Origin of the sequence: Phyllobacterium sp. 21LDTY02-6 (assembly GCF_023554255.2) — a bacterium.
Lineage (GTDB): Bacteria > Pseudomonadota > Alphaproteobacteria > Rhizobiales > Rhizobiaceae > Phyllobacterium.
In genome coordinates, this window is the sequence record NZ_JAMJWD020000007.1 from 277,809 (window position 1) to 334,112 (window position 56,304).

The following is a 56,304-nucleotide window of genomic DNA, read 5'->3' on the forward strand; positions in this document are numbered from 1 at the left end:
CTGCCTGGCCAGTTCCAGGAGCTTGGGCGCTTCGATCCGATCCACCTTGTTGAGGACGAGGATGACCTTGCGCTGCCTCTCCCTGATACCGGAGAGCAGCCGTTCCACCTCTTCGGTGATGCCCTGCTCGACATCGATGAGGACGAGGATGATATCCGCATCCTTGGCCCCGCCCCAGGCGGTGGTGACCATGGCCTTGTCGAGGCGCCGCTTCGGCTTGAAGATGCCGGGCGTATCCACCAGCACCATCTGCGCATTGTCATGGATGACGATGCCGCGAACCAGCGCGCGCGTGGTCTGCACCTTGTGCGTGACGATCGAGACCTTGCTGCCCACCAGCTGGTTGACCAGGGTGGACTTGCCCGCATTCGGCGCGCCGATAAGCGCGATGAAACCGGAGCGGGTCGGCCCTTCCCCCGGGGTCTGCGGCGTTTGTTCCTGTTCAGCCATTTGCTGTATCTTCCTGCGTTCTCTGCCGAACGCCTTCCCTGAAAAGCAGGGCCATTGCGGCTTCCTGCTCGGCAATTCTCTTCGACCGGCCCATACCTATCGCCGGTTCAAATCCCTTGACGCTCGCCCTCACCGTGAACTGCGGATCATGGTCGGGTCCGGTACGCTCGATCACTTCATAGAGCGGCTGGGCGCCGTCCTGCTGATGGGCCCATTCCTGCAATTCCGTCTTCGGGTCGCGCTGGGCCGAGTTTACCTGACGCGAGCGTTCGCTCCAATGGCGTTCTATGAAGGGCTGCGCCGCCTCCAGTCCGCCATCGAGATAGATCGTCGCGATCAGCGATTCGACCACGTCGGCGCGAAGGCTGCGGAGCCGCTTGTCCGCCAGCCCCTTCACATCGGCGCCGGTGCGTATGAATTCGTGCAGGCCGATATCGTCGGCCACCGAGGCGCAGGTATCGGCGTTCACCAGCGAGTTCAGCCGCAGGGACAATTCGCCCTCGGTCGCCGTCGGATAGGCGCGGAACAGAAGGTCGGCGATCACGAGCCCGAGCACGCGGTCGCCGAGGAATTCCAGCCGTTCATAATCGGAGCCTGCCGAGGAACGGGCGCTTGCATGGGTAAGCGCACGCTCCAGCCGGCCAAGATCGAGGAACTTGTGCTGTGTCTTCTCTTCCAGTCTCCGGACCGAGTCGGCGGAAAGGCTCATAGGCGTGTCAATTGTTCTCGACCGAATTCGGAGCCGCATTCACACTGTGCAGCAAGCGGTCGAACCTGATCTCGGAAGGCCAGCGCCAGATGGCCAGCGGGCTCGCCCTGCCGGCGATCGAGAAGAAGATGACATTGGCGCGACCGATGAAATTTTCCAGCGGCACATAGCCGACGCCGCCCTCGGACGCATCCACGCGGCTGTCGCTGGAATTGTCGCGATTGTCGCCCATCATGAAATAATGTCCGGCGGGGACGACGAATTCGCGCGTATCGTCGCTGTAGCCATTGGGCGACAGGTCGAGCGTGTCATAGGTGATGCCGTTCGGCAGCGTCTCGCGATAGACATCGACCGGCTGGTTGGATGCGGTGACATCGGGATTGCTGATCTGCCCGACCTTCTCGCGCGGCACTGCGACATCATTGATGTAGAGCACGCCGGCGCGCATCTGGATACGGTCGCCGGGCAGGCCGATCACGCGCTTGATGAAATCGAGCGATGTATCGCTGGGCTTGCGGAACACGGCAATATCGCCGCGCTGCGGCTCGCCGGACCAGATACGGCCGGAGAACAGGTTGGGCGACCACGGGATCGAATATTTCGAATATCCATAGGAGAATTTCGAGACGAAGAGATAATCACCCTCCAGCAGCGTCGGGCGCATCGATCCCGATGGAATGTTGAACGGCTGGAACAGGAGCGTGCGGATAACCAGTGCGAGCAGGAGCGCCTGCACGATAACGCTGATCGTCTCGCCGAGACCACCGGAATTCTTTACAACAGCTTTATCGCTCACGCTTCACATATCTCCATAACTGAATTTGCCTCTCTTAGCCGCTGGGGGCCTGCGGGGCAATGCGCTTCAATCGCGCTCTTTGGCGTTTGATTACGGCTATTCTTCGATTTTCGAAGTTTCAACCGCTTCGATGATCACGAATGCTTGTGCAAGCGGGAAATCATCGGTGATGGTCAGATGGATGCGCGGCGTATGGCCCGGCGGCACGATCTTCTCCAGACGCCGGGCCGCGCCGTTTTCGAGCCGCATCGTCGGCGCCCCGCTCGGCAGGTTCACGACACCCATGTCGCGCCAGAACACGCCCTGCGACAGCCCTGTCCCCAGGGCCTTGGCGCAGGCCTCCTTGGCGGCGAAGCGCTTGGCATAGGAAGCGGCGCGCTGTTTGCGGCGCTCGGACTTGGCCTGTTCGACCGGCGTATAGACCCGGTCGATGAACCGCTGGCCGTGACGTTCCAGCGTCTTTTCGATCCTGCGTATGTCGATGAGATCGCTGCCAATTCCGATGATCATGAAGTCTCAGCCATTTTTTGCAGCCGGCAGGCGGGCGTCCGCTTGTTCTGGAAACCGGCAACGGCCCAACGGACGGGGAAATAGGCCAGGAGGCCTGCGGCGAGGCCGAGCGGCACCGCGCCGATGAGCATGGGTTCGAAGAGCGGATGCCAGAGCGTTCCGAAATCGAGATGATGCAGCATGGCGCCGAGATGCTCCGGCATCGGATCGCCGCTGAAGCTGCCGGTCATGACGAAGCGCCCGGTTTCGAGCGTTGCCGCCCAGATGAACGGCAGAAACAGCGGATTGCCCAGCGTCGTGCCCAATATGGCAGCGGCCATGTTGCCGCCGATCAGCCATGCGACGGCGAGCGCCACCGCGATATGGATGCCGAGGAGCGGAATGAAGGCCGCGAAAATGCCGCAGGCAAAGCCCGCCGCAATGGCGTGCGGCGTAGCCCGCAGGCGCAGGACGCGCTTGCCGAAATAGCGCAGCGACCGGCTGACAGACCGGCGCGGCCACAATGCGAGGCGCAGGCGCTCGCCTATTCCAGGCCTATGTCGCTGCTTGAACAGCATGTTGAACGCATCCCTTTCAGCCCCGGGCTCTTGCCGGCCCGGCAGGTCCGTATAGTCCTGCTATATATTCCTGCTACCGGGCTTGACCGGCGGAATTGCGGCAAGCTCCGGTGGAAGCTGGTCGGCAGGATAAGCCGGAACTTCATATTCCGCCAGCGCAATCAAAGGAACGCCGATCTCGCTCTTGCCGGCGGAACGGTCGATGATGCAGGCGGCGGCCAGGACTTCGGCGCCGAGTTCCCTGAGGCAGGTCACCGTCTCGCGGATGGAAAGCCCGGTGGTCACGATATCCTCGACGATGACGACGCGCGCGCCCTTGGCGATGTCGAACCGGCGCAGCTTGAACGTGCCGCCTTCCCGCTCCACCCAGATCGCCGGCACGCCGAGATGGCGCGAGGTCTCATAGGCCGGGATGATGCCGCCGATGGCCGGGCCGACCACATAGTCGATCGGGCCGAGTTCCGCCTGCCTGATCCTTTGCGCAAGGCCCCTGCACACGCGCTCCGTCTTGTCGGCATGCATGAAAACGCGGGCCTTCTGCAGGAAAACGGGGCTGCGCAGCCCCGAAGTCAGGATGAAATGGCCGTGCAGGATGGCCCCTGCCTCGCGAAAGACGTCCAGTACTTCTTCGGTGTTCATGTTGCCCCCTTGCTTAGCCATTCACGCGCTGCGCATCGCTCACGCATTTGCTCTCTTTGAGTTTCGACAGGATGCGGTTGAGATGTTTCAGGTTCCACACCTCGATATCGACGATCATCTGGGTGAAGTCGGGCGCCGAGCGCACCATCGAGAGATTGTGGATGTTCGTCTCGCTATCGGCGATGATCTGGGCGATCTCGGCCAGCGAACCCGGCGCATTGATCGCGGAAATGCTGATGCGCGCCGGAAACCGGTCGCGGCGGCTCTCGTCCACATCCCAGCGCACGTCGATCCAGCGCTCCGGCTGGTCGTCATAGGCCATCAGCGCGGAAGACTGGATCGGATAGATGGTCATGCCGGAGCCGGGCTGCAGGATGCCGACGATGCGATCGCCCGGCACCGCGCCCTCGGGCGAGAAATGCACCGCCATGTCGGCGCTGGCGCCGCGGATCGGCAGCGCCTGCGGGCCGCCCGGCTCGACGCCGGCCGCTTCCGCGCCCTCGGGCATCTTGAAGATCATGCCGGCGGCGTTGCGGAAATTCACCCAGCCCTCCTCGCGCTCCGTCGCCGACGGCTTGGGTTTCGCGTCCTGATACTCCGGATAGACCGCCTTCATGACATCGGAGGACGGCAATTCGCCCCGGCCGACCGCCGCGAGCACGTCGTCGATCTCCTTGCGGGCCAGTCGCGGCAGGCCCTTCTTCAGTTCGTCGCGCGAGTAGACCTTGCCGGCGCGCTCGAAGGCCCGTTCGAGAATCTGCATGCCGAGGCCGGAATATTGCTTGCGCACCGCAAGCCGCGTCGCCCGGCGGATGGCGGCGCGCGCCTTACCGGTGACCACGAGCGCTTCCCATGCGGCTGGCGGCGTCTGCGCCTTGGAGCGGATGATCTCCACCTCGTCGCCATTATGCAGCACGGTCATGAGCGGCATGATGCGGCCATTGACCTTGGCGCCGACACAGCTGTCGCCGATGCTGGTGTGGACGGCATAGGCGAAATCGATGGGCGTCGCGCCGCGCGGCAAGGCGATCAGCCGCCCCTTCGGCGTAAAGCAGAACACCTGGTCCTGGAAAAGCTCGAGCTTGGTATGTTCGAGGAATTCTTCCGGATTGTCGCCCTCGGCCAGCGCCTCGATGGTCTGCCGCAGCCAGGCATAGGCATTGGTCTCGGTGGAAATGACATGCGGGTTCTGCGCGCTGCCGCGATCCTTGTAGATGGAATGCGCCGCCACGCCATATTCGGCGATGTCGTCCATCTCGCGCGTGCGGATCTGCAGTTCGACGCGTTGCCGCGACGGACCGACGATCGTCGTGTGGATGGAACGATAATCGTTCTGCTTGGGCGTCGAAATGTAATCCTTGAAGCGCCCCGGCACCATCGACCACGTGGTATGGATGATGCCGAGCGCATTGTAGCAATCGCCGACCGTATCGACGATGACGCGGAAGCCGAAAATATCCGACAGCTGCTCGAAGGAGAGGCCCTTGCTCTCCATCTTGCGGAATACCGACCAGGCCTTCTTCTGGCGGCTCTTGACGCTGGCCTTGATGCCGTGCTGGGCGAACAGGGTGGAAAGGTCGGTCTCGATCTGCTGCAGCGTCGGCCGGTTCTTCTCCATCAGCTCGGCAAGGCGGTTGGTCACCGCATTGAAGGCTTCCGGATTGATATGGCGGAAGGCGAGCTGCTCCAGTTCCTCGCGCATGTCCTGCATGCCCATGCGCCCGGCCAGCGGCGCATAGATGTCCATCGTTTCCTCGGAAATGCGCAGGCGCTTGTCCTCGGGAACATGGTTCAGCGTGCGCATATTGTGCAGCCGGTCGGCAAGCTTCACCAGAAGCACGCGCACATCGTCGGAAATCGCCAGCAGCAGCTTGCGCAGGTTCTCCGCCTGTACCGCCTTCTTGGAAACGAGATCGAGCTTCTTCAGCTTGGTCAGGCCCTCGACGAGCTTGCCGATGTCGGGCCCGAACAGCGTATCGATCTCCTGGCGCGTCGCCGAAGTATCCTCGATCGTATCATGCAGCAGCGCGATGGCGATGGTCGCCTCGTCCAGATGCATGTCCGTCAGGATCGCCGCGACTTCGAGAGGATGGGAGAAATAGGGATCGCCGGAAGCCCGCTTCTGCGTACCATGCTTCTGCATGGCATAGACATATGCCTTGTTGAGCAGCGCCTCATTCACGTCAGGCTTGTAACGCTGGACACGCTCGACAAGCTCATACTGACGCATCATGGGCGCACACCTCCGGGATTACACTAATACTGGCACAGATTGGCATCTGCGCCGTCTATATGGGCATTTGCGCGGCAATGCGCAAAAATAATGCGCCGCAGTTTCGTGCGACGCATCAAGGCCTTGCGGCCGCTATCGCGTTGACCGCGACTTGATCAGTAATCGTCGCTCTTTTCCGGTGCCACCAGGCCTTCGATGCCTGCAAGCAGTTCCTCTTCCGACATGGAGTCGAAGGAAACATTGTCGTCGGCATCGCTCGCCGTCTCGACGGTCTCGCCTTCGGCAGTGATCAGCTGGGGCGCTGCGGCGGCTGCTTCGGGCTCGTCGACTTCGACATGCTTCTGCAGCGAATGGATCAGGTCTTCCTTCAGGTCGCCGGGAGACAGGGTCTCGTCTGCGATCTCACGCAGGGCGACAACCGGGTTCTTATCATTGTCGCGGTCGACGGTGATCGCGGCGCCTTGCGAAATCAGGCGGGCGCGATGACTTGCCAGCAGCACCAGCTCGAAGCGGTTCTCTACCTTGTCAACGCAATCTTCAACAGTGACGCGGGCCATGAACTGCCCCTTTCATTTTTCAAGAATTGGCGGATTAATGCGCACATAACGCGGTTGCCGGCAAAAAACAAGTAAAAGCGCTCAAATCGACATGGATTCGTGCCGCCGCCACCGGTCAATTCGCCGTGCAATCCCATCGGGCGGCGTGATCGACCGATGGCCCACAGGACCCGGTCACGGCTAATTCACTTCCTCACGGAACATTTAACAGCTATGTCCAGTTATCTGTACAAATTTAGCGCAATGGGTATTGGCATTTGCGACAAGTCGCCCTACTGATATATTAAGACTTTCGTATAAGATCAGATCGGGCTACTTGAGAGATCAAGCTCATTTGAATTGACGCTCGAATTTTCGAAATGGAACCATATTATGTTTGATCCCCGTGAAAAGATTGTCTTGTTCATCGACGGTGCAAATCTCTACGCAGCTTCAAAGGTACTCGGTTTCGATATTGATTATCGCAAGCTTCTGGCAGCTTTTCAAAAGCGCGGTTACCTGCTTCGCGCCTATTATTACACGGCGCTCGTCGAGGACCAGGAATATTCATCCATTCGGCCGCTGATCGATTGGCTCGACTATAATGGCTACAAGGTCGTCACCAAGCCCGCCAAGGAATTCACCGATTCCGCCGGCCGCCGCAAGATCAAGGGCAATATGGACATCGAGCTTGCCGTCGATGCCATGCAGTTGACCGATACGGTCGACCACTTCGTCATCTTCTCCGGCGATGGCGACTTCCGCTCGCTGGTCGAGGCGCTCCAGCGCAAGGGCCGCAAGGTCAGCGTCGTGTCGACGCTTTCCACCCAGCCGCCGATGATCTCGGACGAACTGCGGCGCCAGGCCGACCACTTCATCGACCTCACCTCGCTGCGCACCGAAATCGGCCGCGAAACGAGCGAACGCGTGCAGCGCCAGAGGGTCGAGGAAGAACAGGCCGACTACTGATCGGCGCATCCAGAAAATGCCGCCGGAAAATGCCGCATGGAAAACCGTGCGGCATTGTGCTTTTAACGGCACATGAGTGTCGAACCCTCCCCCGATTGCCCGATCTGCGTGCGGCTCCATGATTTCATCGCCGGCTGGCGCTTGAAAGAACCGGGCTGGCACAATGCCCCTGTCCCGACCTTCCTGCCGGTCGAAGGACCGGATTCGGTCAGGCTTCTCATCGTCGGCCTCGCGCCGGGCCTGCGCGGCGCCAACCGCACCGGACGCCCGTTCACCGGCGACTATGCCGGCGACCTGCTCTATGGGACATTGGATGAATTCGGCTTCTCGCGCGGCAAGTTCGCTGCCCGCCCCGATGACGGGCTGGAACTGATCGGGGCGGCGATCACCAATGCGGTGCGCTGCGTGCCGCCCGAAAACAAGCCGGTCGGCGGCGAGATCAGCAATTGCCGGCGCTTTCTCACGCCGACGATCGGGCGGTTCGGTCGCTTGCGCGCCATCGTCACGCTCGGCACGATCGCGCATCAATCGACCGTGCGGGCCATGGCGCGGCCGGTGGCAAGGCATCCTTTCAGCCATGGCGGCCAGAGCGACATCGGCAGCGTCCGGCTATTCTCCAGCTATCATTGCTCGCGCTACAACACCAATACGGGACGGCTGACGGAACAGATGTTCCGCAGCGTCTTCGCCAATGTGCGGGATTATCTCGACGGGATCGAGAACGACGCGTGATCAGCCGCGGTCGCGCAGCAGACGCGATTTCTCGCGGTTCCAGTCGCGCTGCTTTTCAGTCTCGCGCTTGTCGTGCAATTTCTTGCCTCGCGCAACCGCAAGTTCCAGCTTGGCCCTGCCGCGATCGTTGAAGTAAAGCTTCAGCGGCACGATGGTCATGCCTTCGCGATCGACCGATTGCGCCATGCGCGCCATTTCGCGGCGGCTGACCAGCAGCTTGCGATGGCGGCGCGGCTCGTGATTGAAGCGATTGGCCTGCAGATATTCCGGAATGTAGGAATTGATCAGCCAGAACTCGCCATTCTCGAAGCTCGCATAGCTTTCCGCAATGTTCGACTGGTTGTTGCGCAGCGACTTCACTTCCGTGCCCTGCAAGACGATGCCAGCCTCTATCGTGTCGAGAATCTCGAAATTGAAGCGCGCTTTGCGGTTTTCAGCAATGATCTTGCGAACCGTCGGTGTCTTTGAGGCAGTTTTTGGCTTGTTCATGCGATCTATATAGGCACTGCGTGGCCTTTTGTCAGTTGACCAGCCCCGCATGACGCATGGCATCGTCGATCCGGGCCGCGGTCGCCGCCTCGATCTGCACCATCGGCGAGCGTAGCGCATTCTGCATCTTGCCAAGCTTGGACAGGGCATATTTCGGCCCGCCCGGATTGGGCTCGAGGAACAGCGCCTTGTGCAGCGGCATCAGCTTGTCCTGGATCTCCAGCGCGGCCGGGTAGTCGCCGCTCAGGGTCGCGGCCTGGAACTCGGCGCAGAGCCGCGGCGCGACATTCGACGTCACCGAAATGCAGCCGACGCCGCCATGGGCGTTGAAGCCGAGCGCCGTCGCATCCTCGCCCGAAAGCTGGATGAAGTCCTTGCCGCAGGTGATCCGCTGTTCCGAAACGCGCTCGATCTTGCCGGTTGCATCCTTCACGCCTGCTATGTGCTTGAATTCGTTCGAAAGCTTGCCCATCGTCTCCGGCGTCATGTCGATGATGGAGCGGCCGGGGATATTATAGATGATGATCGGCAGCGATACCGCCTGGGCAATCGCCTTGTAATGCTCGTAGAGCCCGCGCTGGCTCGGCTTGTTGTAATAGGGCGTCACGACGAGGATGGCGTCCGCGCCGGCCTTCTCGGAGAATTCGGCGAGTTCGATCGCCTCGCGGGTATTGTTGGAGCCGGCGCCGGCGATGACCGGCACTTTCCCGGCGGCTTCCTCGATGCAGACTTCGACCACGCGCTTGTGTTCCGCATGGGAAAGCGTCGGCGATTCACCCGTGGTTCCGACGGGAACGAGGCCGTTGGTACCCTCGCTGATCTGCCAGGATACGAAGGCGCGAAAGGCTTTTTCGTCGAAGGCACCATTGTCGAGGAATGGCGTGACGAGTGCGGTGATTGAGCCTTTCAGCATGGGTAACTCCGAGTATTGATGATGCGAACCGCCAGTTTCAAACCGGAACGGTCGTAAGGTGGCGCACCATAATCGCGCAGGCCCGCTGGCACAAGTTGATTTCCTTGATGAAAACTATCAACTTGCCAGAAGTGAAAGATTGCAATCTACTTGTCGCGGTAAGGTTCCGTTAAGAAGGCTTTCATAGGTCCGCCATTATTGTCTGTCTACGTCTCGCCGAGCGGGACGTTCAAGACCCGCCTTCGTGAATTTGGTAGCCCGTATGCTGAGAAAACTTGTTCTGCGTTCCGTCATTCTTGGCTTTGGCCTTCCGGCTGCGGCATTGACCGCGCATGCCCAGGCTCCAACACCGCCGGCAGCAGTGCCGGTGCCGACCCTGAAGCCCTTCGCGCCGACGCAAACCCGCGTCAGTCCGGCCATCCAGGCCGTGACGCCGCCGGACCCGGTGACGACTTCGGCCATCAAGCCGCCTTCGAGCCCGACCGCTGTGGCCGGGAGCCTGAAAAGCGGTCTCGATGCGCTCTCTTCCAGAGATGTGCGCCGCGCGCTCGCCATCCGCAACGGCCTGCCGCAGAACGCCCTCGACCGCCATATCCTCACCTGGGCGATCGGCCTGTCGAACGCGCCGGGCCTGCCGAGTTCCGAGATCGCGAGAGCGGCGGCGGAACTGCCGGGCTGGCCGGGCATGGCAACATTCCGCAGCAATTCCGAGCGGGCGCTTTTCAAGGAGAACCCGCCGGCCGCGACCGTCATCAACGCCTTCGGCAATACCAGGCCGCAGACGCCCGAGGGCATGATCATCCTTGCCCGCGCCCATGTCGCAAATGGCGATACAGCGAGGGCCCGGCAGGTTCTCGGGCCTTTCTGGCGCACCAAAAAGCTGGATGACGGCCAGGAAGCGGCGATCCTCAAGGAGTTTTCGCAGGTCATCGCACGCGAAGACCATCTGATGCGGATGCTGACCATGCTCTACGAGGGCAAGGTGAAATCCGCCGGGCGGGTCGCCGGGCTTTCCAACGCGGAATCGCTGTACCAGGCTTTTGCGGCAGTGCTGAAGAAATCGCCCGATGCCGGCAAGAAACTCGCTGCCGTGCACGAGAGCTGGAAGGGCAACCCGGCCTATATATTCGCCAAGGCGCAATATCTGCGCCGCCAGGAGAAGTTCAAGGAAGCCGCCGATGTGATCAATACCGCGCCGCGCAATGCCGCCGCGCTGGTCGATCCTGATGCGTGGTGGACCGAGCGGCGCGTGCTTTCGCGCGAGCTTCTCGATATCGGCGATGCCAAGCGCGCCTACCGCGTTGCCGCAATGCACGTCGCGGAGACGCCGGTGGTGGCGGCCGATGCCGAATTCCATGCGGGCTGGTATGCGCTGCGGGCACTGCGCGATGCGCGTACGGCCCATCGCCATTTCGCCCGCATCGCCGAACTCTCGTCGCGGCCGATGTCCGCCTCGCGCGCCTATTACTGGCTCGGCCGCGCCGCCGAGGCAGGCGCCGGCGGCAATTCACGCGATTATTATGCGCGCGCCGCCCATTACGGCACGACCTTCTACGGCCAGCTCGCAGCCGCCAAGCTTGGCCAGACCGGGCTGCAACTGCCCTATCCGCGCCCGACGGATGCGGAACGGAACCGGTTTGCCCAGCGCGAAGCCGTGCGCGCCATCCAGCGGCTGGAGCAGGCAGGCTATGATTCCCGCGCCGCCCTGCTCTATTCGAGCCTGGCACAGGAACTCGACAGTCCGGGCGAACTCGCCCTCCTCGCGGTCATGGCGGAGCGCAAGAACAATCATTTCGTCGCCTTGCGCGTCGGCAAGGCGGCGGCCCAGCGGGGCATCGACGTCGGCGCCCTGTCGCATCCGATCGGCGCCATTCCCGAGAATGCCAATATTTCCGGCTCCGGCGCCGCCCTCGCCTATGCCATCGCCCGGCAGGAAAGCGAGTTCAACCCCGGCGCGGTGTCGAGTGCGGGTGCCCGCGGCCTCTTGCAACTGCTGCCTGGTACGGCCAAGGGCGTTGCAACCCGTGCGGGCATGTCCTATTCGCAGTCGCGCCTCACCACGGATGCGGCCTACAATGCGACGCTCGGTGCGAAATTCCTCGGCGAGCAGATCGCCAAGTTCGACGGTTCCTATGTGCTGACCTTTGCCGGGTACAATGCCGGCCCGACGCGCGCCAATGAGTGGAAGGCACGCTATGGCGATCCGCGCGGCAAGAGCGTCGAGGAAGTCGTCGACTGGATCGAGCGCATTCCCTATACCGAGACCCGCAATTACGTTCAGCGCGTCATGGAGAATTACCAGGTCTACAAGGCGCGGCTGACCGGCAAGGCCCGGATCGAGAGCGACCTGACGGCCGGTCGGAGCTAGGAGCTTTGGCGCAGCCCTGTCGCGACCATTTCTACAAGGCCGCCGACGGGCTGGACCTCTATGCCCGCATCTACCCGGCAAGCGGCGGCGATGCGGGCCTGCCGCTCGTCTGCCTGCCGGGCCTTACCCGCAACAGCCGCGATTTTCACGAACTGGCGTTTCATCTCGCCAATCAGGCCGAGAGGCCGCGCATGGTCGTGGCCTTCGACTATCGCGGCCGGGGCCGTTCCGGTTACGATCCGGTCTGGACGAACTACAATGTCGGCGTCGAGGCCGGGGACATACTGGCCGGCCTTGCCGGCCTGCGCCTGGAGCGCGCCATCTTCCTCGGCACGTCGCGCGGCGGCCTGATCACCCACATCCTGGCGGCAATGGCGCCCGCCATTGTCGCCGGCGTCATATTGAACGACATCGGACCGGAGATCAGCCCGGCCGGCCTGATGCAGATTGCGCACTACCTCTCCGTCCCGTCCGAGCCGATCCGCAGCTGGGCCGAGGCGGCCGAGCAGCAGCGCAAGGTCCACGGCGCGGCATTTCCGGCCCTGGACGCCGCCGACTGGAACCGCTTCGCCATGGCGATCTACCGCGAGGACGATGGTTTCATCGTCCCGGATTACGATCCGCAATTGCGCAATACGCTGCAGGGCATCGACTTCGGCGCGAAGCTTCCGGATCTGTGGCCGCAATTCTCGCTGATGGCGCAGCTGCCGCTTTTGCTGGTGCGCGGCGAGAATACGAGCCTCGTCACGCGTGAGACCGTGGACGAGATGCGGCGGCTGCATCGCTCCATGCAATATCTGGAAGTGCCGGGCCAGGGCCATGCGCCGCTGCTCGAAACGGGAGAGATTCCCGCCCGGATTTCGCAATTCTGCGCGGATATCGATCTATTTCGTTGATTTCCGCCGAGGTTTTGCGGCTTTCGGCGCGGCGTTCCTTGCCGTTGCCTTCGGTGCAACGGTTGCCTTCGGCGCTATGGTCTTGACGAAGCCCGCCGCCTGTTGCGGCCATTTCTCCCTTGTCGCCCGGCCGGAAAAGCCGATCTCGTCGCTGATCCATGCCGCCTGTTCGGCATTCCAGCTGGCGATCTGGTCAAAGTGGAATACGCCGATACCATGCAGCCGGGTCTGGATCGCCGGGCCTATGCCGTCGATGAGGGTGAGGTCGTCGGCCTTGCCGCGCCGCGCCTTGGCCAGCAGCGAGGGCTTGTTGGCCTCGATCTGGCGCGGATGCGAGCGATTTTCCTGGACCTGCGGCGTTTTCCGCTTTGCAGGCGGGCTCTTGAGCGGCTTTGGCGGCACCGGCTCCGCCGGCGGAACCATGGCAGCGGCGTCCGCCGCCGATTTTCGCACCTCCTCGGCCGCTGTCGGCAAGGCGCCGCGGGCGGCAAGGCGAGCATCGGCGGCGCGGGTCGAATCCGCGGCGGCAGACGGTTGTCCGGGTGAAAAATGCCGATAGAAGCGCCCGATGACGGCGCCGATCACGAAGGCGGCGGCGATGAGAAACAGCGATTGCAGAAGAAACATGACCATGGCGTTTATACTCCCCGCATCATGTCAGGCGCCACGCCCGTCATGGGTTGCCCAGCCGACATAGAAGCCGACGAGCAGCGCCACGATCAGAAACAGCCATAATTGTCCCATGAGATATAGCATGCCGACATCCCCCTATCCGCCGTTGGAATTCTGAACCGTCAGGTTAATGTCTCCCTGGCTCAATTGTCCAGGAATCCCCGCCTGGAGCGCCTCCGTCACCGATGCGCGGGCTGCGGCGTTAGCCACGGCTCCGCGGATGGTGAGGACGGACCCGGATATTTCGATCTCGCCATTGATCAGCTGCGCCGCCTGCACGAGCGCGAAATTCGCCATGTCGAGGAAATCCGCCGGCGCGCCGCGCGCTACGGCCAGTTCGTCCAGTATTTCAATGCCGGGCATGGCCAGTTCGGCGGCATCCAGCACCCTGGCGCGCATGTCGCCATAGGGCACATTGCCCGAAAGCAGCACGCCATCATCGGATTTCGTCACGGCAAAGGTAAATGGATCGGCCAGTTGCAGCAGCGTGGTCTGGTTGTCGACGATGCGCACGCCCGGCGTTTCATCCGCGAGCCGAACCGCCGCCGCCAGATCTTCAGGCGAAGGCGCGACGCCCTTGAGGATGAGGTCGCGGCCATCGACCTCCACGCTGGCCCAGGGCTGCGCTTCCAGTGCCGTCGTCGCCGCCGCCGTTATCCTTTCGTCGATCGGCCCGGCCAGAAACCAGCCGGCGAGCACGGTCAGCAGGCCAATGGTGATGAGCCCCGGCCAGAACCAGCTAACTATCGAGCGCATGTCGCATTATTATCCCTATCGCCGCAGCCCGGCCGCCCGGCGCGGCCCCATGACCCCCGGCCGCCCGACGCGGCCCATAACTCCAAAAGTCACGAAGCAAGGTTCTGCCGCATGTGCCCGGCAATTTCAACTCGCGGCACGGAATAAAGAAAGCCCGGCAGTTTTCACTGCCGGGCTTCTTTCAACAATAATCCGTGAAAGGATTAGAAGTTGCGCTGGAAGCGGATGATGCCCTGGAAAGCGTCGTCCACGCCACCGAATTCGTCGGCGCGATCGCCGTCAAACTTGGTGTAGTTGATTTCCGGGGTGATTACGAAGCCGGGAACCAGCTCGTAAGCTACGTTGGCAGCGGCAGCGAACGTGCCGTCGTCTTCGTATGCGCCCTGCAGGTTGAAGGTTGCCTTTTCGGAAACCTTGGCAGCGATACCGCCCCAGACAGCGAAGTCACCATTCCAACGACCGAAGTAGTTGTTACGGAACTCATCGCCATTGGACTTGTAGCCGCCCTGTACCCATGCCGAGACAGTGTCGGTGAAGTTTACGTCCAAGCGGATCTTACCAGCGAATTCTTCAGACACGGAGTCGTAACCAGCAACGGCGCCGATCTTGCCCCAAGCCTGCTCGAACTTCGCACCAGCAACAACATGCGGCATGTAGTCTTCGATTTCCCAGCCATCATCGCCCTGCTCGAGGCCGATCGTTGCCGAGAAACCATTGCCGCCGGCAAAGGTGTAGCTGATCTGGTTGGTAACATATGCGCCTGGCTCGATGACGTCATCCGAGATGATGTCGCCGAGGTAGCCGAGGTACGACGTGAACTGCGAATCGGTTGCACCGACGCGGAAACCGCCGAGTTCGATGAAGCCGTTGTTCAGCTCGACGGAGTCGGCATTGGCGCCATCGTCGAAGTTGTAACGCAGTTCGATGTACGAACGCAGCGTGCCAAGCTCGGTCTCGTTACGAGCGTCGACGCGCAGAGTTGCACGGCTGCGCTTTGCCCAGGTGTCGCGCTCGAGGCCAGTGTAGGCATCGTCGCCAGCCTTGGCGTCGTAACGTACGTAACCGCTGATCTTCAGGCAGGTTTCGGTCCCCGGAATATAGAAGAAGCCTGCGCCGTACGTGTCGCAAACGCGAACGTATTCAACGGGCTCCGGCTCGGCAACGACGACTGCATCGGCAGCGCGTGCACCGGTTGCTGCAACGAGAACTGCAGCTGAGCCGAGAAGAAGGCTCTTAATGTTCATTTCTGACCTCCAGTCAAAGTTAAAAATGGGTCTGGGCATTCCAATTTGGCTGAAGGACAACCTGCCCCCATCCCCTAAGTCTCAGAAGAAATGCGGATAACGCCCTTCCTCTCGATTGACCATACTCGGCAGCGCTACTCTTTCAACAGCGAATGTCGGCCGGGGCATCCTCTCCCGGCTCGTAGACCAGGTGCTGTTGCACAAAAGCCACGAAATAGCCGCTTCCCGTGGAATATCTTTACCACTCATTAATATAGGTAACCCGGATTTTAACGAAATTTTCGCCTGCGATGCCGGTAACGGAACGGCAGCGCCGCCGAGAATCGCCTATTTCGAGGCGGTTTTCGCGGCTGTTCCCTTCGAATCGCCTCGCCGCCGGCTAATCTCCCAATGGTGATTTGACATGACTTATCTCTACCTCCTTGTTGCCATAGTCTGCGAAGTGATCGCCACGTCCGCGCTGAAGCAGGCCGATGGCTTCACCCGGCTGTGGCCGTCGCTCATCTGCATCGCCGGCTATGGCGCGGCGTTCTACCTGCTGTCGATCCCGCTCAAGACCATGCCGGTCGGCATCGTCTATGCGATCTGGTCGGGCGCAGGCATCGTCCTCATCGCCGCCGTCGGCCTCGTCTGGTTCAAGCAGTCGCTCGATCTGGCGGCGGTCATCGGCCTCGCTTTGATCATAGCGGGCGTGCTCATCGTCAACCTCTTCTCCCGCACGATCGGCCATTAACCGCCGCTGAAACGGCTCGTTCTCCGCTGCCTCCAGTCCGAATCTTGACTGGAGGTCAGAAATGAACATCAAGAGCCTTCTTCTCGGCTCCGCTGCAGTACTCGTTGCAGCAACCGGCGCACGCGCCGCAGACGCAGTTGTCGTCGCCGAACCCGAGCCCGTCGAATATGTCCGCGTTTGCGACACCTACGGCGCCGGCTTCTTCTACATCCCCGGCACGGAGACCTGCCTGAAGATCGACGGTTATGTCCGCGTCGACGTAAAAGGCGGCGATCTTCTGGGCCGCAACACCGACACCGATGCCGAAATCGATAGCTACAAGCATCGCTCGCGCGGCGTCGTCCGTTTCGATGCCCGCTCCGATACTGAGCTCGGCACGCTCCGTTCCTACATCGCGACCGAATTCACGGTTGACGAAGGTGCTGACAGTGTAGGCTTGCCGCACGCATTCATCGAGCTTGGCGGCTTCCGCATCGGCGTGACCGATTCGGTATTCGGCAGTTGGACCGGCGGCGGCAATGTCATCAACGACGACCTTATCGACTATGACGGCGACAAGACCAACCAGGTCAATTACACCTTTGCCGGCGGCAACGGCTTCTCGGCCGTCATCGGCCTGGAGCAGGGCGACAAGGATCATCTGGTCACCGATTACATGCCGCATGTCGTAGCGGGCGCGAAGTTCAAGCAGGCCTGGGGCGCTATCTCCGGCGTGGTCGGCTACGACTCGGTCGTGGAAGAGTTTGCCGGCAAGCTCCGTCTGGATGCCAATTTCAGCGACAGCATCACCGGTTTCATCATGGCTGGCTATCAGTCTGACGCCTACACCAAGGCCAAGATCAAGAACTATTACGGTGCATGGTCCGGCGACTGGGCCGTCTGGGGTGGTCTCTCCGCCAAGGTGTCCGACAAGGCAACGATCAATGGCCAGCTCGCCTATACGGAAGCTGAAACCATCGCTGCTTCTTTGAACGTCGATTATGAACTCGTGCATGGCTTCGTCATCACGCCGGAAATCGACTACAAGGACGAAAAGAAGACCAAAGATCAGTTCGGCGGCATTATCCGCTTCCAGCGCAACTTCTAATCACAACTCGCATACCGACGCCGGGTGACCGGCGTCGGCTTTTTCACGATCGTTTCATATTGGCTATTTTTCAGCGCCGCCTTGGCAGCGCAGCACTCATTTCAAGAGAAGAAAGGATTTCAGCACCGGTCGCGGACCGAGGAGAGATTGGAAATGCCTGGAACGACATCGATGGCGTGGAGGGTCGATAGAACCGGTTATGGTTTTATCGGACGAAGGTCTATCATTCTAAAGTGGCATGGCTGGGTGCATTGCGTTTTTCGGGAAGGCGGGTACAACTCTCCGCATATTTTACCGATCGATGTTTTTAATGCCAGGGTGTCGCCCGCATGTTGATTTCAGCCATTTCCCATCCGGCCGGAGCGGTCGAACCCTCCTTTGCGGTCCAGTATGACTATGATTTGCGCTATTCATCGCAGAGCCAGGGCAAGCTGCATCTCAGGCGGGAGCACAGCCTGCATGATCTGGCGGCGAATTATATCAGCATCCTCTGGGATGAGGGCTCGCACAAGACGAATGTGCGCTCCTTTCTCGGCGAGATGGGCGAGATTCTGATTGGCCGGCGCTTCAGCAATTTCACGCAGGAGATGCTGGACCATGTGGTGGGCACGCTCCGCGAGCGTGGCAACAGCAATGCCACGATCAACAGGAAGATGGCGGCCTTGAGCAAGCTGCTTCGAAAAGCCCAGAAGATGGGCGATATTGACGGCCTGCCGGAGTTTCAACGGCAGAAGGAGCGTCAGGGCCGCATCCGCTTTCTCGAGCAGGATGAAGAACTCGCGCTGTTCGAGGCGATAAGGTCGCGCTGCGAAGACAGTTACCGGCTCGCCATCTTTCTCGTCGATACGGGCTGCCGCCTCGGCGAGGCGATCGGGCTTTCCTGGAACGATCTGCAGCAGGCGCGCGCGACATTCTGGCTGACGAAATCCGGCCGCAGCCGCACGGTCCCCCTCACCTTGCGCGCCCGGCAATCGACCGAGATTCCGCATGGCCGGCTGAAAGGGCCTTACGCCATGCTCGGCCAGGTGCGTTTCCGCGCCATATGGAACGAGGCGAAGCAGCAAGTCGGGCTTGGCGCGGACGACCAGGTCGTGCCGCATATATTGCGCCACACCTGCGCCTCGCGGCTGGTGCGCGGCGGCATCGACATCAGGCGCGTCCAGATCTGGCTCGGCCACCAGACATTGTCGATGACCATGCGCTACGCCCACCTCGCCACCAACGACCTCGACGCCTGCGTGGCAGTATTGGAACGGGCGTAGTGTCTGGCTCAGCAGAACCGGCCCGATAATCGGCGATGGAACATTGTGATGTCGATTGCAGCTGGAGACTGGTTCGAGCGCTTGCGATTGGGCGGAAAAGCGCCGTCTGCTTGACTTGTTGCGGATATCGCAACATATGTATGACACACGCACGTAAACATCTGGCATGAAGGGAGAGCGTGATGGTTTCCAACACAAATACGTTCACTCACACGGCTAAAGATGCCCGCGAGTCGCAGAACAGCGACACCGGATTCGACGCACGCCCAACGGCCAGCAAGACCGATTATACGGCCTTCACCAAGGACGTTATCAAGCGATTCCCCAAGGTAATCGCTGAACTTGCCAAGTGAGCCAAGATGGCTGCCGCTCAAGGCGGTCGTAGAAATCAATCAGGCCCATGTTGAGGATACGGGAGAAAATCACGCTCTCCTGTCGAAGCCGAAGCTGGAGGGCGCGTTGGTGCGTCCTCAAAATCTTTTTCATTACCGGAGCGTATATAGCGTCGTAACATTAGGCGTCAGCCTGATGTTTGCCATAGCAGAGGCGCACGCCTTCGAGCAGGGCAACAAGAGGACGGGGTTCACATCCGGACTGGCCTTCCTGCACGAGAATGGCTTCATCTATGATGGGCCCGATACGGTCGATCTTGCCACGAGCTTCAAGAAAGTGATCGAGAGAAAAGCCTCTCAGATGTGGTTCCAGAGTCAATTCATAGAACACGTCTTCGAGATATAGGTCACTCGATGTCCCGATAGGAGGCATTCGAAGCGGCAGTGCGTATCCGGGCCTCCAGGCGGGCCGGTTCCGGTTCGCCAAACCGAAACGCAAGGCCGGGAACATGAATGGGTTTGGCTGCCCGCCCCATGAAGGACGGCACCGCCGCCTGCCACGCCAAGCGACCGGAAGAAAACCCAGGTCGCACAAACAGGCTTCGAAGTCAGCAGGTTGCATAAGAAAAATGGCGGAGAAGAAGGGATTCGAACCCTCGAGAGCCTTTTGAGCCCTACTCCCTTAGCAGGGGAGCGCCTTCGACCACTCGGCCACCTCTCCGAGGACGCTGACTAAAGATGAAACCCCGCCTTGGCAAGGTTTTTGTTTCAGTGCCACTTAAAAAATGCCGCCAGCCTCGCCCGGTTCGGCGAAGTGCGGGATCGACCTGCAATTTTACGCTGCATTGCGGCAACCAAAAGACGAAAAGCGAATGAATGTGGCGAAATAATCACAATATGATGGCGGTGATTTCACGGGAAAAATCGAGTTCAAACCTCTGGCCGAAAAGCGCTTTTCGCCTGACGATCATCGCCATGGCCGTTCTCGCACCTAACCAATGGATGGGATTCCCAATCGGCTCCGAATTTGTAACATAGGTGCGAATCGCAGTGATCTTGGACCATGGAGGCCAGCATGAAGCAGTGTCGCTCTATTGCCTTGGGAGCGTCGCTCGGAGCAGCGCTTGTCTGCTCCTCAATCAGCACGAGCATGGCAGCAGACAAAGCCGCAGCCAGCACCGAACGGGAGCCATTCATCTATTTTGCCACCACCGATCCATTCCTTGCGCCGGGGCAAAAGCCGACGCGCAATGATGTGACGCTCTTTGGCGGGCCCTTCACCACCGATACGGCCGGCGGCGCATTGAGTATCTTCGGTGCCGACTACACGTCCAACTACATTATCGGCGTCACCTATGGCCGCGATGTCTTCGATCTCGGCGCCGGCTTCCTGCTTGGCGGCGTCGCGGGCGTGGCCATCCGCTTCGGCGAGGATGACGACACATCGGGCGAAATCTGGGGCGGCGTGCGGCTCAAGCATCAGGGCCTCGTGATTGGCGACATCGTGATCTCGCCGGCCTTCACCGCCGGTCTCAGCGCGGTCACCGGCGAGACGGAAATCGAGAAGGAACGCGAGGCGCGCTATGATGGCGACGCCTCCTTCATCGGCTTCCTCGGGCCCGAACTGTCGGTCCGCTGGCGCGGCGCGCCCAATCTGGAACTGACCTGGCAGCTGCATCACCGCTCCGGCGGCGGCGGCACCTTCGGCGACATGGGCGAAACATCGAACGCCAATACGATCGGCATTCGCTACCGCTTCTGAGCGGTGTCTCGGGGCCGGGTCCACCTGGCACATAGCGCTCGACAGGCCCGGGCCGGCCCGCTAGGTTGTGGCCAAGGGGGCGCCATGGATCTGATCAGGCTGGTCGCGGCAGGTTTGCCTGCATTGTTCATCGCTGCATGCACCACCACGGGTGCGAGCGGCGGATTGACCGATGACGCGCGCAGCCTCGTCACCACCTCCTACCGATGCCAGGAGGCGCTTGGCCGCGAGCCGCATTTTTCCGCCATCGAGAGCAGCGAGACGGTGCTGAGGCATCTCGGCAGCTCGCCGGAACAGGCCGATGGCACGGTGCGCGGCTGGCTGCGCGAATTGATCGCCTCAAGCCACAAGCCGAACGATCTCGATGCGGCCACCTGTCGCGATACGCTGCTCAAGCAAGCGGAAAAACTGCGAATCGGCAATGAGCGGCTGAGACGGCGGCCGGCCTGAGCCTATCCTTGCGCCAGCAATCGGCAGCGATTCTTGTAATTTTCGTGCGCATGGAGGCTGTATTTCGCAACTATGCGCAGTGTGTCGGATGTTTGCAAATCTTGAATTGCCGTTGCGGAACCACCGTCCTATCTCCGGGATTATAGGGGCCACAAAGCTCAATGGAGATTGCAGAATGACGACACCTACCGTTCCGCAGGATGTTTACCTCCGTCACGAAAGAGAATGGCAAATGCTGCGCCAGGCTCTGCACAGCAAGCCTGAAACCGAGAAGAAGCCCGCTTTCGACGCTCCGGCAAAGGCCAACGCGGAAAAGCGCGCCGACCTCGCCCAATAGCCACCGCTATGTTCTGAATCCTGCCACCAGCATTGCGCGTTGGTGGCAGGACAGTGATTCCGTGGCACTGGCGGGGGTTCATGAAACCGCCTGCATACAATGAATACCCCCTTCTGCCACCTCCCGCATGCCGGGCCTCCACCCCCTCATGCTGAGCTTGTCGAAGCACGAAGCACGCACGATTTTGATGCAGCGCTCCAGAAAGGGATTGCACAAACGTTGCTGCGCCCTTCGACAAGCTCAGGATGAGGGGAAATAGAGTTTTGCAGGGAGGTCGTTCTGCGAGGTTTCTAGCTCACCATGAGGAAGCCCGCGTGGGCACTTGCAGGCTCGGGTTGAATGAACCGGGAGGATTGCAACGGCATCCCCGCCCCTGCAACACCATCAGCACGCAAAATCCCGACCGGGGTTAGTGACCGAACCTGAAGTTCATCCGACGCTGCTGCAATAATGTAGTGAACTTCAGATTCGATAGGGTCACTAGCAACCACAGTCAGGCGTATTTCAATTCCACCACACTAGTTCGAGCCCGGCCAGGCGCGCATGGCGATATCGACCAGGCGGTGGATCTCCTCGCGATTCGAACCGCTGGCGGCCTGGACGGCGGTGCCCTGCGACACGGTCAGCAGATAGCGCGCGAGGTCCTCGGCATTGCAGTCGGCGGGAAGATCGCCTTCGCGCTTGGAACGTTCGAAGCGCCGCGCCAGCGCCTTCTGCCCCATCTGCCGCTTTTCGATGATCGTCTTCTGGATCGCCTCGGCCGCATCGCTGCAGGCCATGGCGGCGTTCACGCCGAGGCAGCCGCTCGGATTGTACTCGCAGGTCTGCGCATCGGCAAAGCCGTAAAGCACGGCCCGCGCGACGCTGCGCGCATCCGGCAGTTCCAATGCCTTCCAGAAAAAGGCCATGTAATTCTGTTCGTAGCGCTCCAGCGCCATGCGGAAGAGCTCTTCCTTGTTGCCGAAAGTTCCGTAAAGGCTGGGCTTGGTGATGCCCATGCTATCGGTCAGATCCGTGATGGACGTTCCTTCGTAACCCTTACGCCAGAACAGTTCCAGGGCAGTCTGCAGAGCATCGTCCGCATCAAATTCCCTTGGCCGTCCCATTGGACAACACTCCCTAAATATTTATACCGCTCGGTATAAAATCCATTGACAGCTGCCGTCTCGCAGCCTTATATCGCCGTTCTATACCGATCGGTATGGATCGTCAATGATCGAATTCGCGCATCGAATTCAACCACGCCATCCTCCCAATGGCTGAAATTCAAGCAGGATGACCACGATGTCAATCAGCACTTCAAAAAGAAACCTTGCCATAGGCGGTCTCGTTTTGGCGCTTGGCCTTGCCGCCGGCACCCAATATCTCGACCTGAGCCAGAGCCGGGCCGAAGGCGAGCAGCAGCAATCCGCGCAGCCGCAGGCGACGCCCGTTTCGGTTGCTGTCGTCCAGCCGCAGCGCATAACGCGCTGGAGCGAATTCTCCGGCCGTCTCGAGGCGGTGGACCAGGTGGAGCTGCGCTCGCGGGTGGCGGGCGCCGTCCAGTCCATCCATTTCAAGGAAGGCTCGATCGTGCAGAAGGACGATCTCCTGGTAAAGATCGACCCTGCGCCCTATGAGGCGGAAGTCGCCCGGGCAAAGGCGCAGGTAAGCTCGGCCGAATCGCGCCTCTCCCTCGCCCGCAACGAACTGGAACGCGGCAAGCGGCTCATCGATTCCCGCACCGTATCGCAGAGCGATTACGATCAGCGGTTGAATGTGCAGGCCGGCGCCCTCGCCGATCTCGAAGCGGCCAAGGCGGTGCTGAAGACCGCGATGCTCAACCTCGAATATACGGATATCCGCGCGCCGATCACCGGCCGCGTCGGCCGCATCGAGGTGACGCAGGGCAATCTGATCTCCGCCGGGCCGACGTCGCCGGTCCTCACCACGCTGGTGTCGATCAGCCCGATCTATGCAAGCTTCGAGGCTGACGAGGATGTCGTGGCATCGGCGCTGGCCGAACTGCCGGAAGGTCTCAACAGCCGGGATTTCGTCGGCCGCATCCCGGTGCGCATGGATGTTCACACCCAGAAGGACCTTACCGGCACGCTGCAATTGATCAATAACAGCGTTGGCGCGGCCAGCGGCACGGTGCAGGTGCGCGCGGTGTTCGACAATCCGGATGGACGGCTGATCCCGGGCCAGTTCGCCAAGGTCCGCATGGGCCAGGCGACCGAGCGCGAGGAACTGCTGGTGGACGAAAAGGCCGTCGGCACCGACCAGAACAAGAAGTTCGTGCTGGTGGTCAATCCCGAAAACGTCGCCGAATACCGCGAAATCAGCCTTGGCGGCCAGGCAAAAGGCCTGCGCATCGTCACGGCCGGGCTGAGCGCCGACGAGAAGGTCGTCGTCAACGGCCTGCAGCGCATCCGCCCCGGCGCGCTGGTGCAACCGGAAATGGTAGCCATGGGCGGTGACGGCACGCAGATGCAGGCCCAGGCCGACCAGGCGAAGCTGAAACAATAAGCGATTGCGCCGCAGCTTCCGATGAAGCTGCGGCGCTTGCTTTTCAAAATCCCGCGCATTTCGCCTGCATCAGGAAGATGGGGCGCATGTGCTCATAGGCAGGTAAATTGCTATGAACATCTCCAATTTCTTCATCGACCGCCCGGTCTTCGCCGGCGTTCTCTCCTTCGTCATCTTCCTCGGCGGCTTGATAGCGCTGACGGCGATGCCGGTTTCCGAATATCCCGACGTCGTGCCGCCTTCGGTGGTGGTGCGCGCTCAATATCCAGGCGCCAATCCGAAAGTCATCGCCGAAACGGTGGCGACGCCGATGGAAGAGGCGATCAACGGCGTCGAAGGCATGCTCTACATGGGCAGCCAGGCGACGTCCGACGGCCAGCTGACGCTCACCGTCACCTTCGCCCTCGGCACCGACCCGGACAAGGCGCAGCAGCTGGTGCAGAACCGCGTCTCCCAGGCCGAGCCGCGCCTGCCGGAAGAGGTGCGCGCGCTCGGCATCACCACGGTCAAGAGTTCGCCGGACCTGATGCTCGTCGTCAACCTGATCTCGCCCAATGACCGCTACGACGTCACCTACCTGCGCAATTACGCGCTGATCAACGTCAAGGACCGGCTGGCCCGCATCGATGGCGTCGGCGACGTGCAATTGTTCGGCTCGGGCGATTATTCCATGCGCGTCTGGCTCGATCCGCAGAAGACCGCCGAGCTCGGCCTTTCGGCCACGGATGTGCTGAACGAGATCCGTGCGCAGAACGTGCAGGCTGCGGCCGGCACCATCGGCGCGTCGCCCAATGAAAACAGCGTGAACCTGCAATTGTCGGTCAATGCCCAGGGCCGCCTCCAGACGGAGGAGGAATTCGGGCAGATCATCGTCAAGACGGCGGCCAATGGCGCCATCACGCATCTGCGCGACATTGCCCGCATCGAGCTCGGCTCGGCGCAATATTCGCTGCGTTCGCTGCTGGACAACAAGTCGGCGGTGGCCGTTCCGGTGTTCCAGGCGCCGGGTTCCAATGCGATCCAGATCGCCGACCAGGTCCGCAAGGTCATGGAAGAGGTCAAGCTGACCATGCCCGAGGGCGTGGATTATCGCATCGTCTACGACACGACCCAGTTCGTGCGCGCCTCCATCGAGGCCGTCGTCCACACGCTGCTCGAAGCGGTGGTGCTGGTGGTGCTGGTGGTCATCCTGTTCCTGCAGACATGGCGCGCCTCGATCATCCCGCTCATCGCCGTGCCCGTATCCATCGTCGGCACCTTCGCGGTGATGCATCTTTTCGGCTTCTCGGTGAATGCGCTGAGCCTTTTCGGCCTCGTTCTCGCCATCGGCATCGTGGTCGACGACGCGATCGTGGTCGTCGAGAATGTCGAGCGCAACATCGAGAACGGCCTGGCGCCAAGACAGGCGACCATCCAGGCCATGAGGGAAGTTTCCGGCCCGATCATCGCCATCGCGCTCGTGCTGGTGGCCGTGTTCGTTCCGCTCGCCTTCATCAGCGGCCTGACCGGCCAGTTCTACCGGCAATTCGCGCTGACGATCGCCATCTCGACGGTCATCTCGGCGTTCAATTCGCTGACGCTCTCCCCGGCCCTGGCCGCGCTGCTGCTGAAGGGCCATGACCAGCCGAAGGATGTGCTGACGCGCTTCATGGATCGCTGGCTCGGCTGGCTGTTCCGCGGTTTCAACACCATGTTCACGCGCGGCGCCAATGGCTATAGCCGAGGCGTGCGCGGCGTCATCTCACGCAAGACGGTGATGATGGGCGTCTATCTCGTGCTCATCGCGACGACGGCGCTGCTGTTCCGCGCCGTGCCCGGCGGCTTCGTGCCGCCGCAGGACAAGCAATATCTGGTCGGCTTCACCCAATTGCCCGATGGCGCCACGCTCGACCGCACGGAGGCCGTGGTGCGCCGCATCGGCGACATGGCGCTGGCCATTCCCGGCGTCGAAAGCACCATCGCCTTCCCCGGCCTTTCCATCGCCGGCTTCACCAACAGCTCGAATGCCGGCGTGGTCTTCGTCTCGCTCAAGCCATTCGAGGAACGCACGACGCCGGAACTGAGCGCCGGCGCCATTGCCATGGCGCTCAACCAGCAATTGGGCGGCATCCAGGAATCCTTCAGCGCCGTATTCCCGCCGCCCCCGGTGCAGGGTCTCGGTTCGATCGGCGGCTTCAAGCTGCAGATCGAGGATCGCAACGGCCTCGGCTATGAGGCGCTCGATGCGGCCACCAAGGCGTTCCTCGCCAAGGCGGCAGAGGCGCCGGAACTGACGGGGCTGTTCACCAGCTACCAGATCAATGTCCCGCAGCTCTATGCCGATGTCGATCGTGCCAAGGCGCGCCAGCTGAATGTTTCCCTGCCGGAGATATTCAACACGCTGCAGATCTATCTCGGCTCGGTCTATGTCAATGATTTCAACAAGTTCGGCCGCACCTACTCGGTGCGCATGCAGGCGGAATCCAATTTCCGCGCCAAGGCCGAAGACATAGGCGACCTGAAGGTCCGCTCCGGCTCGGGCGAGATGATCCCGCTTTCGGCGCTGCTCAACGTCTCTTCCACGGCGGGACCAGAACGCGCGCAGCGCTATAATGGCTTCCTTTCCGCCGATGTGAACGGCAATGCGGCGCCCGGCTTCTCTTCCGGCCAGGCGCGGGCGGCGGTCGAAAAGATCGCGGCGGAGACCCTCCCCGCCGGCATAGGCTTCGAATGGACGGAACTGACCTATCAGGAGATCATCGCGGGCAATTCCGCCTACTGGATCTTCCCGCTGTCGATCCTGCTGGTCTTCCTCGTGCTCGCGGCGCAATATGAAAGCCTGTCGCTGCCGCTGTCGATCGTCATGATCGTCCCCCTCGCCTTGCTGGCCGCACTGTTCGGCGTCTGGCTGACTGCGGGCGACAATAATGTCTTCACGCAGATCGGCCTCATCGTCCTTGTCGGCCTGTCGGCGAAGAATGCGATCCTGATCGTCGAATTCGCGCGCGAGCTCGAATTTGCGGGAGCAACGCCGTTCAAGGCCGTGGTCGAGGCCAGCCGGCTGCGCCTGCGGCCGATCCTGATGACGTCGCTCGCCTTCATCATGGGCGTGGTGCCGCTCGTCACGTCCACGGGTGCCGGCGCCGAGATGCGCAGCGCCATGGGCGTCGCGGTTTTCTCCGGCATGATCGGGGTGACGCTGTTCGGCCTGTTCATGACGCCGGTGTTCTATGTGCTCGTCCGCTCGCTCACCGGCAACCGTGCGCTGAAGCATCATGGCAGCCATTTCGATGGCGAAACCGGCCACAATTCCGGCGTTATCGCGCCGAGCCCCGCCCCGGCGGAATAGCAATCCGGGCAGCGCGGCGGCTGGTGCCAGCCGCGCTGCCCTCGCCTAAACCACTGAATACAGCGGTGATTTCGACGCACCGCCCGCATCTTTCCCACAGCTTCCAGTTATTTTTCCGTGGGTGCATTTTTTGGGTGACAAAACATTGCACCGTGTTACATTCATGTGACCAAGCCGAATATCGGCCTAACGATCATGACCACCGGCGCTATGCAGGGGGTCGTCAAATCGGGAGATGCAGATGCCAAGCTTTGCTGCTGCCAATGACAACCGCAAGATCAGCGATGGGTTCGTTCCGCTTGTGAGCTTCCTGCTCGGAACACAGATTGTCGCCGCGCTGCTTTTGACCGTACCGAACTGGTACTGAGATGGCCCGCCCCTGCCGCATGGCGGGGCGCTTCTGTCGCGCGAGCGTTTCCGCTCTAAAACAACCTCCGGTAGGTTGCAGCGACTTTTCCGATGGATCATAACATTGCCCAGGCATAAACTATGCGCAGGACATTCCAGATGTCGCGCAATGGAGTTAGGGCATGAGAGCACTGGCGGCCGCGATCCTGATATCATCGGCATTCCTGGCCGGTTGTACGACGATCACGCCTGAGGAACAACGGGCGATCGACAGCCGCACCTGCCTGTCCTATGGCTTCAAGCGCAAGACCGATGCCTATTCCACCTGCCTGCTGCAGCTGGAACTGGACCGCCGCGCCGAGCGACGGTCCAGGTTCGAACAGATGCAGTATAGGAACCAGCCCATGCTGCTCCATGGCGGCTATCGCCCCCTCTGGTGGTAAGCCGGGAAGCCCGAACTTAGCGCACCCAGACGACGCGGCGCGAATCGTTCTCCACCAGCGCCGGCCGGTCATCCACATAGACGTAGGAATAGCCCGGCTCGTCCGGCACCCTGACCAGCGGCACATCGGCCGGGATCACCGTTCCGGTGGTCAATTCGCCCTCATAGACGATGGGGTCCGTCGGGTGTCTCTCGATATAGGTCACCACTTCAGCCGGGATTTCTGATGCCGGGATTTCAGGGGCCGGAACTTCGGGGCCGGCATTCGGGCCTTCGGTATAATAGACCACCTGGCGGTTTTCCATCGATACGATCACCGGGTGCCCGTCGACATAGATATAGCCATAGCCCGGGCTTTCGGGGATAGGCCGCAGGGTCACCGTGTCGGGCACGACATAGCCCTGGCTGATATCGTCCTCGATCACCACCGGATCGGCCGGATTTTCGATCACATAGTCGCGGGCCGATTGGGGCACCTCGACGAGCACGGTGTCCTGCGCCATGGCAAAGCCAGACGCGGCAAGACCGGACGTGGCGATAAGCGCCGCCGCCGTTAACATAAGAGCCTTTTTCATTTTCAGCCTCTCTTTCGAGTTTGCGTCCCAATGGCTGAAACAACCGGCCAGCGGATCATTGGTTCCGTCCGCGGCCATCACACTTGATGAAACGGCCCGTAACATTCCGCTCCCGCATCCGCCCCAGCATTCCAATTGGGCAAGCCCGATGGGAGAAGTCGGCGACAGGAAAAAAATCACCTGCGACCTGATGACGGGGCGCACAAGTTTTGCTTTCCCGCCGCATAAAAACTGCTATCCGTTGCAGCCATGGAACCGAAGCTTACCCCCCTTATCGACAGCCTGCCCTCCACCGTTCCCTTCGTCGGACCGGAGGCACTGGAGCGACGACGCGGCAGCGCTTTCCGTGCGCGGCTCGGCGCCAATGAAAACGGCTTCGGACCGGCGCCATCGGTGATCGCGGCCATTTGCGACGATGCGGGCAATGCCTGGAAATATGCCGATCCGGAGAATTTCGAGCTCAAGCATGCCCTCGCCCGCAAGCACGGCGTGGACGCGGCCAATATCGTCGTCGGCGAAGGCGTGGACGCGCTGCTCGGCCTTGCCGTCCGCCAATATGTCACGGCCGGAACGACCGTGGTGACCTCGCTCGGCGCCTACCCGACGTTCAATTTCCATGTCGCCGGTTTCGGCGGGCGGCTCGTCACCGTCCCCTATCGCCGCGACCGCGAGGATCTTGGCGCGCTCCTGCAGGCGGTGAAGCGCGAAAATGCGCCGCTGGTCTATTTTTCCAATCCGGACAATCCGATGGGCACATGGTGGGAGGCCAGCGACGTGCAGGCCTTCATCGAGGCGCTGCCCGCAACCACCATGCTGATCCTCGACGAGGCCTATACCGAGACCGCGCCGGATACGGCGCGGCCGGCGCTCGACATATCGCGGCCCAATGTGCTGCGCATGCGCACCTTTTCCAAGGCCTATGGCCTGGCGGGCATGCGCTGCGGCTATGCGATCGGCGCCGAAAGGCAGATCGCCGCCTTCGACAAGGTGCGCAACCATTTCGGCATGAACAGGCTGACGCAGATTGCCGCCCTCGCCGCGCTGGAGGACCAGGACTATCTCCGCGACGTCTGCGACCGCATTGCCGAGGGCCGCGACCGGATCAGCGCCATCGCCGCCGCCAATGGCCTCGGCCCGATTGCCTCGGCGACCAATTTCGTGACCATCGATTGCCGCCGCGATGGCGCCTTTGCGCTCGCCGTGCTCAATGCGCTGGCCGAGCGCGACATATTCGTGCGCAAGCCGGCGGCGCCGGTGCTCGACCGCTGCATTCGCGTCAGCGTCGGACCCGCCGCCGAACTCGACCTTTTCGCCGAGGAACTGCCCGACGCGCTGCGGCGGGCGGCGGGGTGAAATGGCGGGTCGGTGAGATGACGGGTTGGCACGCCGAAATCGTTGAGCCCGGAGCGGTGGGCGGCGGCGGCTGGCTTGATCCGGCTGGCGGGGCATTTGCAGCGTCCTCGCCAATGACGGATCTGGCAGAAGGCATGGCGGGGGCAAGTCGAGATGGTGATTGGGGGTCAGGAAACCGGCGACTGATGCGCCGGGGCCTGCCGATGACCGGACTTCAAAGTCCCGCCAGCGGTGCCTGGTGCCCCGCATGAGCGACGGCGAGAGTTGATCGGCTCGAATGATTCGAGCGACGGAGATATGGAGTGAATACACACCGCATGCCTGTTGCCGATGATGGATCGCAGCTTGCGCGGGACAAGTCGAGATGGTGATTGGTTGCCGGGGTCAGGAAGCCGGCGACTGATGCGCCACTCGATCCGGCTGACGGGCAAAGGAGAAAACCGTGGATGCTCACCCCTCGATTGCAGCCATGTTGAATGCGGCGCGGTTGAAGGCAGCGCGCGGTTGAAGGCAGCGCTGGGGGACAGCTTGAATTTGGATTGGCCGCGTGCGTGGCAGTTTGCGCCGATAACCGGCGCTAAGGAGGAAAAATGAATATTCACCGTGGATTTGTCGCTATTGGCGGGTTGATCGGGGCCGGCGGCATTGCCTCCTATGCGGCCGCGGCGCATTCGCCCAGCGGCCACATCGCCACGATCGCCCCGATGCTGCTGATCCATGCGCCGGTGTTCCTGGCTCTTTCGCCGCTGGCGCGGATCAATCGCGCCGCGCTGCTCGGCGGCCTGATCCTGGCGCTCGGCCTGTTGCTGTTCGTCGGCGACCTGTTCTCCCGCGATCTCACCGGCGCGAGGGCGTTTGCCTTTGCGGCGCCACTCGGTGGTTCGCTGCTGATCATCGGCTGGCTCGGCATCGCCGCCACCGCCTTCCGCGCCCTCGATTTCCAACGGGGTTCCTGATCTCTCTCCAACTGGTGCCAACCTCCCATTGTCCAAGGGGTCGCATGATCAAGGGGTCGCATGATATTGTTGCCACCCCGAGGTCGACAAAAGGGGATTGCACCACCGCCCCGCGTGCTTCGACAAGCCCGGCATGAGGGGGGTGGAGGCCCGGCATGAGGGGGCGGGAACTCAGCATGAGGGGGTGGAGGCCCGGCATGAGGGGGTGGAGAGGCCCGGCATGAGGGAGGTTGAGTCGGCATGAGGGGGGAGAGAATGGCAGGGTGGTAGTTCTGTGAGGTTCCCATCTCTGGCTCCCTGCTTTCCTGCAAACAACAATTTACCCTCATGCTGAGCCCGTCGAAGCACGCGCTTCATTCATGCAACCCCCTCCTTTTTGGCGCGCTGCATCAGTACAGTGCGTGCTTCGACAAGCTCAGCATGAGGGAGGTTGAGTCAGCATGAGGGGTGGAGGCCCGGCATGAGGGGTGGAGGCCCGGCATGAGGGGGTTGGAGGCCCAGCATGAGGGAAGTAGACAATGGCACGGTGATAGCTTTGTGAGGTTTCCATCTCTGGCTCCCTGCTTTCCTGCAAACAGCAATTTACCCTCATGCTGAGCCCGTCGAAGCACGCGCTTCATTCATGCAACCCCCTCCTTTTTGGCGCGCTGCATCAGTATAGTGCGTGCTTCGACAAGCTCAGCATGAGGGAGGTTGAGTCAGCATGAGGGTGGATGCCCGGCATGAGGGGGTATAAAATGGCAGGGCGGTAGCTTCGTGAGGTTTCCATCTCTGGCTCCCTGCTTTCCTGCGGGTGGCAAGATTGTGAGATCATGAGATTGTGAGATTGCACCTCCGTTCGAGTCGGTTGGCGACAGGCAAGTGAGCGGTCACCCGGCATCGGGCGCGGCGTCGGCCTTTTGCTTGTCCTTCAGCCGGGCATTGCACAATTTATAATAGCCGCCGCCCTTCTCGATCCAGCGCGTGCCGCCGAGGCGATCGGCCTTTTTCAGCGCGTGATATTCTTCGAGGCAGGTGTGCATGCGCCCCTGCGATGGCTTCTCGCCGGCGAATTTCCCGGCAATGGCGGTGGGAAAGCTCAAATCCGCCGCCTTGTGCTCCAGCGCCGGAGCAGAAGCACCTGCAGATCCGGAATTTCCGCTCTTTGCGTCTCCGGGCACGGTTTCGGTTGTGGCGGCATCGCCATCCGAGCCATCCGCCGGGGGCGCAGCCCCGCAATTCGCCTTGCGGAAATCCTTCCAGCCCAGCACCTCGCCGGCGACCTGCGCGGCCTTATATTTAACGCTGCACTCCTTCATGCTCATTGCCGCCGCGCCACCCAGCGGCATCGCTGCGAAAGCGAGGCAAAGCAAAAGAAAACGGGCGAGACGGGCGTCCAACATGGATGATCCTGCAATGAATGAAACAAACCAATGAATAAAACAAACCACGGAATAGACCGCGCGACGAATATGCCCGGAGCCTATAGCGCGCCGCACGCCAACACCATCCATACCTTCGTCTAAACCCTCCCTGCCCGGATGTCGGCGCGGCGAACCGGATGGCAGCGGGCCTTGAATTAATTGAACGTTCGTTTTATTAATTCTTCATGGCACGCACCACGGGTTCCGAAGGCGGCAAGACGCGCAGCGCGATCGAGGCCGCGGCAAAGCGGCTCATCGCCCGCACCGGCTATGAGGCGATGTCGATGCGCCGGCTGGCCGATGAGGTCGGCGTGCAGCCGGCGGCGTTCTATCGCTATTATTCCAACAAGCAGCAGCTGCTGCATTCGCTGATGCATGGCCATATGGAGCGGCTGCTCGGCGCGTGGCGGGCGGAGGACCCGGTCGAGGATGCACCGGCGCAGCGGCTCGCGGCCTTCATCCGCTTCCACATCCATTATCATATCGAGCGGCGCGAGGATGTGCACATCGCCAATATGGAGCTGCGCAGCCTCGATGCGGCGAACCGCGCGACCATCGTGGCGCTGCGTTCCGACTATGAGGGCAGCCTGCGCGCCATTCTCGATGCGGGCGTCGGGCGCGGCGATTTCGCCATCGACGACATAGCGCTGGCGGCGCGGGCGATCATCGCCATGACGACGGGGGTCAATGTCTGGTTCCGCAAGGATGACAGGCTTTCCGTCACGGAAATCGCCGAAGGTTACGTCAATCTCGGCATGCGCCTTGTTGGCGCCAAGAAGATCAATGCAGATGCAGCGGGAGGCAGAAATGTACCAGTCGGGCCTAAGATTCGGATTCTCTGACGAGATCGAGGCATTGCGCGAAACCGTGCACCGCTTCGCACAGGAGAGGATTGCGCCGCTGGCGGCGGAAACCGACAGGAACAACCAGTTCCCCATGCAGCTGTGGCAGGAGCTCGGCGCGCTCGGCCTCCTGGGCATGACCGCCGATCCGCAATTCGGCGGCTCGGGGCTCGGCTATCTTGCCCACACGATCGCCATGGAGGAGATTTCCCGCGCCTCTGCATCCATCGGCCTGTCCTATGGCGCCCATTCCAATCTCTGCGTCAACCAGATCAATCGCTGGGGCAGCGAAGCGCAGAAGGCGCGCTATCTGCCGAAATTGTGCTCCGGCGAGAATGTCGGCGCGCTGGCCATGTCCGAGCCCGGCGCCGGTTCCGATGTCGTGTCGATGAAATTGCGGGCCGACAAGAAGAACGACCGCTATGTGCTCAACGGCAACAAGATGTGGATCACCAACGGCCCCGATGCGGATACGCTCGTGGTCTATGCGAGGAGCGACCCCGCCGCCGGTTCGCGCGGCATAACAGCCTTCCTGGTCGAGAAGGGCAACAAGGGCTTCACCACGGCGCAGAAGCTGGACAAGCTCGGCATGCGCGGCTCCAATACGTGCGAGCTGGTCTTCGAGGATTGCGAGATCCCGTTCGAGAACGTGCTCGGCGAGGAAGGCATGGGCGTGAAGATCCTGATGTCCGGGCTCGATTACGAGCGCGTGGTGCTGTCGGGCGGGCCGCTCGGCATCATGGCCGCCTGTCTCGATGTCGTCGTGCCCTATGTGCATGAGCGCAGGCAGTTCGGCCAGCCGATCGGCGAGTTCCAGCTGATGCAGGGCAAGCTTGCCGACATGTACACGACGATGAACGCGTCGCGCGCCTATGTCTATGCCGTCGCCGCCGCCTGCGATCGCGGCGAGACCACGCGCAAGGATGCGGCCGGCTGCATCCTTTATGCGGCGGAAAAGGCCACATGGTGCGCGCTCGAAGCCATCCAGGCCCTTGGCGGCAACGGCTATATCAATGATTATCCGACCGGGCGCCTGCTTCGCGACGCCAAGCTCTACGAGATCGGCGCCGGCACCAGCGAAATCCGCCGCATGCTGATCGGCCGCGAAATATTCGGGGAAAGCGCCTGAGACGAAAGAATTTTCCCGGCCGGCCGCTATCGGGAAAAGCCAACAGGAAATAGCCCACAGGAATTAGCCCACAGGAATCAGGCAAGGAATCAGAATGACCATTCTCACCTCGCAAATCTCCACTTCCACCGAGACCTTCTCCGAGAATGCGGCGCGGATGCGGGCGCTGGTCGCGGAGATCCGCGAAACGGCGGCGGAGGTCGAGCTCGGCGGTTCGGAGGAGGCGCGCCAGCGGCATACGGCCCGCGGCAAGCTGCTGCCGCGCGAGAGGCTGGCGCAATTGCTGGATGCGGGCTCGCCCTTCCTGGAGATCGGCCAGTTCGCCGCCTGGGGCATGTATGGCGACAGCATCGCCGCGGCGGGGCTCATCGCCGGCATTGGCCGCGTCTCCGGCAAGGAGGTGATGATCATCGTCAACGACGCCACGGTGAAGGGCGGCACCTATTATCCCCTCACCGTGAAGAAGCATTTGCGGGCGCAGGAAATCGCGCTCGAAAACAACCTGCCCTGCCTCTACCTCGTCGATTCCGGCGGCGCCAATCTGCCGAACCAGGACGAGGTGTTTCCCGACAGGGAACATTTCGGCCGCATCTTCTACAACCAGGCCAACATGTCGGCGGCGGGCATACCGCAGATCGCCGTCGTCATGGGATCGTGCACGGCGGGCGGCGCCTATGTGCCGGCCATGTCGGAAGAGACGATCATGGTGAAGAACCAGGCGACGATCTTCCTCGGCGGCCCGCCGCTGGTCAAGGCCGCGACGGGCGAGGACGTCACCGCCGAGGAGCTTGGCGGCGCCGACCTGCACACGCGCGAATCCGGCGTTGCCGACCATTATGCGGTGGATGACGTCCATGCGCTGATGCAGGCGCGGCGCATCGTCGGAAACCTCAATCGCAAGAAGGAGATAGCGCTCGACCTTCGCAAACCGATTCCGCCGCTTTACGATCAGGACGAGCTCTATGGCATCGTCCCGACCGACCTGCGCCAGCCCTATGACGTGCGCGAGCTGATCGCCCGCATTGTCGACGGCTCCGAATTCGACGAGTTCAAGAAGAATTACGGCGCGACGCTCGTCACCGGCTTCGCCCATCTCTACGGCATGCCCGTCGGCATCATCGCCAATAATGGCGTGCTCTTTTCCGAAAGCGCGCTGAAAGGCACGCATTTCATCGAGCTTTGCGTGCAACGCGGCATTCCGCTGGTGTTCCTGCAGAATATCACCGGCTTCATGGTCGGCCGCTCCTACGAGGCGCGCGGCATCGCCAAGGATGGCGCCAAGCTGGTCACGGCGGTCGCCACCGCCAGGGTGCCGAAGGTGACGATGATCGTCGGCGGCTCGTTCGGCGCGGGCAATTACGGCATGTGCGGACGCGCCTTCTCGCCGCGCTTCCTGTGGATGTGGCCGAATGCGCGCATTTCGGTCATGGGCGGCGAACAGGCGGCAACCGTGCTGGCACTGGTGAAGCGCGAGGGCATGGAGCGCAAGGGCGGCACGTGGTCGGCCGAGGAGGAAGCCGCCTTCCGCGCACCGATCCTCGAAAAATACGAGCGCGAGGGCCACCCGCTCTATTCCTCGGCACGGCTCTGGGACGACGGCATAATCGACCCGGCGAAGAGCCGCGAGGTGCTGGCGCTTTCGCTCTCCGCCGCCCTGAACGCCGCGCCGCAAGCCACGCGCTTCGGCACGTTCAGGATGTGACGGGACCCGCGACATACCACTTCCTTCGGGCTTACCGCCAACCGCGGAGCAAGCCCGATGTCCAAGGAGAGAGACCGACAATGACAACAAGCTTCTCGAAGATCCTGGTCGCCAATCGCGGCGAGATCGCCTGCCGGATCATGCGCACGGCACAGAGGATGGGGATCGCCACCGTCGCGGTCTATTCGGATGCCGATGCGAAGGCGCTGCACGTGGCCATGGCGGACGAGGCGGTCAATATCGGCCCTGCCCCGGTCACCGACAGCTATTTGCGGGCCGACAAGATCATCGAGGCGGCATTGCACACGGGCGCCGACGCCATCCACCCCGGCTACGGGTTCCTCTCCGAGAATCCCGGTTTCGTCGATGCCGTCACCAAGGCCGGCCTCGTCTTCATCGGCCCTTCGGCGGAAGCGATCAGGGCCATGGGGTTGAAGGACGCCGCCAAGCGGCTGATGGAAAAGGCCGGCGTGCCCGTCGTCCCGGGCTATCACGGCGAGGCGCAGGAACTGGTGGTGCTCGCCTCCAAGGCAAGGGAGATCGGCTATCCGGTGCTGATCAAGGCGCGCGCCGGCGGTGGCGGCAAGGGCATGCGCAAGGTGGACGATCCCGATGATTTCGCCGAGGCGCTGGGCAGCGCCCGCCGCGAGGCCAAGAGCGCCTTCGGCGACGATCGCGTGCTGGTGGAGAAATATATTGCCAAGCCGCGCCATATCGAAGTGCAGGTCTTCGGCGACAATCACGGCAATGTGGTGCATCTCTTCGAGCGCGACTGCTCGCTGCAGCGGCGGCACCAGAAGGTGATCGAGGAAGCGCCCGCCCCGGGCATCACCGACGAGATGCGCGCGGCGATGACCGGCGCCGCCGTGAAGGCCGCCCGCGCCATCAGCTATTCCGGCGCCGGCACGATAGAATTCATCGTCGACGCGACCGAGGGCCTGCAGCCGGACCGCTTCTGGTTCATGGAAATGAACACGCGCCTGCAGGTGGAGCATCCCGTGACCGAGATGGTCACCGGGCTCGATCTGGTGGAGTGGCAATTGCGCGTCGCGGCCGGCGAGGCCCTGCCGCTTTCACAGGCGCAGATCAGGCTCGACGGCCATGCTGTCGAGGCGCGTCTCTATGCGGAAGACCCGGCCCGCAGCTTCCTGCCGGCCGTCGGCACGCTGCACCATATCGCCTTCCCTGAAGCCGCCGGCAGCGGCGCCATCCGCATTGAGACCGGCGTGCGCAGCGGCGATGAAATATCGCCGTTCTACGACCCGATGATCGCCAAGATCGTGGTGCGCGCCGCCTCGCGCAGCGAAGCGCTGGCGACGATGAGCGATGCGCTGCTCCACACCGAGATCGCCGGCACCATCACCAATGCGGGGTTCCTCGCCGCGCTCGCCGCCCAGGCCGATTTCGTCGCGGGCGATGTCGATACGGGCCTGATCGACAGGAATGTCGACAGCCTCATCACCCGCGCCGCAGCGCCGGAGGGCGCGCGGGAACTTGCCATATTGGCGGCAAGCGGCCTGCTGGAGCCTGCGCCCGGGGGCGACCCGTGGTCGGACCTTCGCGGCTACAGCAATCTCGGCACGCAGTCCTATCCGGTGCTGCTCAAGACGGAAACCGGCGTCGAGCGCCACAATGTCAGGATCATTGGGGGCGGAATCGGGGGAAGCGGGCGAACGACAATCGGCGGCGCCGGGCATTTCGGCATGGACGGGCCCGATGGCACGACCGAACTGCGCGTGCGCCGCGACGGGCCGCATTGGCATGTGGTCGGCAGGCATGTGAACATGCGGGCGAAAACTGTGGCCGTTCCGAACGGCATCGCGGTGCTTTCCGGCGGTACGGTGGCAAGCTTCGCGCTGGCCGATCCGTTCCTGCTGGCCGAGGAGGCCGCCCATGCGGGCGACAGGCTGAACGCGCCGATGCCGGGGCTGGTCAAATCGGTGCGCGCCACGAGCGGCGATACGGTGCGCAAGGGCCAGATCCTGCTGGTGCTCGAGGCGATGAAGATGGAGCACACGATCACCGCGCCGCATGACGGCAAGATCCTGGAGATCGTCGCTGAAAACACGCAGGTCAAGGAGAACGCCGCACTGGTGCGCTTCGCCGAATAAGGTGGCGGTAAGGTTGGGAGCTTGGGTCTGAAGCCTTGCGGAACTACCTCCTTGCAATCAACCCAATTTCCCTCATCCTGAGCCTGGTGAGCCTGCCGAACCACGAAGGGCGCAGCAACGTTTGTGCAGTCTCTTTTTTGGTTGCATCAAAATAGTGCGTGCTTCGACAAGCTCAGCATGAGGGAGGTTGGCTCAGCATGAGGGGATTGATTTGATGGCGGGAGGGTTGGGAGCTTGGGTCTGAAACCTCGCAGAACTACCTCCTTGCAATCAAACCCAACCCCTCATCCTGAGCTTGTCGAAGGGCGCAGCAACGGTGGTGCAGTCCCTTTTTTGGTTGCATCAAAATAGTGCGTGCTTCGACAGGCTCAGCATGAGGGAGGTGGGGTGCAATCTCTTGTTGGAGATGCAGAATAAGCAAAACCCTCACCACGCCCGCGAAAATCGCGCCTGGTCATTGAAAATGGGGGGAGACGGGCGGTCTTCAGCGCGTCAGTATTATAGTCAGGGTCGAGGTCCGAAGACCGCCCGCGACGTCTTTGCCTGCCATTGTTGCGCTTGTCAGACGCAACAACCCGGAAAACGAAGCGCTACCTCCGTTTCCTTCTGCAGTTTGCCGGTCAATCGGGGTTGTCACTTCCGACTGTCCGGCAACGCCACCCTTTCCCAGCTTGTCGAAACAGCTCCGGAAGCTGCTCCCCCACTGGAAAGGACCTGCACAGAATAACCCGGTTTCAAAGTGGTGGGATAAGTTTCCATTTATCCCACCAGAGGGGACGTGTGTTGCATAAATGATGTGCGTGCTTCGTGCTTCGACAAGCTCAGCATGAGGGGCTCAGGATGAAGCCGACCGGGGGAGAAAGCTCACCCCCGCATATGCCCGGAACGAAGTGGCTGGTTGGCGCCTAGTTGGCGCCCTTGCGCGGCAGATTGGCGATGGCCGTTTCCACGGCAGCGATATTCAGCTCCAGGGTCGCGATTTTCTGCAATGTGTTATTATCAGGAAATGCCTTGGACTTGGCACAGGTCGCAATGAGTTGCGTCTGCGCATCGGTCAGGCTCGACAATAGTCTCTCAAGATCTTCCTGCATGCGTATTCCATTCATTTACAACTGAGGCACACGCTTTAGTTGTGCCTTCATTCCTATTCCAATACGCGAAAAGGCGGAAAATTGTCAAAGAACAAACGGCGCCGTAAACAAATATTTTGTTAGTAGAACAAAAGAACTAGACTTATTCCAGGGGTCTGCAGGCACGAACCTGAGTTGTAATAAAGTCTAGCCTGAGCGTCGCGATTACTCAAGGTTGTGTTTAGTGTGACTTCAACCATTCACGCGCCTCGTGCAGGGCGGAGGCGATCTGACCTTTGGACATGTGCCGCAGGAGCTCGCTGCGACGCCTGGCTGCACGATCACAACCTTTGATTGCAGCGATGTTGAACCATTTATGGGCCGAAACGAGATCGACCTCGCAGTCGCGGCCGCTGGCATACATCATCCCCATTTCGAAGATGATATCGGTTTCGGCGGAACCGCCGGCCTGGCCATTATCGAGGTTCTGGAGTTCAAAACGTGCCATGATGCCAATCCCTTGCTGAACCAAATCCGTTGATCTTGGAATGCCCTGTCAGACTTCCCGAGAGCCGCCTTTTTTGTTTTGGCGTGTCTCTTTCGATGTCTGCAATGATGGCAGCAGAGGCTTGAAAGCGGCGTTAAGCGGGATGCTTAACTGGAGAAAAACAAAATCAAAACAACTGGTAAACTTCGGAATTCGTTAAATATACCGGTCCAGCAATGGCGGGCTTTGCGGCGCCGTACCATTAAAATTGCGCTGGGCGGCGTCAAGAGTCCGCTAACCAAGGCGTGATTTGAAACGGCGCGTCCTGCCGGCGCCCGCCCTCGCCGCAGCCCGGATTTTGCCGCTTTCCATCGCCCGGCTTTTGAATTACTTTTACGTTTGCGTAAGCTCCAGCGGAAAGAGCCGGAGCTGGCTTCAATGGGAGGAAGGAATGAAACTGAAACTGCTGCTGACATGTGCCGCGCTCGTTCTGGCCGCGGGCCCGGCGCTGGCCGAAGAGCCGATCGTCGGCTCCTGGAAGCGCCCGAACGGCACCATCATCCAATATTCAGCCTGCGGCGGCGACAAATATTGCGGCACCGTGATGACCGGCGAATACAAGGGCAAGTCCATCGGTTCCATGGCCGGCAGGGACGGCGCCTACAAGGGCACCGTCAACAAGCTCGACGAGGGCAAGACCTATAATGGCAAGGCCACCGCAAAGGGCGGCACGCTGTCGCTTTCCGGCTGCGTCATGGGCGGGCTGATCTGCAAGAGCGAGAGCCTGACGCGGCAATAATCGATGCGCCAAACCCGGACGACGCACAATCTCCGGGTTTGGGCTTTTCGCCTGCCGCGCGGCGCGTGCGGCAAGGGCCTCGGCCCGGCTTGACGGCAACAAACCCATTTCTCCCGCAGCGATTCGCGCGGCTGTCGCGTTTGCGCCGGCTGATGTGCCTGCTTGCCGGTGCCTGGCAGATGCCTGGCCGGTGCCTGATCCGGCGAAAGCCGGGACGCTGCTGGCCACGCCGGATGCGACACCGGATGCGACGACGCCATGGGTGCAGCGTCTTAGACCAACGTCTAATTGTGGAGGGGTAAAAATTGAAGTATTAATGGTCTTGTTTTCAGCACGAAGCATTTCTGAATTGGTTTGATACTTGAATAGATTTATCTCCATGGCCGCGGCAGCGTAGTATATTTGTCGCTAATCCTCCCCCTGCCCTGGCCAGCAATATCAGTTTCGTTGAGTTCATCGTTCATTAGATGGTGGAGAAATGTCTCGGCGGCTGATGAGACCCAGGTTCTGCAACATTCCCGCTGCACTTGGGACAGCTGTGGTTTCCCCTCACAGCTGTCCCCCTTTTTTCGGCGATGCAGGGTGTGGCGATGGATCCATGCGCGAGGCGGTTGAGCAACTGCGTGGGCGCGTGAATGATGCGCGGGAGAATGTTGGAATGTGCGGGATTGCAGCGGCACTGAGGTGCGTCCTATGAACTTTGGCTGCTTCTTTGCTGCGATCAAATCAAATCCGAGCTTGCAGAACTAGAACCCTGCAATCAATCCAATTTCCCTCATCCTGAGCCTGTCGAAGGGCGCAGCAACGTTTGTGCAGTCCCTTTTTTGAGCGCTGCAAAAAGCATCGTGCGTGCTTCGACAGGCTCAGCATGAGGGGATTGATTTGATGGCGGCAAGGTTGGGAGCTTGGGTTTTGAAGCCTTGCAGAACCACAACCCTGCAAAACTCTACTCTCCCTCATCCTGAGCTTGTCGAAGGGCGCAGCGACATTGTTGCAATCCTTTCTTTGGCAGCATCACCACAGCGCGTCCGTCGTGATTTGACGGGCTTGTCTGCTGAATGCTCACCAGGCTCGGGACGAAGGAAATTCGGGCGTTGCAGGGCAGGAGTGCCGCCAGATCAACTCCCCCGCCCCGGAGGATTGCAGCGCTCCAACCAACCCCGGCTGGCAACCCCGCTGGCCGACCCGGTTGGCCAACCAACCCCGCCAACCAACCCCGCCGGCCCCCTCGGCCTACCGCGCGCGCTGGTTGAACAGGATCTTCTGCGCCTCCTTGTCGTCGGCGAGGTTGCGGCGCTCCTCCTTGCCCAGCGCCAGTCCGCGCTGCACGGCAGGCCTTGCGCCGATTGCCTCGAACCAGCGCTTCAGCCGCGGGAACTCATTGAGGTCCTGGCCCTGGTTCTGGTGCGGTACCACCCAGCCGAAGGCCGCCATGTCGGCGATGGAATAGTCGCCGGCGAGGTAATCGCGCTGTTCGAGCCGGCGGTTCATCACGCCGTAGAGGCGGTTGACCTCATTGGTATAGCGGTCGATGCCGTAGGCGATCCTTTCGGGGGCGTATTGGCGGAAATGATGCGCCTGCCCCGCCATCGGGCCGAGGCCGCCCACCTGCCAGAACAGCCATTCCTCGACGGCAACGCGCTGGCGCTCGTCGTCGGGATAGAACTTGCCGAACTTGCGGCCGAGATATTGCAGGATGGCGCCCGATTCGAAAACCGAGATCGACTCGCCGCCGGGGCCTTCGGGATCGATGATGGCAGGCATGCGATTATTGGGCGCGATCTTCAGGAATGACGGCTCGAACTGCTCGCCCTTGCCTATGTTGACGAGCTTCAGCGTATAGGGAACACCAAGCTCCTCCAGCATGATCGAGATTTTCCACCCATTGGGCGTCGGCCAATAATAGAGTTCGATCGGCTTTGTCTGACTGGTCATGTCCATCTCCGGCTTTTGGTCGCATGAATTGTGGTGGCTAGAACTACGGTGAGTAAAACAGAGATAGGGTGCCGCCCCGGCTTCGCAAGGTCCCAAGCTCCGCAAGGCCCCGCCAACCCTCGCAAGGTCCGGAACTTCGCAAGGTCCCAAGCTCTGCAAGGCCCCCGCCAAACCCTCGCAAGGCCGATGTCCGTCTCTGGCCGGCTCCGCACAGCATCGCCAAGTTGAACCGCGGATGAACGGCCGCATCAGCACGGGTTCAGCCTGGATCTGGCAGGGTGGCAGCAGATTTCACCAACCCGCTTTCATCAAGCTCAGGAACAGGCAAAATGCTCCGGTCGGCCACACATATCTCGCTCCTGTTCCTCAGGGCGCTGCTCTTCTCCTCGATCCTCGTCGGCCCCGTGGCGGCATTCACCGCCAGCTACCAGGCGCGCTCGCCTTCCAATGGCGGCATCGGCCTCGTCCTCCTCGTCAGCCTGCAGCGCGCCTGAACGACAGGCGTTTCAGCAGGGCGACCCTGCAGGGGACGGCTTTGCAAAAACCGGCATTTCAAGGGCATTTCAACTGTCACCATGACTCACTATATTGAGGCATGGACAAACGAATCGGAACCAGGAAGACGACAATGATCAGCATGCCTGCGGATGCTGATCCCCAGGAATTCACCGACGCCAAGGCCGCGGTGGAGGCGCTCACCGCGCTTTACGAGCGGAACACGCAGTTCCTGCGCGACGCCTTCGACAAGGTGGCGCGGAACCAGGCCCGCGATGCCTCCCATTACCGCGCCTTCTATCCGGAAGTGCGCCTTGCGACGTCGAGCTACGCGCAGATCGATTCGCGCCTCGCCTTCGGCCATGTCTCGGCGCCGGGGATCTATTCGGCGACGATCACCCGCCCCGATCTCTTCGCCAATTATCTGGAGGAGCAGATCCGCCTGCTGATCCGCAATCATGGCGGCCCGGTCACGGTGCAGGAATCGACGACGCCGATCCCCATCCATTTCGCCTTTCTCGAAGGCACCCATGTGGAGGCCTCCGTCGCCGATGCGTTCCTGCTGCCGCTGCGCGATCTTTTCGACGTGCCGGACCTGGCGGCGACGGACGACCGCATCGTCAATGGCGAATATGAGGTCGACGATGCCGACAGCATCATGCCGCTTTCGCCCTTCACGGCGCAGCGGGTCGATTATTCGCTGCACCGCCTCGCCCATTATACGGCGACGCGCCCGAGCCATTTCCAGAATTACGTGCTCTTCACCAATTACCAGTTCTATATCGACGAGTTCTGCGTGCTGGCGCGCGAATTGATGGCTTCGGGTGGCGGCGGCTATGAACGCTTCATCGAGCCGGGCAATCTCGTCACCGAGGCAGGCGCCAAGGCGCCGAGCTCGGGCGTGCCGATCGGCAGGCTGCCGCAGATGCCGGCCTACCACCTGATGCGCGAGGATGGCTCCGGCATCACCATGGTCAATATCGGCGTCGGCCCCTCCAATGCCAAGACCATCACCGACCATATCGCCGTGCTGCGCCCGCATGCCTGGCTGATGCTCGGCCATTGCGCCGGACTGCGGAACACGCAGGCGCTCGGCGATTATGTGCTCGCCCATGCCTATGTGCGCGAGGATCACGTTCTCGACGACGATCTGCCGGTATGGGTGCCCATCCCCGCGCTGGCGGAGGTGCAGGTGGCGCTCGAACAGGCGGTGGCCGAAATCACCGGGCTCGAAGGCTATGATCTCAAGCGCATCATGCGCACGGGAACGGTTGCGACCATCGATAACCGCAACTGGGAGCTGCGCGACCAGCGCGGCCCGGTGAAGCGCCTGTCGCAATCGCGGGCGATCGCTCTCGACATGGAATCGGCGACGATCGCCGCCAATGGTTTCCGCTTCCGCGTGCCCTATGGCACGCTGCTCTGCGTCTCGGACAAGCCGCTGCACGGCGAATTGAAGCTGCCGGGCATGGCGACGGAATTCTACAAGCGCCAGGTGGCCCAGCACCTGCAGATCGGCATTCGCGCCCTGGAGAAGCTGGCGGCGATGCCGCCGGAGCGGTTGCATTCACGCAAGCTGCGCAGCTTCTACGAGATGGCGTTCCAGTAGGCTTCCGGCCCAATCCCGCGTGCCAGTTCAGTCCCGCGTACCGACCAGGCCGAACCAGGCATTTTGCGGGTCCCGCCCCTGCGCCACCCATTGGCCGCCCGGCACTTCGTCGGGACCGGAAGCGATGGTGCCGCCCTTCTCCCTCACCCGCTCCAGCGCGGCGTCGATATTGCCGACATTGATATAGCGCCATTTGTCGGCATTTTCATTGCTGGGGCCATCCATCATGCCGCCGACGGGAAAATCGCCGCCGGTGCGGAACATGTGATAGCTGCCCATCGGCCCGGCATCGATGGTCTCGTCCTTCGACCAGCCGAACAGGCCTGAATAAAAGGCAAACGCCTTGTCCCAATTGCTCGGCTGCAAATCGTGCCAGCCGATGGTGCCGGGCGTGAGCGGCGCGGGATAATCGCCGCGATCCGCGCGCGAAGGCTCGAACAGCTGGAACGAAGCGCCGTTGGGATCGGCCACGATGGCGAAGCGTCCGGTATCGGGAATGTCCATCGGCTCCATATGGACCGTGCCGCCGGCCTGCCTCAGCCGTTCGACATGGCCGTCGAGATCCTCGACCATGATATGACCCGACCACATGGGCGGCACCCCGTCCATCTGCGCGTCAGCCGTCGACATCGCCCCGGCTACCGGAATATCGTTCACGGTCAGCAGCGTATATCTGACATGGGGATTGCCCGAATCCTGCGCGCCCCACCCCACCACATGGCTGTAGAAATCGATGGCGTTCGCGGGATCGCTGGTCAGAAGTTCGTACCAGATAAAGCTGCCCGTCTGCATCGTCTTGTCCTCCCGCAATGACCGCGCGGCGCCGGTTGACAATTTACGTTGATATCAACATACTAATCGAACCATGTCAAAGCCGATTTCCATTCCCTATGAAACGACGATCCATGTTCGCGATCATTGCATGTGCCTTGCGGTACAGCGGGCGGCCCGCGCGCTGGCGCGGATGTTCGATGATGCCCTGCGGCCGCATGACCTGACCAATGGGCAATTTTCGCTGCTGATGTCGCTCAACCGGCCGGTGCCGCCCAATCTCACATCGGTCGCCTCGCTTCTCGCCATGGACCGCACCACATTGACCGCTGCGTTGAAGCCGCTCGAGCGCCGGGGACTGGTCAGTGTCACCGCCGACCCGAAGGACAGGCGCGGGCGGCTGCTGACGCTGACGCCCGAAGGGCTTGCCGTTCTGTCGAGAGCCCTGCCCGTATGGACGAAGGCGCATGGCGAGCTTGAGCAGGTGCTGACGCCGGGCGAGATGTCCCGGCTCTGCGGCGATATGAGGAAGATTCTCTGATCGGCCGCGATGGCCCGCCCCGGTCGCGATCTGGGCGGCAGCCCCATGGCGGAGCGTCGCGGCGGTAGCGCATGAAGTTCTTGATTGCGTCGCAATTGCCGGTTTAATGCCGGGACATGAAAAACAAATCGCGATCGTGGCTGGCCCTCGCGGCTGTCGTCATACCGGTGCTGATATCGGTTCCGCTGGTGTTCGGCTTCTTCGGCGCGGTGCATCCCGCCTTCGACTCCTTCGCGCAGTTCCGGCTGCATCTGGCAGTGCTCATGGCCGTCTGCGCCCTGCCGGCGCTGTTCCTCGGCCTTTGGCGCGAAGGGCTGATGGCGATCGCCTTCGCGGCGACGGCGCTCGGCAGCGTCTTCATCCATACCGGCGCCGCCGGCGCGGCGGCAAAGGCCGAAGAAAATGCCGGCCAAAATGGTGGCCAAAACAGTGGCCAAAATAGTGGCCAAAACAGTGGATTGGCCGAATACAAGCTGCTGCAGCTCAATCTGCGCTATGACAATAGCCGCCACGCGGACGTGTTCCGCCTGATTGCGCGCGTATCGCCCGACGTGATCACGCTGGAGGAGGTTTCGGCGGAATGGCGGCCGAAGCTCGCGGCGATAGAGGGGCGCTACCCCTATCATTTCTATTGCCCCAACCGCAGCCGTATCGGCGGCGCGGCCGTGCTGTCGCGCCGGCCCTTCGCGCTCGGCTCGACGCCGCTCTGCGTCGATAGTCTCGTCGCCCTCGCCCGCGTCGATTTCGGCGGCTACAGCGCCACCATCGGCGCGCTCCATCTCGATTGGCCGTGGCCCTTCGCGCAGGACTGGAACGTCGCGGAAGTGCGGCCCTACCTGGAAAAGCTGCAGGGTCCGCTCATCATAGCCGGTGATTTCAATGCCGCGCCGTGGACCGAAACCCTGAAGAACATCATGCTTGCCAGCCGCACGCGGCATGTGAACGGGCTGCGCCCGAGCTGGCTGGTCAATGGAGCGCTGGCCCGTTTCGCGCCATGGGTCGGCCTGCCGCTCGACCATGTGCTGGTTTCGGACCGCATCGTCGAGCCGAAAGTGGAGACGCTGGAAGCAGTGGGTTCGGACCATCTGCCGCTGTTGCTGCGCTTTTCCATCGCGCCTAGCGACGCCGATCCCGGCCCGGACCAGCAGACCGTGATGCTGCAGCGATAGTCCGGCTCCATACTACATGTTCGTATGGACTTACATGTTCGTATAGACTTACATGTTCGTATAGACAGGCCCCTCGCCGCCCTGCGGCGGCACCCAATTGATGTTCTGGTTGGGGTCCTTGATGTCGCAGGTCTTGCAGTGCACGCAGTTCTGCGCGTTGATGACGAATTTCGGCCCGTCGCCTTCCTCGATCCATTCATAGACGCCGGCCGGGCAGTAACGCGCCGAAGGCCCGGCGAACACATCATGTTCCGAGGTCTTCTGCAGCGCCATGTCCTTGACGATCAGGTGGGCGGGCTCGTTCTCCTCATGATTGGTATTGGAGAGGAAAACCGAGGATAGCCGGTCGAAGGTGAGCACGCCGTCCGCCTTCGGATAGGCAATCGGCTTGTGCTTGCTGGCCGGTTCGAGCGAGGCCGCATCGGTCTTGCCATGCTTCCACGTGCCGAAGGGCGACCAGCCGCCGAAGATCGTGTTCAGCCACATGTCGAGGCCGCCCAGCACCACGCCGCCGATCGTGCCGAGACGCGACCACATCGGCTTCACATTGCGCACGCGCTTCAGGTCCTTGCCGATCTCGCTGCTGCGCCAGGCATCCTCATAGGCGGCAAGCTCGTCATTCGCCCTGCCATCGGCCAGCGCCTGCGCCACATGTTCAGCCGCCAGCATGCCGGAGAGCATGGCATTGTGCGAACCCTTGATGCGCGGGACATTGACGAAGCCGGCTGAACAGCCAAGCAGCGCGCCGCCGGGGAAGGAGAGCTTCGGCACGGATTGCCAGCCGCCTTCGGTGATGGCGCGCGCGCCATAGGAAAGCCGCTTGCCGCCCTCGAACGTGCCGCGGATCGCCGGATGCGTCTTGAAGCGCTGGAATTCCTCGAAGGGCGAAAGATAGGGGTTCTTGTAATTGAGGTGCATGACGAAGCCGACGGCAACGGTATTGTCCTCCAGATGGTAGAGGAAGGAGCCGCCGCCGGTCTTCATGTCGAGCGGCCAGCCGAAGGAATGCTGGACCAGCCCGAGCTGGTGCCTGGAGGGATCGACCTGCCACAATTCCTTGATGCCGATGCCGAACTTCGCCGGTTCCTTGCCCTCGTCGAGCTTGAAGCGCGCGATCAGTTGCTTTGCCAGCGAGCCGCGGGCGCCTTCCGCGATCAGCGTATATTTGCCGAGAAGCTCCATGCCGCGCGTATAGGCCGGGCCATGCGAGCCGTCCTTCTCGATGCCCATGTCGCCCGTCGCAACGCCGATGACGGCGCCATTGTCGTCGTAAAGCACCTCGGTGGCCGCAAATCCGGGATAGATCTCGACGCCGAGCTCTTCGGCCTTGGTCGCCAGCCAGCGGCAGACATTGCCGAGGGAGACGATGTAATTGCCATGATTGTTCATCAGCGGCGGCATGGCGAAATTCGGCAGCCGCACCGAACCTGCGGGGCCGAGCACGAGGAAATGATCGGCGGTTACCGGCGTCTTGAAGGGATGGCCCTCCTCCTCGCGCCAGCCGGGCAGCAGCTTGTCGATGCCGACCGGATCGACGACCGCGCCGGAAAGGATATGCGCGCCGACCTCGCCGCCCTTTTCGAGCACCACGACGGAAAGCTCGGGATTGACCTGCTTGAGCCTGATCGCGGCAGCCAGGCCCGAAGGTCCTCCGCCGACGATGACGACATCAAACTCCATGCTCTCGCGCTCTGGAAGTTCAACCGTCTCACTCATGCAATCCTCCTGCCTAAATTCCCTCATGCGCAAAGCGCGATCGTTTTTTCGATTTCTAGCGCAACAATAAAGGTTTACTACCCTCTGTCGCCGCATCCATATGCGGCCAATTGCCCCCATAGCACGACGCTCTGCGCATTTTATCCTTACTTGTACGTAAACGTCAATATTCTGCAGCCGGCTTGTGATTTGCCTGGAGGCCGGTTTTCGGCATAATCATCCATTGTGTCTCTATGTGGAGGCCGCATGAAGCCATCGCTTCCGATTGGCGCGGGACTGTTGCTGTTCTGCCTTTGCCTGCTTTACGGGCCTCGCAGCCTTGCGCAGGAGGAAAAGCTTTGGACAGCAGGGCGCTACAGCTTTTCCGACGAGATGGGCGGTTTCACCATAAGGGGCATCAGCGGCCGCGGCACGGAGGACGATCCCATCGTGCTCGTGCAGGAGTTCAATGCGGCATCGCCAGTCCTGCTCGTCATCCGCACCGAAAGCACCGCCCTGCGCGATCCGGCCGACGATATCGGCATATTGTTCTATCTGCGGGTCGAGGCGATCAATGGCGGCGGCCATCCCTGGGTGGAGTTCGCCTTCGAGTTGCAGGAGCAGCTCAACCTGCCCAGCGATTATGGCGACGGCCTCTCGTTCTACCAGCCCGGCCACAAGGTGGATTCGATCAAATCCGACGGTTTCAGGACCTTCAAGGATGATTTCGAGCCCTATGACCGCATGATCTTCACCGATGGCGTCACCAATCCGGCGCAAAGCACCAGCTTCGTCTTCCCCATCGCCGACTTTACCCCGAAGCGCATGTTTTATCTGGTGCAGGACCCGCGCATTCCTTCTTCGTGACCTTGCATTAGGCACGGCAATTTGCGACTTCAGAGAAGAAGAGGTTGGGTCATTGGCGAGCATAAGGGAAATATTGCACTTCTACGCGGAAGCGGGCGTCGATGCCGCGCTGAGCGATTTGCCCGTCGATCGCTTCGCCGCGGAGCCGCCGCCGGCGCGCCCGGCGCCCGAACCGCGCGAGATGGCGGCACGGCCTCCGTCCCAGCCGCGCGAGATGCGGGCCGAACGGGCCCCTGCACCGGCGCCGACACCGGCTTCCACCCTGAACAAGGCTTCCGTTCCCGACGATGCCAAGATCGCCATGGCGCGCCAGCTTGCCGCCGGCGCGGCGACGCTTGAGGAACTGCACGAGCAACTGGCCGCCTTTGACGGCTGCAACCTGAAATTCACCGCCAAGAACCTCGTCTTCGCCGATGGCAATCCGCAGGCGGCGATCATGTTCGTCGGCGAGGCGCCGGGGCGCGAGGAGGATCTGGAGGGCAAGCCATTCATCGGCCGGTCCGGGCAATTGCTCGACCGCATGTTCGCCGCCATCGGGCTCGACCGGCAGAGCGTCTACATCGCCAATACGATACCCTGGCGGCCGCCGGGCAACCGCACGCCGACGCCGCTCGAAACCGAGATCTGCCGGCCGTTCTTCGAGCGCCAAGTGGAACTGGTCAATCCGAAGCTTCTCGTTGCGCTGGGTGGGCCGGCCGCGAAGGCGCTGACCAGTTCGACCGAAGGCATATTGCGCCTGCGCGGCAACTGGAAGCAGCATCTGACCGCATCAGGCCAGCAGATACCGGTGATGCCGACATTGCATCCGGCCTATCTGCTGCGCAATCCGGCGCAGAAGCGCTTCGCCTGGCGGGATTTCGTCAATGTCAAACTGCGGCTGAAGGCGCTGACGGATTGATCTGGCGCAAAATTGGAATGGCGGTGTCGTAAATTCCGGGGTAAAGGCGCCGAACGCCCTGTAAGTTCGGGCTTTATCGGGAATTAGGGCCTCACACCATGCTCCGCCAGCTTCTGCCGATCGCGGCCCTTCTGACCAGCACCTTCCTGATGCTCACGGCGGGCGGCCTCGCCGGCATCCTGCTGCCGCTGCGCGCCGGGATGGAGGGCTGGTCGCCGACGACGATCGGCTGGATGGGCACCGGCTATGCCCTCGCCTTCACCGGCGGCTGCATCATCGTGCCGCGCCTCGTGCGCCGCGTCGGGCATGTGCGGGTATTCGCCGTGCTCCTCACCCTGCTCAGCATGTCCATGCTCATGCACGGCCTCGTCATGAGCCCCCTCGCCTGGACGCTGTTCCGCGCGCTGGCCGGTTTCTCGCTGGCCGGCAGCTACATGGTCATCGAGAGCTGGCTCAATGAACGCGTCACCAACGCGACGCGCGGCATGGTGTTCTCGATCTACATGATCGTTTCGATGGTGGGGCTGCTCGTCGGCCAATATATCCTGCCCTTCGGCAACTCGGCCACGCAGGCGCTGTTCATGATCGGCGCGCTGATCTATGCGGCAGCGCTGGTGCCGACCGGCCTTTCCAACGCGCAATCGCCCCGCCCGCTGACGCAGGTGTCGCTCGACCTGCCCGCCCTCTACGCCCGCTCGCCCGCCGCCATGGTCGGCTCGCTGCTCGCCGGGATCATTGCCGGCGCCTGGAACTTCCTCTCCGCCGTCTATGGCCGCGACATCGGGCTTTCGACATTCGGCATCGCCACCATGATCGCCAGCGCCATGATCGGCGGCGCCATCTTCCAGTATCCCATCGGCCGCATCTCGGATTTCGTCGACAGGCGCTATGTCATGGTCGTCGCCGGGCTCGGCGGCGTGCTGCTGTCGCTGATCATGATCTTCTTGCAGCCGACGACGCCATGGCTGGTCTATACGCTGATGTTCGCCTTTGGCACCGTGCTCTTCCCGATCTATTCGCTCAATGTCGCCCATGCCAATGATTTTGCCGAGTCGAGCGAATTCGTGAAGGTTTCGAGCGGATTGCTGATCGTCTACGGCATCGGCAGCATGATCGGACCGCAGATCGCCGGGCGGCTGATGGATTTCTCCGGCCCTTCCGGCTTCTTCCTGACCATGGCGCTCACCTATGCCGCCTATGCCGGATATGCCTTCTGGCGCAGCCTGCGCCGCGCATCGCAGGCGCCGTCGGAGCGGACCGATTTCACCTTCAATGCCCATGACCGGCAGACGCCCGAGACGTTCAACCTGCATCCGCTGAGCGAGCAGCAAGGCGATACGTGACGGCGAAGACGTTCTAGCCCTGCGGTGTCGAGGCCTTCTTGGCTCGGGCCCGCGCCAGCCCCAGCCGGTGCTCGCGATAGATGATGAATATGCCGGCGCCGATGACGATGATCGCGCCCAGCACCATTTCACGCGTCGGCACATCGCCGAACATGAGATAGCCGATGGCGAGGCCGAGCAGCATCGAGGTATATTCGAAGGGCGCGATGGCCGACATGTCCGCATGGCGATAGCTCTCGGTGAGCAATATCTGCGCGACGCCGCCGGCAAGGCCGGCCATGATGAGATAGACCGCCTGCGGCCCGGTCGGCCATACCCATCCGAAAGGAAAGCTGACCAGCGCGATGAAGCTCGAGGCGATGGAGAAATAGACGACGATGGTCGGGGTGCGCTCGGTCTGGACCAGCTTGCGCACCAGCAGCATGGCGATTGCCGCAAGGCCCGCCCCGCCGAGCGTCGCAAGCGCGCCGACGGCCTGGTCGCCGCCGAACTCCGTATCGCCGGTGAAGAAGGACAGGCGCGGCCAGAGGATGATGAGCACGCCCGCAAGACCGATGGCGACAGCGGTCCAGCGGTAGAGCCGAACCGTCTCCTTGAGGAAGATGGCGCTGCAGACCACCGTCAGGAGCGGCGTCGCATAGCTGATCGCGATGGCTTCCGGCAGCGGCAGCTTGGTCAGGCCGTAGAAGCTCAGCGACATGGCGCTGACCCCGACGAAGCCGCGCCAGAAATGGCTGAAGGGTTCGCTGGTGCGGAAGGCAACCGAGAGTTGCCCCTGCCAGGCGATGAAGACGATGACGGGAAAAATGGCGAAGAAGGAGCGGAAGAACACCAATTGTCCTGCCGGGACGCCATCGGATGCCTTGAGCAGGCTGGACATGCAGACGAAGACGCATACGGAAGCGACCTTGAGCCCGATGCCAAGCATGACATTCGTGCTGCGCAAGCTGCCTGTATTCGTCAGTTCACCGCCCTGCGGGTGAACATTGGTGGACACGGGGGGATTCCTCAAGACCTGGAGCGGCCGCCGCATATGCGCCAGCTGATATATCTTTAGGATGGATCAAGGGCCAGTGCCAGACGAAATCCCGATCAATTTGCATTTTTCCGGCTTACACCGGGTGAAGCATCCGGACATGTATCCTTGATTGTGCCGCCGGAAAAACAGGTTAAGGTGCCGCAACGATAACAAGGACTAGCATTCATGCGTACTGATACCGGCCAGGTTTTCCGACTGGAAGATTACAAGCCAACCGACTTTCTCATTCCCGAGACGCGTCTCGAGTTCGTGCTTCATCCCGAGCGCACGATCGTCAAATCCGTGCTGACCGTCGAACGCCGCGAAGGCGCGGCAGCGGATGCGCCGCTGATCCTCGATGGCGACGAGCTCGCGCTGACGGAACTGAAGATAGACGGCACGCCGGCAGGCGATAATTCCTATGTTGCAACGCCCGACAGGCTGGAGATAAGCGGCCTGCCCGCCAGCGGCACGTTCACGCTGGAAATCGTCACCGAGATCAACCCCACCACCAACCGCCAGCTCTCCGGCCTCTACCGGTCGAGCGACGTCTATTGCACGCAATGCGAGGCGGAAGGCTTTCGCCGCATCACCTATTTCCTCGACCGGCCGGACCTGCTTTCGGTCTATACGGTGCGTATCGAGGCCGACCGCAGCGAAGCGCCCCTGCTGCTGTCGAATGGCAATCCTCAGGAAAGCGGCGACCTCGGCAATGGCCGGCATTTCGCCGTCTGGCACGATCCGCATCCGAAGCCGACCTATCTCTTCGCGCTGGTGGCGGGCGATCTCGGCGTCGTCAAGGACCGCTTCACCACCGCCTCCGGCAGGCTGGTCGATCTCGGCATCTATGTCGAGCATGGCAAGGAAGGCCGCGCGCTCTACGCCATGGACGCGCTGCAACGTTCGATGCGCTGGGACGAGGAGAAGTTCGGCCGCGAATATGATCTCGATGTCTTCAACGTCGTCGCCGTGTCGGATTTCAACATGGGCGCGATGGAGAACAAGGGGCTCAATGTCTTCAACGACAAATATGTGCTGGCGGACCCGGATACGGCGACCGACGCCGATTATGCCGGCATAGAGGCCGTCATCGCCCATGAATATTTCCACAATTGGACAGGAAACAGAATCACTTGCCGCGACTGGTTCCAGCTCTGTCTCAAGGAGGGCCTGACCGTCTATCGCGATCATGAATTCTCCGCCGACATGCGCTCGCGGCCGGTGAAGCGCATCGCCGAGGTGAAGGGCCTGAAGGCGCATCAGTTTCCCGAGGATGCCGGCCCCCTCGCCCATCCCGTGCGCCCGCGCCAGTTCCGCGAGATCAACAATTTCTACACGTCGACGGTCTATGAAAAGGGATCGGAAGTCGTGCGGATGATCCATACGATCCTTGGCGCGGAGCTGTTCCGCAAGGGCATGGACCTCTATTTCGAGCGGCATGACGGCGACGCGGCCACGATCGAGGATTTCATCAAGGTCTTCGAGGATGTGTCCGGCGAGGATCTGGGCCAGTTTGCGCTGTGGTACGATCAGGCGGGTACGCCCAACCTTGCGGTGACCTATGACTACGATGCGGCCAGCAAGGTTTTCGAGATCGAAATCGAACAATCGCAGAAGCCGACGCCGGGGCAGCCATCCAAGAAACCTATGCACATTCCCGTGCAGTTCGGCCTGCTCGGCGCCAAGGGCCGCGAATTGAAACCGGCCTCGGTAAAGGGCGGAACCGTCAAGGGCGACGTCATCCACCTGCGCAAGCGCAAGGAACGCTTCAGCTTCGGCGGCATTGGCGAGCGGCCGGTGCCGTCCCTGCTGCGCCAGTTCTCGGCGCCGGTGACGATGACGAGCGAATTGACACGCTCCGATCTGGTCTTCCTCGCCCGCCACGATACGGATGAAGTGACGCGCTGGCAGGCGCTGACCCAGCTTCTGACCGCCAAGCTGACCAGCAATTCCAAGCGCATCCGCGGCGGCAAGCCGGCGACGATCGAGACTTCGTCGCTGCGCCTGCTCGGCGAACTCGCCACCAATGACCGGCTGGACATGGCGTTCCGCGCCCTCTGCCTCGCCTTGCCCTCCGAGAGCGACATCGCGCGCGAGATCGGCAACAATATCGATCCGGATGCCGTACTCGCGAGCCGCGACGCGATGATCGCCGCCGTGGGCGACGCGCATGCGGACAAGCTCGCCGCGCTTTATTCGGACCTTGGCTATGACGGGCCTTTCAGCCCCGACGCGCAGAATGCCGGCAGGCGCGCCCTGCGCAATGTCATCCTCGACTATCTGAGCGTCGCCGAAAGGGATCCCGGCCGGGCGAAGCGGCAGTTCGGCTCGGCCGACAACATGACGGACCGCGCCGCCGCGCTCAGCGTGCTGGTGCAGCGCTTCGGCGAAAGCAGCGCCGCCGAGGAAGCATTGGCCGTTTTCGAAAAGCGGTTCGGCGACGACGCGCTCGTCATGGACAAATGGTTCATGATCCAGGCCATGCGCCCCGGCTCCGCCGCGCTCGATCACGTTCGCGCCCTGATGAAGCATCGGCTGTTCTCGCTGGACAATCCCAACCGCACCAGGGCGCTTGTCGGCGCATTTTCGAGCGGGAACCAGACCGGCTTCAACCGTGTCGATGGCGAAGGCTACCGCTTTTTCGCGCAGACGATATTGCAGATCGATGGAAGGAACGGCCAGCTTGCGGCCCGCCTGCTCACCGCCATGCGGTCCTGGCGCTCGTTCGAACCGATTCGCCGCGAGCATGCGCGCGAGGCCCTAGCCTCCATTGCAACGGTCGGCGCTTTGTCGGCGGATGTGCGCGATATCGTCGAGCGCACGCTGGCCTGAAGCCGGTCCCGAAGCTTGTCCCGGGCAGGCTGAAGACTGGAATGCCGAGGTGAATTCGAGTCAATTCAATGGCTTGAATCCCTCGGCTCCGAGAGTGATTCAGCCCGCCCAAATCATTGATAAATATTTAACAAAAGCACTAGACACGCAGAATCAGTTTTGATTCACTATAGGTGCTTCGGATGTGCGGCGTGCCGAAGCAAATCACGGGTAAAAGAAGGCTATCGAGGGGGCCAATCAATGGCAAATGCGGACGCGTATCGCGCGCCGACGGGGAAGAATTATGCCGGGATGAGGGCGCAGACGCGCAGCAAACTCTCCGGGCATGTCAAGCTTCTCGCCGACCCAGCCTACAGCAAATTGCTGGCCGCAGAGCCTTATCTGCGCAAAGCCATTCCACCGCTCATCATCATCTTCCTGCTGGTCCTGGCGCTCGTGCGCTCCATGTCGCTCCTCGCCTGGCGCGACGATACGGAGCGCACCGCGCGGGCGACGCTTTCCATCGCCGCCAGCCATATTGCCAGCGTCATCGACAATCGCACGGCCAGCGGCGAAAAGCTGGATGCCGGCGACCTGCAGAACATCATCGGCCAGATCCGCGCCAATGACCTGATCCCCGACGACATGTGGTTTGCCATTGCAGGCG

The 56,304-nt window shown here is 61.7% G+C and carries 54 protein-coding genes and 1 tRNA gene (2 of these 55 running past the window's edge); 32 read left to right on the top strand and 23 right to left on the bottom strand.

The annotated features are described in order from the left end of the window. The 8 genes from era to rpoZ all read right to left on the bottom strand — a co-directional run. Positions 1–450: the start of a GTPase Era gene (gene era, locus M8997_RS21750; RefSeq protein WP_250014516.1), read on the bottom strand. Its footprint begins 483 nt before the window's first position; only the first 450 of its 933 coding nucleotides appear in the window; the start codon lies at positions 448–450; the stop codon falls past the left edge of the window. Beyond that, entirely contained in the window at positions 443–1,159 is a 717-nt protein-coding gene (rnc, locus tag M8997_RS21755; protein WP_250014517.1) for a ribonuclease III, read from the bottom strand. The genes era and rnc overlap by 8 nt, the downstream gene beginning before the upstream one ends. Before the next feature lie 7 nt (positions 1,160–1,166). Then, the gene (gene lepB, locus M8997_RS21760) at positions 1,167–1,955 is read right to left on the bottom strand and encodes a signal peptidase I (protein ID WP_250014518.1); all 789 of its coding nucleotides are present in this window, start codon (positions 1,953–1,955) and stop codon (positions 1,167–1,169) included. Between the two features lie 96 nt (positions 1,956–2,051). After that, on the bottom strand, positions 2,052–2,465 hold the full coding sequence (gene acpS / locus M8997_RS21765) for a holo-ACP synthase (RefSeq protein ID WP_250014519.1): 414 nt from the start codon (positions 2,463–2,465) through the stop codon (positions 2,052–2,054). After that, positions 2,462–3,022: a DUF2062 domain-containing protein gene (locus M8997_RS21770; protein ID WP_250014520.1), complete on the bottom strand. Its 561-nt coding sequence runs from the start codon at positions 3,020–3,022 to the stop codon at positions 2,462–2,464. Before M8997_RS21770 ends, acpS begins: the two co-directional genes overlap by 4 nt. Before the next feature lie 60 nt (positions 3,023–3,082). Next, complete coding sequence (gene pyrE, locus M8997_RS21775; protein ID WP_250014521.1) at positions 3,083–3,661, bottom strand: orotate phosphoribosyltransferase; 579 nt, start codon at positions 3,659–3,661, stop codon at positions 3,083–3,085. A 13-nt stretch (positions 3,662–3,674) separates the two neighbouring features. Then, complete coding sequence (locus tag M8997_RS21780; RefSeq protein WP_250014522.1) at positions 3,675–5,894, bottom strand: bifunctional (p)ppGpp synthetase/guanosine-3',5'-bis(diphosphate) 3'-pyrophosphohydrolase; 2,220 nt, start codon at positions 5,892–5,894, stop codon at positions 3,675–3,677. 155 nt (positions 5,895–6,049) lie between these two features. After that, the gene (gene rpoZ, locus M8997_RS21785) at positions 6,050–6,451 is read right to left on the bottom strand and encodes a DNA-directed RNA polymerase subunit omega (protein WP_250014524.1); all 402 of its coding nucleotides are present in this window, start codon (positions 6,449–6,451) and stop codon (positions 6,050–6,052) included. Between the two features lie 372 nt (positions 6,452–6,823). Here rpoZ and M8997_RS21790 point away from each other — a divergent pair, with 372 nt between their 5' ends. Beyond that, positions 6,824–7,399: an NYN domain-containing protein gene (locus M8997_RS21790; protein WP_250014526.1), complete on the top strand. Its 576-nt coding sequence runs from the start codon at positions 6,824–6,826 to the stop codon at positions 7,397–7,399. 72 nt (positions 7,400–7,471) lie between these two features. Beyond that, entirely contained in the window at positions 7,472–8,131 is a 660-nt protein-coding gene (locus M8997_RS21795; RefSeq protein ID WP_250014528.1) for a uracil-DNA glycosylase, read from the top strand. Here the strand turns inward: M8997_RS21795 and smpB are convergent, their stop codons facing one another. After that, complete coding sequence (gene smpB, locus M8997_RS21800; RefSeq protein WP_250014530.1) at positions 8,132–8,620, bottom strand: SsrA-binding protein SmpB; 489 nt, start codon at positions 8,618–8,620, stop codon at positions 8,132–8,134. It abuts the gene before it with no gap. A 31-nt stretch (positions 8,621–8,651) separates the two neighbouring features. Next, the gene (gene dapA, locus M8997_RS21805; protein WP_250014533.1) at positions 8,652–9,533 is read right to left on the bottom strand and encodes a 4-hydroxy-tetrahydrodipicolinate synthase; all 882 of its coding nucleotides are present in this window, start codon (positions 9,531–9,533) and stop codon (positions 8,652–8,654) included. A gap of 262 nt (positions 9,534–9,795) precedes the next feature. On the opposite strand from dapA, the gene M8997_RS21810 reads away from it, so the two are divergent. Both M8997_RS21810 and M8997_RS21815 read left to right on the top strand, forming a co-directional pair. Next, positions 9,796–11,901 carry a lytic transglycosylase domain-containing protein gene (locus tag M8997_RS21810; RefSeq protein ID WP_250014535.1) on the top strand — a complete coding sequence of 702 codons (2,106 nt, stop codon included), beginning with the start codon at positions 9,796–9,798 and terminating at the stop codon, positions 11,899–11,901. A gap of 5 nt (positions 11,902–11,906) precedes the next feature. Beyond that, complete coding sequence (locus M8997_RS21815; RefSeq protein ID WP_250014538.1) at positions 11,907–12,797, top strand: alpha/beta fold hydrolase; 891 nt, start codon at positions 11,907–11,909, stop codon at positions 12,795–12,797. On the opposite strand, the gene M8997_RS21820 is transcribed toward M8997_RS21815, so the two are convergent. The 3 genes from M8997_RS21820 to M8997_RS21830 all read right to left on the bottom strand — a co-directional run bounded on the left by M8997_RS21820 (position 12,786) and on the right by M8997_RS21830 (position 15,469). Further along, entirely contained in the window at positions 12,786–13,430 is a 645-nt protein-coding gene (locus tag M8997_RS21820) for a 50S ribosomal protein L21 (protein ID WP_250014541.1), read from the bottom strand. The two genes, M8997_RS21815 and M8997_RS21820, sit on opposite strands and share 12 nt — an antisense overlap. Before the next feature lie 135 nt (positions 13,431–13,565). Next, on the bottom strand, positions 13,566–14,225 hold the full coding sequence (locus M8997_RS21825; RefSeq protein ID WP_250014543.1) for a BON domain-containing protein: 660 nt from the start codon (positions 14,223–14,225) through the stop codon (positions 13,566–13,568). A gap of 203 nt (positions 14,226–14,428) precedes the next feature. Beyond that, the gene (locus tag M8997_RS21830) at positions 14,429–15,469 is read right to left on the bottom strand and encodes a porin (RefSeq protein WP_250014545.1); all 1,041 of its coding nucleotides are present in this window, start codon (positions 15,467–15,469) and stop codon (positions 14,429–14,431) included. Between the two features lie 403 nt (positions 15,470–15,872). On the opposite strand from M8997_RS21830, the gene M8997_RS21835 reads away from it, so the two are divergent. From M8997_RS21835 to M8997_RS21855, 5 genes are all read left to right on the top strand, one after another. Then, on the top strand, positions 15,873–16,202 hold the full coding sequence (locus tag M8997_RS21835; protein ID WP_250014547.1) for a multidrug efflux SMR transporter: 330 nt from the start codon (positions 15,873–15,875) through the stop codon (positions 16,200–16,202). A 61-nt stretch (positions 16,203–16,263) separates the two neighbouring features. Further along, a complete protein-coding gene (locus M8997_RS21840; RefSeq protein ID WP_250014550.1) occupies positions 16,264–17,289 on the top strand; it encodes a porin in 1,026 nt (341 codons plus the stop codon). 329 nt (positions 17,290–17,618) lie between these two features. Further along, positions 17,619–18,551 (top strand): site-specific integrase, encoded by a 933-nt coding sequence (locus M8997_RS21845; RefSeq protein WP_250014552.1) that lies wholly within the window; start codon positions 17,619–17,621, stop codon positions 18,549–18,551. A gap of 182 nt (positions 18,552–18,733) precedes the next feature. Next, positions 18,734–18,904, top strand: coding sequence for a hypothetical protein (locus M8997_RS21850; protein WP_250014554.1), 171 nt, complete (start codon positions 18,734–18,736; stop codon positions 18,902–18,904). Further along, positions 18,894–19,289 (top strand): type II toxin-antitoxin system death-on-curing family toxin, encoded by a 396-nt coding sequence (locus tag M8997_RS21855; protein WP_250014556.1) that lies wholly within the window; start codon positions 18,894–18,896, stop codon positions 19,287–19,289. The genes M8997_RS21850 and M8997_RS21855 overlap by 11 nt, the downstream gene beginning before the upstream one ends. Positions 19,290–19,513: 224 nt before the next feature. On the opposite strand, the gene M8997_RS21860 is transcribed toward M8997_RS21855, so the two are convergent. Beyond that, positions 19,514–19,604 (bottom strand) — tRNA-Ser (locus M8997_RS21860). A gap of 429 nt (positions 19,605–20,033) precedes the next feature. On the opposite strand from M8997_RS21860, the gene M8997_RS21865 reads away from it, so the two are divergent. The 3 genes from M8997_RS21865 to M8997_RS21875 all read left to right on the top strand — a co-directional run bounded on the left by M8997_RS21865 (position 20,034) and on the right by M8997_RS21875 (position 21,432). Beyond that, positions 20,034–20,645 carry a hypothetical protein gene (locus M8997_RS21865; protein WP_250014558.1) on the top strand — a complete coding sequence of 204 codons (612 nt, stop codon included), beginning with the start codon at positions 20,034–20,036 and terminating at the stop codon, positions 20,643–20,645. Between the two features lie 84 nt (positions 20,646–20,729). Then, a complete protein-coding gene (locus M8997_RS21870) occupies positions 20,730–21,095 on the top strand; it encodes a hypothetical protein (RefSeq protein ID WP_250014560.1) in 366 nt (121 codons plus the stop codon). Between the two features lie 175 nt (positions 21,096–21,270). Then, a complete protein-coding gene (locus tag M8997_RS21875) occupies positions 21,271–21,432 on the top strand; it encodes a hypothetical protein (RefSeq protein WP_250014562.1) in 162 nt (53 codons plus the stop codon). A gap of 518 nt (positions 21,433–21,950) precedes the next feature. On the opposite strand, the gene M8997_RS21880 is transcribed toward M8997_RS21875, so the two are convergent. Beyond that, a complete protein-coding gene (locus M8997_RS21880; protein WP_250014564.1) occupies positions 21,951–22,538 on the bottom strand; it encodes a TetR/AcrR family transcriptional regulator in 588 nt (195 codons plus the stop codon). 178 nt (positions 22,539–22,716) lie between these two features. Here M8997_RS21880 and M8997_RS21885 point away from each other — a divergent pair, with 178 nt between their 5' ends. The 4 genes from M8997_RS21885 (at position 22,717) to M8997_RS21895 (ending at position 28,059) form a co-directional block, all read left to right on the top strand. Continuing rightward, a complete protein-coding gene (locus M8997_RS21885) occupies positions 22,717–23,940 on the top strand; it encodes an efflux RND transporter periplasmic adaptor subunit (RefSeq protein WP_250014566.1) in 1,224 nt (407 codons plus the stop codon). Between the two features lie 112 nt (positions 23,941–24,052). Then, on the top strand, positions 24,053–27,268 hold the full coding sequence (locus tag M8997_RS21890) for an efflux RND transporter permease subunit (protein WP_250014569.1): 3,216 nt from the start codon (positions 24,053–24,055) through the stop codon (positions 27,266–27,268). A 241-nt stretch (positions 27,269–27,509) separates the two neighbouring features. Further along, positions 27,510–27,635, top strand: a complete 126-nt coding sequence (locus M8997_RS22190) for a hypothetical protein (protein WP_256473425.1) — start codon at positions 27,510–27,512, stop codon at positions 27,633–27,635. A gap of 163 nt (positions 27,636–27,798) precedes the next feature. Then, positions 27,799–28,059, top strand: a complete 261-nt coding sequence (locus M8997_RS21895) for a hypothetical protein (protein ID WP_250014571.1) — start codon at positions 27,799–27,801, stop codon at positions 28,057–28,059. Between the two features lie 16 nt (positions 28,060–28,075). On the opposite strand, the gene M8997_RS21900 is transcribed toward M8997_RS21895, so the two are convergent. Then, a complete protein-coding gene (locus M8997_RS21900; RefSeq protein ID WP_250014572.1) occupies positions 28,076–28,633 on the bottom strand; it encodes a DUF1236 domain-containing protein in 558 nt (185 codons plus the stop codon). 249 nt (positions 28,634–28,882) lie between these two features. Here M8997_RS21900 and M8997_RS21905 point away from each other — a divergent pair, with 249 nt between their 5' ends. Then, positions 28,883–29,986, top strand: coding sequence for a pyridoxal phosphate-dependent aminotransferase (locus M8997_RS21905; RefSeq protein WP_250014573.1), 1,104 nt, complete (start codon positions 28,883–28,885; stop codon positions 29,984–29,986). Positions 29,987–30,576: 590 nt separating this feature from the next. Continuing rightward, positions 30,577–30,942 (top strand): DUF423 domain-containing protein, encoded by a 366-nt coding sequence (locus M8997_RS21910; RefSeq protein WP_250014574.1) that lies wholly within the window; start codon positions 30,577–30,579, stop codon positions 30,940–30,942. Positions 30,943–31,811: 869 nt separating this feature from the next. Here M8997_RS21910 and M8997_RS21915 read toward each other — a convergent pair. Continuing rightward, complete coding sequence (locus M8997_RS21915; protein WP_250014575.1) at positions 31,812–32,324, bottom strand: hypothetical protein; 513 nt, start codon at positions 32,322–32,324, stop codon at positions 31,812–31,814. A 206-nt stretch (positions 32,325–32,530) separates the two neighbouring features. On the opposite strand from M8997_RS21915, the gene M8997_RS21920 reads away from it, so the two are divergent. The 4 genes from M8997_RS21920 (at position 32,531) to M8997_RS21935 (ending at position 38,129) form a co-directional block, all read left to right on the top strand. Continuing rightward, entirely contained in the window at positions 32,531–33,187 is a 657-nt protein-coding gene (locus tag M8997_RS21920) for a TetR/AcrR family transcriptional regulator (protein ID WP_250014576.1), read from the top strand. Next, positions 33,153–34,316: an isovaleryl-CoA dehydrogenase gene (locus M8997_RS21925; protein ID WP_250014577.1), complete on the top strand. Its 1,164-nt coding sequence runs from the start codon at positions 33,153–33,155 to the stop codon at positions 34,314–34,316. Before M8997_RS21920 ends, M8997_RS21925 begins: the two co-directional genes overlap by 35 nt. 94 nt (positions 34,317–34,410) lie before the next feature. Further along, complete coding sequence (locus M8997_RS21930) at positions 34,411–36,018, top strand: carboxyl transferase domain-containing protein (RefSeq protein ID WP_250014579.1); 1,608 nt, start codon at positions 34,411–34,413, stop codon at positions 36,016–36,018. 80 nt (positions 36,019–36,098) lie between these two features. Further along, a complete protein-coding gene (locus tag M8997_RS21935; RefSeq protein ID WP_250014580.1) occupies positions 36,099–38,129 on the top strand; it encodes an acetyl/propionyl/methylcrotonyl-CoA carboxylase subunit alpha in 2,031 nt (676 codons plus the stop codon). 905 nt (positions 38,130–39,034) lie between these two features. Here the strand turns inward: M8997_RS21935 and M8997_RS21940 are convergent. Together M8997_RS21940 and M8997_RS21945 are read right to left on the bottom strand one after the other, a co-directional pair. Next, positions 39,035–39,220 (bottom strand): hypothetical protein, encoded by a 186-nt coding sequence (locus M8997_RS21940; protein ID WP_250014581.1) that lies wholly within the window; start codon positions 39,218–39,220, stop codon positions 39,035–39,037. Between the two features lie 220 nt (positions 39,221–39,440). Continuing rightward, positions 39,441–39,707 (bottom strand): sel1 repeat family protein, encoded by a 267-nt coding sequence (locus M8997_RS21945; RefSeq protein ID WP_250014582.1) that lies wholly within the window; start codon positions 39,705–39,707, stop codon positions 39,441–39,443. Positions 39,708–40,137: 430 nt separating this feature from the next. Between M8997_RS21945 and M8997_RS21950 the strand changes: the two genes are divergently transcribed. Beyond that, positions 40,138–40,485 carry a DUF2147 domain-containing protein gene (locus tag M8997_RS21950; protein ID WP_250014583.1) on the top strand — a complete coding sequence of 116 codons (348 nt, stop codon included), beginning with the start codon at positions 40,138–40,140 and terminating at the stop codon, positions 40,483–40,485. 1,233 nt (positions 40,486–41,718) lie between these two features. Here M8997_RS21950 and M8997_RS21955 read toward each other — a convergent pair. Continuing rightward, the gene (locus M8997_RS21955; protein WP_250014584.1) at positions 41,719–42,420 is read right to left on the bottom strand and encodes a glutathione S-transferase family protein; all 702 of its coding nucleotides are present in this window, start codon (positions 42,418–42,420) and stop codon (positions 41,719–41,721) included. A 329-nt stretch (positions 42,421–42,749) separates the two neighbouring features. On the opposite strand from M8997_RS21955, the gene M8997_RS21960 reads away from it, so the two are divergent. Both M8997_RS21960 and M8997_RS21965 read left to right on the top strand, forming a co-directional pair. After that, complete coding sequence (locus M8997_RS21960) at positions 42,750–42,914, top strand: hypothetical protein (protein ID WP_250014585.1); 165 nt, start codon at positions 42,750–42,752, stop codon at positions 42,912–42,914. Positions 42,915–43,015: 101 nt separating this feature from the next. Further along, positions 43,016–44,524, top strand: coding sequence for an AMP nucleosidase (locus tag M8997_RS21965; RefSeq protein WP_250014586.1), 1,509 nt, complete (start codon positions 43,016–43,018; stop codon positions 44,522–44,524). 27 nt (positions 44,525–44,551) lie between these two features. On the opposite strand, the gene M8997_RS21970 is transcribed toward M8997_RS21965, so the two are convergent. After that, positions 44,552–45,316: a VOC family protein gene (locus tag M8997_RS21970; protein ID WP_250014587.1), complete on the bottom strand. Its 765-nt coding sequence runs from the start codon at positions 45,314–45,316 to the stop codon at positions 44,552–44,554. Between the two features lie 73 nt (positions 45,317–45,389). On the opposite strand from M8997_RS21970, the gene M8997_RS21975 reads away from it, so the two are divergent. Together M8997_RS21975 and M8997_RS21980 are read left to right on the top strand one after the other, a co-directional pair. After that, positions 45,390–45,836 carry a MarR family winged helix-turn-helix transcriptional regulator gene (locus M8997_RS21975; protein ID WP_250014588.1) on the top strand — a complete coding sequence of 149 codons (447 nt, stop codon included), beginning with the start codon at positions 45,390–45,392 and terminating at the stop codon, positions 45,834–45,836. 116 nt (positions 45,837–45,952) lie between these two features. After that, positions 45,953–47,005, top strand: coding sequence for an endonuclease/exonuclease/phosphatase family protein (locus M8997_RS21980; protein WP_250014589.1), 1,053 nt, complete (start codon positions 45,953–45,955; stop codon positions 47,003–47,005). A 48-nt stretch (positions 47,006–47,053) separates the two neighbouring features. On the opposite strand, the gene M8997_RS21985 is transcribed toward M8997_RS21980, so the two are convergent. Continuing rightward, a complete protein-coding gene (locus M8997_RS21985) occupies positions 47,054–48,721 on the bottom strand; it encodes an electron transfer flavoprotein-ubiquinone oxidoreductase (protein WP_250014590.1) in 1,668 nt (555 codons plus the stop codon). Positions 48,722–48,967: 246 nt separating this feature from the next. Here M8997_RS21985 and M8997_RS21990 point away from each other — a divergent pair, with 246 nt between their 5' ends. From M8997_RS21990 to M8997_RS22000, 3 genes are all read left to right on the top strand, one after another. After that, positions 48,968–49,567, top strand: a complete 600-nt coding sequence (locus M8997_RS21990) for a hypothetical protein (RefSeq protein ID WP_250014591.1) — start codon at positions 48,968–48,970, stop codon at positions 49,565–49,567. 52 nt (positions 49,568–49,619) lie between these two features. Then, complete coding sequence (locus M8997_RS21995; protein ID WP_250014592.1) at positions 49,620–50,465, top strand: uracil-DNA glycosylase family protein; 846 nt, start codon at positions 49,620–49,622, stop codon at positions 50,463–50,465. Positions 50,466–50,563: 98 nt separating this feature from the next. After that, a complete protein-coding gene (locus M8997_RS22000; protein WP_250014594.1) occupies positions 50,564–51,808 on the top strand; it encodes an MFS transporter in 1,245 nt (414 codons plus the stop codon). Positions 51,809–51,821: 13 nt separating this feature from the next. On the opposite strand, the gene M8997_RS22005 is transcribed toward M8997_RS22000, so the two are convergent. Continuing rightward, complete coding sequence (locus tag M8997_RS22005; protein ID WP_250015409.1) at positions 51,822–52,736, bottom strand: DMT family transporter; 915 nt, start codon at positions 52,734–52,736, stop codon at positions 51,822–51,824. Between the two features lie 276 nt (positions 52,737–53,012). Here M8997_RS22005 and pepN point away from each other — a divergent pair, with 276 nt between their 5' ends. Then, entirely contained in the window at positions 53,013–55,658 is a 2,646-nt protein-coding gene (gene pepN / locus M8997_RS22010; protein ID WP_250014596.1) for an aminopeptidase N, read from the top strand. A 240-nt stretch (positions 55,659–55,898) separates the two neighbouring features. After that, positions 55,899–56,304, top strand: the beginning of a protein-coding gene (locus tag M8997_RS22015; RefSeq protein WP_250014598.1) for a PAS domain-containing sensor histidine kinase. It continues 1,919 nt past the right edge of the window; 406 of the gene's 2,325 nt are visible here — the first part of the coding sequence; the start codon lies at positions 55,899–55,901; its stop codon lies off the right edge, out of view.

What these genes read in the sequence shown, in the direction of transcription:
- rnc (WP_250014517.1), bottom strand. Translation starts at nt 1,159, where the DNA reads ATGAGCCTTTCCGCCGACTCGGTCCGGAGACTGGAAGAGAAGACACAG.
- acpS (WP_250014519.1), bottom strand. Translation starts at nt 2,465, where the DNA reads ATGATCATCGGAATTGGCAGCGATCTCATCGACATACGCAGGATCGAA.
- M8997_RS21770 (WP_250014520.1), bottom strand. Translation starts at nt 3,022, where the DNA reads ATGCTGTTCAAGCAGCGACATAGGCCTGGAATAGGCGAGCGCCTGCGC.
- pyrE (WP_250014521.1), bottom strand. Translation starts at nt 3,661, where the DNA reads ATGAACACCGAAGAAGTACTGGACGTCTTTCGCGAGGCAGGGGCCATC.
- M8997_RS21780 (WP_250014522.1), bottom strand. Translation starts at nt 5,894, where the DNA reads ATGATGCGTCAGTATGAGCTTGTCGAGCGTGTCCAGCGTTACAAGCCT.
- rpoZ (WP_250014524.1), bottom strand. Translation starts at nt 6,451, where the DNA reads ATGGCCCGCGTCACTGTTGAAGATTGCGTTGACAAGGTAGAGAACCGC.
- M8997_RS21790 (WP_250014526.1), top strand. Translation starts at nt 6,824, where the DNA reads ATGTTTGATCCCCGTGAAAAGATTGTCTTGTTCATCGACGGTGCAAAT.
- M8997_RS21795 (WP_250014528.1), top strand. Translation starts at nt 7,472, where the DNA reads ATGAGTGTCGAACCCTCCCCCGATTGCCCGATCTGCGTGCGGCTCCAT.
- smpB (WP_250014530.1), bottom strand. Translation starts at nt 8,620, where the DNA reads ATGAACAAGCCAAAAACTGCCTCAAAGACACCGACGGTTCGCAAGATC.
- dapA (WP_250014533.1), bottom strand. Translation starts at nt 9,533, where the DNA reads ATGCTGAAAGGCTCAATCACCGCACTCGTCACGCCATTCCTCGACAAT.
- M8997_RS21810 (WP_250014535.1), top strand. Translation starts at nt 9,796, where the DNA reads ATGCTGAGAAAACTTGTTCTGCGTTCCGTCATTCTTGGCTTTGGCCTT.
- M8997_RS21820 (WP_250014541.1), bottom strand. Translation starts at nt 13,430, where the DNA reads ATGGTCATGTTTCTTCTGCAATCGCTGTTTCTCATCGCCGCCGCCTTC.
- M8997_RS21825 (WP_250014543.1), bottom strand. Translation starts at nt 14,225, where the DNA reads ATGCGCTCGATAGTTAGCTGGTTCTGGCCGGGGCTCATCACCATTGGC.
- M8997_RS21830 (WP_250014545.1), bottom strand. Translation starts at nt 15,469, where the DNA reads ATGAACATTAAGAGCCTTCTTCTCGGCTCAGCTGCAGTTCTCGTTGCA.
- M8997_RS21835 (WP_250014547.1), top strand. Translation starts at nt 15,873, where the DNA reads ATGACTTATCTCTACCTCCTTGTTGCCATAGTCTGCGAAGTGATCGCC.
- M8997_RS21840 (WP_250014550.1), top strand. Translation starts at nt 16,264, where the DNA reads ATGAACATCAAGAGCCTTCTTCTCGGCTCCGCTGCAGTACTCGTTGCA.
- M8997_RS21845 (WP_250014552.1), top strand. Translation starts at nt 17,619, where the DNA reads ATGTTGATTTCAGCCATTTCCCATCCGGCCGGAGCGGTCGAACCCTCC.
- M8997_RS21850 (WP_250014554.1), top strand. Translation starts at nt 18,734, where the DNA reads ATGGTTTCCAACACAAATACGTTCACTCACACGGCTAAAGATGCCCGC.
- M8997_RS21865 (WP_250014558.1), top strand. Translation starts at nt 20,034, where the DNA reads ATGGCAGCAGACAAAGCCGCAGCCAGCACCGAACGGGAGCCATTCATC.
- M8997_RS21870 (WP_250014560.1), top strand. Translation starts at nt 20,730, where the DNA reads ATGGATCTGATCAGGCTGGTCGCGGCAGGTTTGCCTGCATTGTTCATC.
- M8997_RS21875 (WP_250014562.1), top strand. Translation starts at nt 21,271, where the DNA reads ATGACGACACCTACCGTTCCGCAGGATGTTTACCTCCGTCACGAAAGA.
- M8997_RS21880 (WP_250014564.1), bottom strand. Translation starts at nt 22,538, where the DNA reads ATGGGACGGCCAAGGGAATTTGATGCGGACGATGCTCTGCAGACTGCC.
- M8997_RS21885 (WP_250014566.1), top strand. Translation starts at nt 22,717, where the DNA reads ATGTCAATCAGCACTTCAAAAAGAAACCTTGCCATAGGCGGTCTCGTT.
- M8997_RS21890 (WP_250014569.1), top strand. Translation starts at nt 24,053, where the DNA reads ATGAACATCTCCAATTTCTTCATCGACCGCCCGGTCTTCGCCGGCGTT.
- M8997_RS22190 (WP_256473425.1), top strand. Translation starts at nt 27,510, where the DNA reads ATGCCAAGCTTTGCTGCTGCCAATGACAACCGCAAGATCAGCGATGGG.
- M8997_RS21895 (WP_250014571.1), top strand. Translation starts at nt 27,799, where the DNA reads ATGAGAGCACTGGCGGCCGCGATCCTGATATCATCGGCATTCCTGGCC.
- M8997_RS21900 (WP_250014572.1), bottom strand. Translation starts at nt 28,633, where the DNA reads ATGAAAAAGGCTCTTATGTTAACGGCGGCGGCGCTTATCGCCACGTCC.
- M8997_RS21905 (WP_250014573.1), top strand. Translation starts at nt 28,883, where the DNA reads ATGGAACCGAAGCTTACCCCCCTTATCGACAGCCTGCCCTCCACCGTT.
- M8997_RS21910 (WP_250014574.1), top strand. Translation starts at nt 30,577, where the DNA reads ATGAATATTCACCGTGGATTTGTCGCTATTGGCGGGTTGATCGGGGCC.
- M8997_RS21915 (WP_250014575.1), bottom strand. Translation starts at nt 32,324, where the DNA reads ATGTTGGACGCCCGTCTCGCCCGTTTTCTTTTGCTTTGCCTCGCTTTC.
- M8997_RS21920 (WP_250014576.1), top strand. Translation starts at nt 32,531, where the DNA reads ATGGCACGCACCACGGGTTCCGAAGGCGGCAAGACGCGCAGCGCGATC.
- M8997_RS21925 (WP_250014577.1), top strand. Translation starts at nt 33,153, where the DNA reads ATGTACCAGTCGGGCCTAAGATTCGGATTCTCTGACGAGATCGAGGCA.
- M8997_RS21930 (WP_250014579.1), top strand. Translation starts at nt 34,411, where the DNA reads ATGACCATTCTCACCTCGCAAATCTCCACTTCCACCGAGACCTTCTCC.
- M8997_RS21935 (WP_250014580.1), top strand. Translation starts at nt 36,099, where the DNA reads ATGACAACAAGCTTCTCGAAGATCCTGGTCGCCAATCGCGGCGAGATC.
- M8997_RS21940 (WP_250014581.1), bottom strand. Translation starts at nt 39,220, where the DNA reads ATGCAGGAAGATCTTGAGAGACTATTGTCGAGCCTGACCGATGCGCAG.
- M8997_RS21945 (WP_250014582.1), bottom strand. Translation starts at nt 39,707, where the DNA reads ATGGCACGTTTTGAACTCCAGAACCTCGATAATGGCCAGGCCGGCGGT.
- M8997_RS21950 (WP_250014583.1), top strand. Translation starts at nt 40,138, where the DNA reads ATGAAACTGAAACTGCTGCTGACATGTGCCGCGCTCGTTCTGGCCGCG.
- M8997_RS21955 (WP_250014584.1), bottom strand. Translation starts at nt 42,420, where the DNA reads ATGACCAGTCAGACAAAGCCGATCGAACTCTATTATTGGCCGACGCCC.
- M8997_RS21960 (WP_250014585.1), top strand. Translation starts at nt 42,750, where the DNA reads ATGCTCCGGTCGGCCACACATATCTCGCTCCTGTTCCTCAGGGCGCTG.
- M8997_RS21965 (WP_250014586.1), top strand. Translation starts at nt 43,016, where the DNA reads ATGGACAAACGAATCGGAACCAGGAAGACGACAATGATCAGCATGCCT.
- M8997_RS21970 (WP_250014587.1), bottom strand. Translation starts at nt 45,316, where the DNA reads ATGCAGACGGGCAGCTTTATCTGGTACGAACTTCTGACCAGCGATCCC.
- M8997_RS21975 (WP_250014588.1), top strand. Translation starts at nt 45,390, where the DNA reads ATGTCAAAGCCGATTTCCATTCCCTATGAAACGACGATCCATGTTCGC.
- M8997_RS21980 (WP_250014589.1), top strand. Translation starts at nt 45,953, where the DNA reads ATGAAAAACAAATCGCGATCGTGGCTGGCCCTCGCGGCTGTCGTCATA.
- M8997_RS21985 (WP_250014590.1), bottom strand. Translation starts at nt 48,721, where the DNA reads ATGAGTGAGACGGTTGAACTTCCAGAGCGCGAGAGCATGGAGTTTGAT.
- M8997_RS21990 (WP_250014591.1), top strand. Translation starts at nt 48,968, where the DNA reads ATGAAGCCATCGCTTCCGATTGGCGCGGGACTGTTGCTGTTCTGCCTT.
- M8997_RS22000 (WP_250014594.1), top strand. Translation starts at nt 50,564, where the DNA reads ATGCTCCGCCAGCTTCTGCCGATCGCGGCCCTTCTGACCAGCACCTTC.
- M8997_RS22005 (WP_250015409.1), bottom strand. Translation starts at nt 52,736, where the DNA reads ATGCTTGGCATCGGGCTCAAGGTCGCTTCCGTATGCGTCTTCGTCTGC.
- pepN (WP_250014596.1), top strand. Translation starts at nt 53,013, where the DNA reads ATGCGTACTGATACCGGCCAGGTTTTCCGACTGGAAGATTACAAGCCA.